Raw genomic sequence first — 57,671 nt, forward strand, 5'->3', positions numbered from 1 at the left:
GGATCGGGCGATCCCGATGACCTGGCACAACCGCTTGACGCCGTGGCGGCGTTGGTGGTCTGCGAAGAATTGGAAGCGGTTCACCAGCGCGTCTCCCCGGCGAAATACTCCGCCGCCTTGCGCTGGATGTCGCGCTCCTCCTCCAACTCGCGGATCCGTTTGCGCAGCGCGGTGTTCTCGTCCTCGGCCGAGCCTGGCGGCGATCCGGTCGTGGGGGTGGCGGCCGGTGAACCGGTGCGGTGACCGTCGTCGATCCGGATCCGGTTGCGGAGCGTCTCGTGGTTGATCCCAGGTCTTGGGCCACCGATTTGATCGTCACACCGGGTCGGGACCGGTACTGCGCGACTGCTTCGGCCCAAAACTCCGGTGGGCAGTGCTTCATCGCCATCTGCGCGGGACTCTGTCCACCCGGATCGTTGGGATCCAAGTGTGTCTGGTGTCCAACATCCGGGGTCAAGGCCCAGGTGAAGTCCCCTGCACGCGGCCGAGCGGACACGGGGCAGTCTGGCCGGAGCGGTGTTCCCAGCGACCACGGAGCCCAATACGGCGTTGGGGCCGTCGTCGATGCCTGCCGCGCCGCCGGGGTGACCCGGTCCATGGGCGCGGTGGGCAGCTCCGCGGACGACGCGCCGCGGAGAGCCTCAACGCATCCTTCAAACGCGAAACCCTCCAGGGAGCCCAGACCTGGTCCAGTGCAAGGGAAGCACGGCTGGCCGTGTTCGGCTGGGCACACCGCCGCAACACCCGACGACGCCACTCCCACCTCGGCCAGCAGTCCCCGATCAACTACGAGAGCAGCCTGACGTCAACACCGGCTACGCTCACCCCAGCCGCACAACCCCGTGTCCAGCATCCGGGGCGAAGTCCCACTCGCGTCATGACGAGGTCCCACCGGAATTTTGTCTCACCTGGTCGATTCGGGAGACAGGTTTGGCTGTGCGTTCTGGTCATCATCACCGATGAGCGCCGCGTTCCGCACCAGCGGACAGCGTCGCCGACGGAGTCGGGGGAACGGTCGACGTGTGCTCCTGACGCCAGGTTTGGGGCTCGTCGTGCCGCCGTCCTGGCTGTCGGAACCATCGTGCGACCGCACGTGGAAACGGACCGGAAGGGTGGGTCACACCCTTCCGGCCCGCTTCCCCCCCTTGTTCGGAATTCAGCAGGGTGGCGCGGTGACCGCGATCAGAACGGTGAGTTGCGGCCGGGCGCGCCGGGCTTGATGGACAGTGCCGACTCGTGCGCGAAGTCCGCTCTCTGTTGTCTCGTGGCGACGAAGACGAGGAACCACCGGTGGGGAGGTGTCGAGAGCTGGCAGAGGCTGCGGAGTGGCGGGTCGGTCGCGACGGTGCCGGAGTTGACGTGCGGGTTGGAGCAGGAGTTGGGGGTGGTCGAGGTGGGGTCCCTGTGATCGAGGATGCCGGTGGTGGTGCGGGGTGTGCGCATCGACGCGGGTCGACGTCGTCGTGGCCGGTGGCGGTGATGATGACAGTGGCGGTGGCGGTGGCGGTGACAGTGGCGGTGGCAGTGGCGGTGACGCGGTAGGTGTCGACCGACGTGGTGGTCGGGAGGGTGCAGGACGCGTCGGCATCGGCTTGTGTGACAGCGGAGGACTTCGGTTGACGCTGCGGCTTCACGGCTGACGTCGGGCCCGTGGTGATCAGCGTCCCCGCGAGCGTGGGCAGGACGGGCGGCGTCAGCATCCCGGCGACGTCTGGGCTCGTGGCGCATCGTCTCTCCTCCTCGCGACGGTGGGCTGTTCGTCGGAGGCAAGTCTTGACGGCGGCGTTCATCGAATCGGCATCATCACGTTCATCGCCGGGGCGGGCTGGGACCAGCTCCGGTATCAGGGGAGTGGGCTCATCTGGATCGTGTGGAGCCGGGTTTGTCCGCGTTCAGCGTGGAGCGGATCGCGTCCGCGTCCGGGTGGCCCAGTTCGTCGAAGATGGCCAGGGCGCGTTGCCAGTTGTCGTGGGCTTCGCCGATCGCGCCTGCGGCGTGGTGGCTGTCGCCCAGGTGGGCGATCGTCTCGGCCTCCGCCCATCGGTGGCCCAGGTCCCGGTAGAGCGCGGCGGCTCGTTCGTAGCACGCGATGCTCTCGTCGTGGTGTCCCAGGCCCTGGTGGGCGTGGCCGAGGACGTCCCAGGTGTCCGCGTCGCTGAACCGGTCGGCGATCTCCTCGTTGAGCCGCAACGCCTGTTCGGCGGCCTCCAAGGCCTGCTGGTGGTCGCCGCAGAGGTTGTGCCCCCAGGCGATGTTGTTGAGCGCTCTGGCCTGCCCGGACAGGTGGCCGATGTCGCGGAACAGGTCGAAGGCCCGTTCGGCGTGCGCCAGCGACGTCCGGTGTTCGCCCTGGCGGGAGTCGATCCAGCACAGGTCGAAGTGGACCCTGGCCTCGCCCGCGGTGTCCCCCGCGTCCCGGAACAGCCGCTGGGCGTGGCGCAGGTGCACGACGGCGTCGGCGACGCGGTCAAGGTGGACGTGGACGCGACCGAGGCTGCGGTGGGCGTGCGCCTGGCCCAGGCTGTCGCCGAGGCGCCGGGCGGAGGCCAGTGCGGTGTGCTGGGCGGCGGCCCACGGTTCCCAGTGGCCTCGGCGTTCGACGAAGTAGGCCACCGCCCAGGCGAGCTGCCAGGCGTGGACGTCGAAACCGGTCGCCCCCGCTCGCTCGACGACCGCGAGGATCGCGGCCAACTCCTCGGTCAGCCAGCGCATCGCGTGCTCGTGGTCGGTGTGCTCGTCGACGACCGCACCGGGCAGGGCGGGCTGGATGGTGATCGGGTCTCGGTGGGCGTCCAGCAGCCGGTCCGCGGCGCGGGCGCTGTGCAGGTAGTGGTCGAACAACCGGTGCAGGGCCTGGCGCAGTTGGCCGGTGGTGTCGCGGTCGTGGGCCAGTTCGGCGGCGTAGGCGCGGAGGAGGTCGTGGCAGGCGTACCGGCCGGGCAGCTGCGCGGTGACCAGGCACGCGCCCGCCAGTTCGGTGAGCAGCGCGTGGGTCCGGCTGACGGTCTGCCCCGTCAGGCTGGCGGCCGCCCGCACCGTGACGTCCGGGCAGGGGTGGACGCCCAACAGCCGGAACAGCCGTTGCGCGGGGTCGCTGAGCTGCTGGTAGGACCACGAGAAGACGGCCCGCACGTCGGTGGCCGGGTCGTCGCCGCCCAGGGCGTCGAGACTGCCCTGGGCGGTGCGCAGCTCGGCGGCGAGCGCGGCCAGGGGGAAGTCGGGGTGGATCGCGGCGCGGGCGGCCACCACGGCCAGTGCCAGGGGCAGTGAGGCGCACCGGGCGATGATCTCGTCGACGGCCTCGGGTTCGGCCGCCAGGCGTTCCCGGCCGAGCCGCTGCGCGAGCATCTGCTGGGCTTCGGCCGGGTCGAACAGGTCGAGCACGACCGGCCGGGCTCCCTCCGCGGCGACCAGCCCGGACAGCACGCGGCGGCTGGTGACCACGACCAGGCAGCCGCGGCTGCCGGGTAACAGCGGGCGCACCTGGTCGGCGTCGTGGGCGTTGTCCAGCACCACGAGCACCCGCCGGTCCGCCAGCAGGCTGCGGTACAGGGCGGACCGGGCGGCGAGGCCGACCGGCACGCGCGGCGGCGGCACGTCGAGCGCCTCCAGGAATCCGAGCAGCACGTCGGCGGGCCGCACCGGCGACGCGTCGGGGTCGAAGCCGCGCAGGTTGACGTACAGCTGCCCCTCCGGGAAGTGGTGGCGCACGCGCTGTCCCCAGTGGACGGCCAGGGCGGTCTTCCCGATCCCCGCCATGCCCGCTATCGCGGTGACCACCGTGTTCGCCCCGTCGGGCAGCACCTCGTCGAGTTCCTTCAGGTGCCGGACGCGGCCGGTGAAGCCGATCACGTCGACGGGGAGCTGGGCCGGGACCACCCGTGCGGCCGCGGGCCGGGGCGGGGTGGGCTCGGCACCGCTCGCCTCGTCCCTGAGGATGGCGGTGTGCAGCTCGCGCACCCCGGCACCGGGTTCGAGCCCCAACTCCTCGGCGAGCACCCCGCGCAGCCTGCGGTACGCGTCGAGCGCCTCCGCCTGCCGCCCCGACCGGTGCAGCGCCACCATGAGCTGCCCCACCAGCCGTTCCCGGAGCGGGTTCGAGGCGACCAGCTCGGCCAGTTCGCCGACCAGCTCGGCGTGGCGGCCGAGCCGCAGCTCCAGGTCGACGCACTCCTCGATCGCCGCCCGCCGCTGCTCGTCGAGCCGGGCGGCGGCGGCCTCGAACGTCCTGCCGGTCAGCCCGGCCAGCGCGGGTCCGCGCCACAGCCGCAGTCCCGCCCTCAGCTCGGCCGCGGCCCGACCGGTCTCGCCCTCGGCGTTGTGCCGGTGCGCCTCGTCGACGTGGGCCAGGAAGAGCCGGGCGTCCAGCGTGCTCGCGCCCAGCCGGAGCCGGTAGCCGCTGCCCTCGGCGGCGATCGTGGGTGTCACGGCCGGGTCGGGGTCGCGCTCGCCGCCCTCCAGCAGCCTGCGCAGCGCGGAGACGGTGTTCTGCACCTGGCGCTTGGCGGTGGTGGGTGGACGTTCGTCCCAGACGGCGTCGATGAGCGCGTCGAGCGGGACGACGAGGTCGGCGTTGAGCAGCAGCGACGCCAGCAGCACCCGTTGGCGCCGTCCGGTGAGGCTGACCGGCCTGCCGCTCGCCGAAACCTGTAGGGACCCCAGAACGTGGAACTCCACTGCGCCTCCGCGGCGGGCATCGTGTCTCCGGTGGCACACATCCTAGTGAGGCTTTGTTAGGTGCGGGCCGACTGTGCTCTTCTGGTCCGGTGAGACCGGAGGACATCGAGCGGGCCCGCCCGGTGATCGAGGAGTTCACCGCGGACGTGTTCGGCGGGTTCGCCCGTCGTGACCAGCGGGCCAAGGGCGAGTTGTACGTGCGCGGGTTGCTGCTGGACGGCAGGCGAAAGTCCATGCAGCCCATGGCGGACCGCCTCGGGGTGGACCACCAGCAGTTGCAGCAGTTCGTCACCACCTCGACCTGGGACCACGCGCAGGTGCGGCGCAGGGTGGCGGTGCGGGCACAGGAGTTCGTCGCCCCGGACGCCTGGGTGGTCGACGACACCGCGTTCCCCAAGGACGGGCACGCCTCCCCCGGCGTGGCGCGGATGTACCGCGACGCCAGGGGAAGGACCGCGAACTGCCAGGTCGGGGTCAGCGTGCACGCCGCCGCCGACCGGGCCTCCGCCGCGGTGGACTGGCGGCTGTTCCTGCCCCGGTCCTGGGACGACCACACGACCGACGACCGGGAGCACGCCGAACGGATCCGGGCCAGGAGGGGCCGGTGCGCGATCCCCGACGACCAGCGGCACCGGGAGAAGTGGCTGCTGGCGCTGGACATGCTCGACGAGGTCGTCGGGGACTGGGGGCTGCCGCCGCTGCCGGTCGTCGCGGACGCGGGCTACGGCGACGCCCCCGAGTTCCGGCAGGGGCTGACCGACCGCGGCCTGGCCTACGTCCTGGCCGTCACCCCGACCGCCACCGCGGCGGGGACCCCGCGCCTGCCCGAGTCGGACCTCACGACGCTGGTCGTGGCCGCGGGCCGGTCGACCGGGCGGTTCGTGGCCCTCAGGCGGGGTGTTCCCGAGGGCGTGGAGAACCCGACCGGCCGGACGCGGTCGCGGTTCCTCGCGCTGCGGGTGTGCCCCACGTCCCGCACCGGCGAGCGCCTCCCGGAGTGCTGGCTGCTCGCGGAGTGGCCGACCGGAGCGGCCGAGCCCACCGGCTACTGGCTCTCCACGCTGCCCGCCGACACCGCGCTGCGGGACCTGGTGCGCCTGGCGGCGGTGCGGTGGCGGATCGACCACGACTACCGCGAACTCAAGGACGACCTCGGCCTGGACCACTTCGAGGGCCGTTCCTGGCTGGGCTGGCACCGCCACGTCACGCTCGCCTCGGTCGCCCAGGCGATCCGCACCACGCTCCGCCACACCCCTCCGCGGACCTGATCCCCCACCGCAGGCCCGAAAACGGGACTCCGTGCCGCGGGAAGTCGGGCCGCACACCGTTTTCCCGATGGCGGGCGCCGCGCACCGGGCCGTCAACTGAGATCATGACCCGTGGTGCGACAACACCCACGAGAGTTGACGAACTGGTATACTTCGCACCTCCGTTCGAGGAGGACGTGCATGCCGGACGAAGCGTCCGAGGGGAACGCGGAGGCCGTTGAGCCCCTCGCCGCCAGGGTCGACCACCTCTTCCAGACCATCAAACCCCGTGGTGGGCGCGAGTACTCGTTCGAAGAGGTGGCCGAGGCGATCCGGACCCGTGGCGGTCCGACTATTTCCGCGACCTACATATGGCAATTGCGGCGCGGTCTGCGGAATAATCCGACCATGAAGCACGTCGAGGCGCTCGCCGGGTTCTTCGGCGTCCCGCCCGCGTACTTCTTCGACGACGACACGACGCACCGCATCGACGCTGAGCTAGCGCTGCTCACCGCCGTGCGGGACAGCTCGGTGCGGCAGATCGCGCTGCGCGCCTCGGGACTGTCGGCCAAGAGCCTCGTCGCGATCACCGAGATGGTCGAGCGCGTGCGCGAACTGGAGGGCCTGCCGGATCTTCCGGAGCCGGACCTCTGACAAGCTCGGCCACTGACCTGGGGGGCACCATCACCGTCAGTCTTCGGCGACTGCGCCGTCGCTGTGAGCTCATCGCGTCGACGCTGCCGCTGCCTCGACCGTTCGACGTCCGGGTGCTGTGCGAACTCGTGGCGGAGCGCAGATCGCGGGCCATCATCCTGGTGCCGACGAGCGACTTCCCCGACGTGATGGGGATGTGGGTCGCGACCGACACCATGGACCTGATCCTGTACGAGCAGGCCACGACACCTCCGCACCAGGACCACATCATCCTGCACGAGCTGAGCCACCTGCTCTGCGACCACTTCCGCGACACCCTGCCCGAAGCCGACCACATGCGCTCGCTGATGCCGGACCTCGACCCGGCGATGGTCCGCCGCGTGCTGGAGCGCACCGGCTACAGCGCGGAGGAGGAGCGGGAAGCCGAACTGCTCGCCACGCTCATCGCGCACCGCGCCGCACGGGCCGGGGACGGTGAACGGACGGGGACCGCGCTGGACGACCGGGTCGGCGACGCGCTGTTCTGGCCGGAGGCTCCCAGGCGTGGGTGAAGCGGCACGGGTGTACGGCCCGCCGTTCCTGGCGTGGGTGGCGCTGATCGGCAGGCTCGCGATCTACCGGGTGCGCGACCCGGCGGAGGACCGGAGCAAACGCCTCGTCCTGACGTACCTGGGGGCGCTGGCCATCTCCTTCACCCTCCAGGCGCCCGGCTGCTACGAGGCGGCGGGTGACCTGCTCGGCATCCCCAACGCCGCGAAGCCGTTGAGCCACTGGACGGTGCTCGTCGCCGCGTGGGCGGCGCGGAACCTGCTGGTGTGGATGCGCGAGGGCGGTGAGCCCGTCCGCCTGTCGTGGCGCCTGCGGTTCCTGGTGGCGGGGTCGGTGGTCGGCACGGGCGTGCTGTTCCTGCTCGCCGACACCCCGGTGAACGACGTGAGGTACAACGCCCTCTACGGGGCCGAACCCCTGGTGCTGGAGTACTGGCTGGCCTACCTGGTCGGTCTGATGCCCGCGCTGCTGGACCTCGCCCGGCTGAGCTGGGTCAACCTGTGCGACGCCGAGCGGCCCGCCGTCCGGCTGCGCCTGTGGATGAGCACGGTCGGCGTCGTGGCGATCATCGCCTACCACGTCCACAAAGGAATGTTCTTCCTCTCCCGGCGGTTCGACCTGCCGTACTCGAACACGTTCACCGCCGTCATGGACAAGTACCTCACGCTCGTCGCGTTCGTGCTGGTGCTGCTGTCGGCGTCGCTGCCGCGGCTGCGGGTGAGCGGTGACGGCGCGGTCGCCGGGTGGCTCCACCGGTTCACGACCTACCAGCGGTTGAGGCCGCTGTGGCTGGCGCTCTACCGGGCGAACCCGCAGATCGCGCTGTCGCCGCCGCGCTCGGCGCTGCTGGAGCGGCTCGACCCGCGCGACATCGACCTGCGGCTGTACCGCAGGGTCGTGGAGATCCGCGACGGGCGGCTGGCGCTGCGGCCCTACCTCGACCCGGACGCGGAGGCCCGCATCCGGGCGCGGGCCGTCGAGGAGGGGAAGACGGGCCACCAGCTGGACGCGGCCGTGGAGGCCGAGGTCCTGGCCGCCGGGCTGCGGGCCCGGTCGGCCGGTGAGCCACCGCCGAACGGGCCACCGCACGCCGCGATCCACGGCGGCCGGGACCTGGACAGCGACACCGAGTTCCTGGCACGGGTCGCGGACGCCTACGCCGCGACCCGCTCGGCTCGGCCGCGCGGGGGGACGTCCGCGCGGTCCCGGTGAGCGGGGCCACCGCCCACCCACCGACTCGGTCGAACGTCCGCGGCGTCCGGCTGAGCGGAACCCTCCGCGCCTCCTTCCGGCTCCACCGCGGTCGCACGGGACACGTCCGCGGCGTCCGGGCGGGGCGTCCGGCTGAACGGGCCGCCGAACGCGGCCACCGCTCACCCCACCGGCTCCGCCGCGGCGGCGCGGGGGAACGTGCGCAGGGTTCGGCTGAGGGTGGTGCCGAGTGCGGTCACCGCCAGACCGCCCGCGCAGACGAGGACCGCCGTGTGCTGGCCCGCGCCCATGACCAGGCCGCCCACCAGTGGCCCGAGGACGGCCGCGCCGCCGCCGCAGAGACCGGCCAGGCCGCTGAGCCTGCCGCGCATCTCGTCCGGCGTCACCACCAGCTGGTAGGTCATGATGACCGTGTTGGCCACGGGCGCGAACAGCGCGGCACCGGCCAGCAGGAGCCCCATCGGCAGGCCTGCGGGCACGAACGCCATGAGGGCCGTCATCAGCGCGGCGATCCAGCTGAAGCCGATGATGATCACCGACGGCGGCAGGGCGGCGTGCAGCCTGCCCGCCAGCACCGCGCCGAGCAGGCCGCCCGCGCCGACGCACGCCATGGTCAGACCGATCTGGCCCGCGCCGACCTGCTGCTCGCCCGACGTCGCCAGCACCACGATGATCAGCGCGCCGAACGCGGTGTTGGCCATGACCATCCACACCATGGTGGTCCGGATGACCCGGTGGCCGATCAGCCAGCGGGCGCCCTCCACGAGGTCGCCGCCGACGCTGGTCTGCTCGGTCCGCTCGCGGGTGCGCGGCGGCAGGCGCAGGAACAGCAGCGCCACCAGGGAGAACGCCAGCATGAGCGCGTCGGCGAGGAACGGGATCGTGCGGTGCCAGGCGAACAGGAACCCGGCGAGCGCCGGTCCGAGCAGCGTGGCGATGAACGGCCGTGCGGTGTTGCGCGCCACCGCGTCACCGAGCTGGGACTCCGGCACGACCTGCGCGAGCGTGGCGTGCTCGGCGGGTTCGAACACGGAGCTGAGCGCGCCCTCGACCACCGCGACGACCAGCACGTGCGGGAACGAGTAGGCGTCCAGCAGCAGCGCGACGCCGATGCTGGCGAGGCCGACCACCCTGATCGCCTGGCACAGGACCATCACGCGCTTGCGGTCCCACCGGTCGGCGATCACCCCCGCGGGCACGTTGGAGGCCATGTGGGCCGCGGCGACCGCCGCCGCGACCAGGCCCATCTGCCACGGGGCGCCGCCGACCGCCAGGATCAGCAGTGGGAAGGCGACGAACGTGATCTCGGTGCCGAGTTCGGAGAAGAGCAGGCTGCTCCACAGGATGTTGTAGTTCCGGTTGCGGGACAACCGGGTGGGCGTGTCGGCCGTGGTCGCGACCACCGGGGACCTCACTTGTCCTTGTCGTAGCGGCGGGCGAGCCTGCCGGTGACCTGCAACAGGTCTATCTCCCCCGAACGGGGGTCGCGGAGGAACCGGCCGTCGAACCGGGTCGAGCCGGTGAGGACGAACCGCAGTTCGCCCAGGAACTCCAGCCGGTCGCCGGTGGTCGTGGCCAGGCCGCCGTCGGCGTGCCGGACCACGGTGAGGTCCAGGGGGCCGTTGGCGAACCGGCCGACGCACGCGGTCGGCCCGTGGCCCGGAACCGGTGGTGAGGACGGCGTGGGGTGGTCGGGGACGTCGACGTCGAGCGTGCGCAGCAGCCGTTCCCACAGGTCCCGTCCGGTGGCGGAGTTCGTGGTCAACGCGACGACGTCGCCGGTGCGCGGGTCGGTCCGCAGGTGGCACGAGGTGCCGTCGCCGGACCCGTCGTGCCCGAACCAGTCGCGGTAGGCCGCCCAGCCGAGGCCCCAGCCGTCGGCGATGCCGTACGGGCCGATCGGCAGGTCCGCCACCTGGTCGACGAACATCGGCGCCAGGTCGTCCACGCAGGACGCGGCGAAGGCCACGAGGTCCGCCGCGCTGAGCGCCAGGCCGCCGTTCGGCGCCTCGACCGGGATCGCGGACTGCTCCTCGATCCGCGTGCCGCCGAACGAGTGCCCGACGGCGACCGGGCGCGCGGCCGCCGGTCCCCCGACGAACGCGGGCTCGACGCCGAGCGGTCGCAGCAGGATCGACGTGACCGCGTCCTCCCACGACATCCCGGTGGCGTCCTCGACCAACTGCCCGACGACGGTGTAGCCGACGTTGGAGTAGGAGAACGCGGACCCCGGCCGGTGCACGAGGTCGGCGGCCCCGCAGTGCCGAGCGACCCACGCGCGCCGGTCGCTGGTGTGCTCGGCGTCCTCGTCGATGTTGGACGCGAGGCCGCTGGTGTGCGTCAGGAGCTGCCGCAGGGTCCAGCCCTGCGGCAGCCGCTCGTCCAGGTGCAGGTCGCCGTCGTCCACGAGCAGCATCGCGAGCGCCGCCGTGAACGGCTTCGTCAGCGACCCCAGCGGGAACGCGGTGTCGTCGGCGATCCCGTCCCCGTGGCGGGACACCGCCGTCCGGCCGCCGAGCCGCACCGCGAACTGGGCTCCGGGCACCCCGGTGGCGGTCGCGAGCCCGGCCAGGTCGGTCTCGACCGATGTCGTCATCGTTCCTCCAGGTGGGCGGCGACGGACCGCAGCGCGCTGCGGAAGTCCTCCGCCACGCGGCGCACGGTGGACGGTTCGTGGACGGTGCCGGAGAAGTACCACTCGAACGCGAGCACGCCGTCCCTCGCGGCCCCGACGACCTCGACCAGGTGGGTGCGCGGTCCGGCCGCGTCCTGCTCGCTGCCGATGGGGTCGCGGAAGGCGTGGTAGAGCGCTCCGGGCCCGGTGGACGGCGTTGCGCCGACCTGGCCGTGGTAGTTGAACAGCACCTCGGACTTGCCCGGCAGGTCCGGCGTGCCCCGGAGCCTGCGCAGCAGGCCGTGGCCGAGGCCCTTGCCGGGGACGGCGCGCAGCGTCCGCCGCACGGCCTTCACCGCCGCGGGCCACGGGCCGGACGGCACGTCGAGCACCACCGGGTACTCGGAGGTGAACCAGCCGACCGTGCGGGACAGGTCGATCCCGTCGAAGATCTCCTCGCGGCCGTGGCCCTCCAGGTCGATCGCGACCCGGTCGTCCCCGGTCCACCGGCCGATCGCCGACGCCAGCGCGGTCAGCAGCACGTCGGTGACCGACGTCCGGAACCGGGCGGGCACCTCCCGCAGCAGCGTCGCGGTCTCGGCGGCGGTCAGCGCGACCGACACCGTGCCGGTGGAGCCCGCGGTGTTCGGCCCGTCCCCGTCGACCGGCAGCGGGGCCGCCGCCGGGAGCGCCGACCAGTAGCCGATCTCGTCGTCCACGCCCCCGGCGGCCACGTGCCGGTCGAGCAGGGACGCCCAGCGCTGGAACGACGTCGTCTTGGCCCCCAGGTCCACGGGCCCGCCCGCGAGCGCCTGGCCGTAGGCCTCCTCCAGGTCCTCGGTGAGGATCCGCCACGACACCGCGTCCACCACGAGGTGGTGCGCGGTCAGGAACAGCCACGGCCGCTCACCGGGGCCGAAGTCGAACAGCCGCGCGGCGAGCAGCGGCCCGTCGGTGAGGTCCAGGCCCGATTCGGCGTCCGCCGCCGCCTTCTCCGCCGCCACCAGCCGGTCGGCCGGGTCGGCGGCGGACAGGTCGATCCGGCGCAGCGACTCGGTGTGCTCCACGGCGGCGTTGTGCTGGCGCCACCCGTCCGGTCCCGGCTCGAAGCGCATCCGCAGCGCGTCGTGGTGCCGGACCAGCGCGGTCAGCGCCTGCCGCAGCGCGGGTTCGTCCAGCTCACCGGTCAGCTCGACCAGGGTCGACTGGGTCAGCCGGTGCGGGGGCGTCCGGTAGACGTCGAAGAAGTCGTGCTGGATCGGCGTGAGCGCCACCGGACCGTGCACGGGTGCGCGGTCGGCCGTGCCCGGCGCGTCCGGTGTGGCGACGCGCGCGAGCTGCGCGATCGTCTGGTTGAGGAACAGGTCCTTCGACGAGAAGCGCACACCCGTCCGCCGGGCCCTGGCCACGACCTGGATGCTCAGGATCGAGTCGCCGCCCAGCTCGAAGAAGTTGTCCTCCACGCCGACGCGGGCCGGGTCGACGCCGAGCACGTCGGCCCAGATCCCGACCAGCGTCGTCTCGGTCTCGTCGCGCGGGGCGACGTGGGCGGTCCCGGTGGCGGCGCCGTCCGGGGCGGGCAGCACCGCGCGGTCCACCTTGCCGTTGACCGTCAGGGGGATCCGGTCGAGGGCGACGAAGAACGCGGGCACCTGGTAGGCGGGCAGCGACCGCTTGGCGAAGTCCCGCAGGTCGGCCGCGGACGGCTCGCCGCCGGGTGTCGGCACCACGTAGGCCACCAGCCGCGGGACGCCCGCGAGGTCGTCGCGGACCACCGCGGCGACCTGGGAGACCTCCGGGTGCCCGGCCAGGACGACCTCGATCTCCCCCAGCTCGATCCGGAAGCCCCGGACCTTCACCTGGTCGTCGGAGCGGCCGAGGTACTCGACCGACCCGTCCGGCAGCCACCGTCCGAGGTCGCCCGTCCGGTACATCCGCGTGCCTGCGGGACCGAACGGGTCGGCGGTGAACCGCCCCGCGGTCAGACCGGGCCGGTCCAGGTACCCGCGCGCCAGCTGCACGCCCGCCAGGTACAGCTCGCCCGCCACGCCCACCGGCACCGGCCGCAGCGACGCGTCGAGCAGGTAGGCGCGGGTGTTCCACAGCGGACGGCCGATCACCGGCCGGTCGTGGCCGGTGATCTCGCAGCCCAGCGCGTCGACCGTGACCTCGGTCGGGCCGTAGTAGTTGTAGCCCGTGGTGGCGGTGCTGTCGCGCAGCTCGCGCCACAGCGCCTCGCCGACGGCCTCGCCGCCGAGCATGAGCACGCCGGGGACGTGCGTGCTCGGGTCGAGGAGCCCGGCGGCCACCAGTTCACCGGCGTAGGTCGGCGTCAGGTCGAGCACGTCGATCCGCCGCCGCGCGACGTAGTCGACCAGCTCGTCCGGTTCGCGCCGCAGGTCCTCCCCGATCACGTGCAGCTCGTGGCCGTCGAGCAGCCACAGCACGCCCTCCAGCGAGGTGTCGAACGAGAACGCGGCGGTCACCGCCATCCGCATCCGCCCGGTCGCCTCGCGGCGGACGAGTTCGGCGCGGTGGTCGAGGAACAGGTTGGTCAGGCCGCGGTGCTCGACGACGACGCCCTTCGGCGTGCCCGTGGAGCCGGACGTGTAGATCACGTACGCCGGGTTCTCCGCCCGCGCGCGGGGTTCGGGGTCGGTCGCCGGGTACCCGGTGCGGGCCTCGCCCCCGGTCAGCACGAGCACGGGTTTCGCGTCGTCCAGCATCAGCGCGACGCGCCGCGCGGGCAGGTCGGGGTCGATCGGCAGGTAGGCCGCGCCCGCCTTCCAGACCGCGAGCACCGAGACGACGAAGTCGGTGGTGCGCGGGCACCGGACGCCCACCACCGACTCGGGTCCGGCGCCGCGCTCGACGAGGTGGTGGGCCAGCCGGTTCGCGCGCTCGTTCAGCTCGGCGAACGTCAGCGTGGCGTCCGGTCCGACCAGGGCCACCTCGTCCGGGGTGGCGGCGGCCTGCCGCTGGAACACCGCGGTCACCGACTCCCACCCGTCCGGGTGGTCGGTCGCGTTCCACTCCTCCACGACCCGGCGGTGGTCGGCCTCGCCGAGCAGCGGCACGTCCAGCAGCGGCCGGTCCGGGGTCGCGGCGACCGAGGCCATCAGCCGCACCAGGTCGCCCGCCACGCGGTCCACCGTGGACTCGTCGAACAGCGTGGTGCTGTAGCCGATGGCCAGCCCGAGTTCGCCGTCCCGGTCGAAGTAGTCGAACGTCAGGTCGTGGCTGACGTCGTCGCCCACGACCGGTTCGGGCTCGGCCCGCAGGCCCGCCAGGTCGGGCGCGTGCGACGGCGTGTTGTCCAGCACGACCATGACCTCGGCCAGCGGGTTGCGGCTCGGGTCGCGCTCGGGGCTGACCAGGTCGACCAGCCGTTCGAACGGGATGCCGTCGTGGGTGAACGCGCCGAGCACGGTGTCGCGCACCCGGTCGAGCAGGCCGGTGAACGACAGCGCCTCGTCCACGTCGGACCGCAGGACGACCGTGTCGACGAAGAAGCCGACCACGCCCTCCAGCTCGGCCCGAGCGCGGCCGGAGGACGCCGTGCCCACGGTGATGTCCCGCTGGCCGCAGTACCGCGCGAGCAGCAGCTTGGTCACGGCGAGCACCACCATGAACACCGTGGCGCCCCGGTCGCGGGCCACCGCCTTGAGCGCGTCCACGACGTCGGCGGGCAGGTCCACGAACCGCGCCGCTCCCGCCGACACCCGCACGGACGGGCGCGGGTGGTCGACCGGCAGCGCCAGCGGGGTGACGCCCGCCAGCCTCTCGCGCCAGTGGTCCAGGTGCCGGTCGGCGTCGGGGCCCGCCAGGCGGTCGCGCTGCCAGGCCGCGTAGTCCGCGTACTGGATCGGCAGCGCCGGGAGGTCGGCCCGCTCGCCGCGCACGGCGGCGGAGTAGCAGACCCCGAACTCGTCGGCCAGCACGCCCATCGACCAGCCGTCGGTGGCGATGTGGTGCATGACCAGGGCGAACACGTGCTCCCGCGCGCCGAGCCGGAACAGGGTGGCGCGGAACAGCGGCCCGGTGCGCAGGTCGAACGTCCTCGACGCCTCCTCCCGGAGCCGTTGCCGCAGAACGGGTTCCGCCGCGCCGGTCAGGTCGACCTCGGCCACGTCGGCGTCGACGGCGGGCCGGATCACCTGCACGCCGAGGCCGTCCACGTCGGTGAACGTGGTCCGCAGCGCCTCGTGCCGCCGCACCAGCGCGGTCAGCGCGGCGCGCACGGCGGCCGGGTCGAGGTCGCCGTGCAGGCGGTAGCCGAACACGGTGTTGTACTCGGTGCTGTCGGGCTCGAAGTCGTTGAGGAACCACAGCCGCTGCTGCGCGAACGACAGCGGCAGCGGCCCGGACCGGTCGATCGGCGTGATCGGCGCGTCCGCGGGGTCGTCCACCGCCAGCGCCGCCGCGAACGACTCGATGGTCGGGGTGTCGAAGAGCTGGCGCGGCGACGGGGCGCCGCCCAGCACCGCGCGCACCCGCGACACGATCCTGATGCTGCGGATCGAGTCGCCGCCCAGGTCGAAGAAGTCGTCCAGCACGCCGATCCCGGCCGGGTCGAGCCCCAGCACCTCCGCCCAGATCGCCGCCACGGCCGTCTCGGCGCGGGTGCGCGGCGGCACGTGCTCGACACCGCTGCCCAGCGTGCCGACGTCGTCGGGCGCGGGCAGCGCGCGGCGGTCGACCGTGCCGCTGGGCGTCAGGGGCAGCGCGTCCAGCCTCACGTACGCCGTCGGCACGGCGTGGGCGGGCAGCCCGGCGGCGGCGTGGGCCTTGAGGTCGGCCACGTCCACGGTGTCGCCCTCGGGGACGAGGTAGCCGACGAGCCGGACGTGGTCGCCGTCGCGGATCACGGCCGCCGCGGCGGCGGCCACGCGGGGGTGGCGGACCAGCACGGACTCGACCTGGCCGAGTTCGACCCGGAAGCCGCGGACCTTGACCTGGTCGTCGGCCCGGCCGACGAACTCCAGGTTCCCGTCCGGCCGCCACCGCGCGACGTCGCCGGTGCGGTACACCCGGCCGCCGGGCCGGAACGGGTCGGCGGTGAACCGGGCCGCGGTCAGCTCCGGCCGGTTCCAGTACCCGCGCGCCACGCCGTCGCCGCCGATGAGGACCTCGCCCGCCACGCCGATCGGCACCGGCCGGTCGTGGCGGTCCACCACGTAGGCGGTGGTGTTCCACAGCGGCGTGCCGACGGGCACGAACGGCACGTCCGTCGGCGTCCCCGCCGTCACCCGGTAGGCCGTCGAGTCGACCGTGGTCTCGGTGGCGCCGTAGGCGTTCACGACCACGGTGTCCGGGCCGACGCCCGCCAGCACCTCCAGCGAGTCGGCCGAGGGCCAGCCCTCCGAGCCGACCATCAGCACCCGCAGGCCGGTCAGCCGACGGCCGCGCGAGCCCGCCTCCTGCACGATCGCCCTGGCCAGCGCGGGAACGGTGACCAGGACGTCGGCCGCCGTGCTCTCCAGCAGGTCGACCAGCACGCGGGGATCGGCGACGTCGAGCGCCGGGACCACCACCATCGAGCCGCCGAAGAGGGCCGACAGCAGGAAGTCCGAGAAGAACAGGTCGACCGACAGGCTCGACACCGACAGCGTGCGGGGCAGCGCCCCGGTCAGGCCGTAGCGCTCGTCCCACGACCGCACCATGTGGTGCACGCTGCCGTGCTCCACCATCACGCCCTTGGGCCGCCCGGTCGAGCCGGACGTGTAGACCACGTAGGCGAGGTCGTCGGTGGTGACCGCGGTGCGCGGCGCGGACGTGGGCAGCCCGGACAGGTCCACCTCGTCGACCAGCACCACCGGGGTGTCCGGAGTGGACACCAGGTGGGCGTGGCGGCGGTGGGACACCACGACCTCGGGCGCGGCGTCGGTCAGCATCGCGGCCAGCAGCGCGGCCGGGTAGTCCGGTGCGAGCGGTACGAACGCGCCGCCCGCCTTGAGCACGGCCAGCAGCGCCACGACCGCGTCGACCCCGCGGTCCAGGCAGACCCCGACCAGCGAGCCCGGTCGCACGCCGAGCCCGACCAGGTGGTGGGCGAGCCGGTTCGCGCGGGTGTCCAGCTCGGCGAAGGTCAGCCGGTCCGCCCCGCACACGACCGCGACCGCGTCGGGGTCGGCCGTCACCTGCTCGGTGAAGAGGTCGTGCACGAGGCGGGCCGGAGGAGCGGGGACGACGGTCCCGCCCCAGCCGTGCAGGAGCAGGTCGCGCTCCTGGTGGGTGAGCACCGGCAGGTCCGCCACGCGCGTCCCCGGGTGCTCGGCGATGGCGCCGAGCACCGTGACGAGGTGGCCGAGCACCCGCTCGGCGGTCGACTCGTCGAACAGCGCGGGGTCGAAGCCGAGGGACAGGCGCAGTTCGGCGGCGGCGTGCGCGGTGACCGTGAGGGCGTAGTTGGTGCGCTCGTCACCGCGGTAGTCGCGGACCGCGAGGCCGTGGCGGGACGCGGCGTCGGCGTCGTACGGGTAGTTCTCGAACACCACGATGCTGTCGAACAGCGCCGTGCCGCGCGGGACGTCGCCGCACGCCTGGATCTCGGCGAGCGAGAGGTGCTCGTGGTGGCGGCACTCGACCTGCTCGCGCTGCACGCGCGCCAGCCAGTCGCGCACCGCGTCGTCGGCGGGCACGTCGACCCGCGCGGGCACGGTGTTGATGAACAGCCCGACGATGGACTCCGAACCGGGCAGGTCGGCGGGACGGCCGGACACGGTCGCGCCGAAGCACACGTCGTCCCGCCCGCCGTAGCGGGACAGCAGCACGGCCCACGCGCCCTGCACCACGGTGTTGACGGTGATCCGCGCGTCCTTGGCGACGGCGTACAGCCGGGCCGCCAGCTCCTCGGGGAGGCCGCCGCGCACCTCCCGCGCGGTCTGGGACCGGTGCGCGCGCAGGGGTTCGCGGTCGAACGGCAGCGGCGTCGGCTCGGTGAACCCGGCCAGCACGCCCCGCCAGTGCTCCTCCGCCGCGGGGCGGTCGCGCTCCGCCAGCCACGCCACGTGGTCGCGGAACGGGCGCCGCGCCGCGACCGGGGCGGGCCCGTCGCCCGCCAGCGCGGCGTACTGCTCGAACACGTCGGACAGCACGTGGGCGAAGCTCCAGCCGTCGACGACGAGGTGGTGCGCGGACCACAGCACCCGCACCTCGTCGTCGGTCAGCCGCGCGATGACCAGCTTGATCAACGGCGGCCGGGCGAGGTCCAGCTCCCAGCCCTCGCCCCGTTCCCACAGCAGGGCCAGTACCTCCTCGCGCCGCTCCGGCGCCAGGTGCCGCAGGTCGTGGTGCTCGATCGGCACGGGGGTGTCGCGGTGCACGACCTGGAGGGGTTCGGCGACGTCCTGCCACACCACGGCGGTCCGCAGCACGGGCGTCCGGTCCACGACCCGCTGCCACGCACTCGCGAGAGCCATCGGGTCCGTCACGCCGGACAGGACCGCGCTGAAGCGCCCGGCGTACAGGTCGGTCGACTCCGCCAGCGAGTGGAAGAGCATGCCGCTCTGCATCGACGTGAGCGGGTACACGTCCTCGACGTCCCGGCCGTCGCCGACGATCCTGTCCACCGTGGACTGGTCGAGCGCCGCGAGCGGGAAGTCCGACGGGGTGCAGCCGCCCGCCCCCGGTGCGGCGCAGTGCTCGACGATCTCCCGCAGCGCCACCAGGACCGCGTCGGCGAGCGTCCGCACGGTCCGCGCGTGGTGGACGTTCGCCGAGTAGGCCCAGCGGAACTCCAGCTCGTCGCCGTCGACGATCCCGGTCAGCTCGATCAGGTGCGCGCGGGTCTGGTGGTCCACGCGCTCGACGCCGCCGGGGTGCGGGCACCAGCCGCGGTACAGGTCGCCGGACGTGGAGGTGTCCATGCGCCCCAGGTAGTTCACCGAGACCTCCGGCCGGAGCTCGGGGAGGTCGTGGCCGCCGAAGTGGCGCAGCGCGCCGTGGCCGAGGCCACCGCCGGGGACCGCGCGCAGCCGCTCCTTCACCGACTTGAGCACCTCGCCCCAGCCGCCCTCCTCTGGCAGTTCCAGCGACACCGGGAAGGCGGTGGTGAACCAGCCGACGGTGCGGCTCAGGTCCACGCCGGGCAGCACGTCCTCGCGACCGTGGCCCTCCATCTCCACCAGCACCGAGCGGCTGCCCGCCCAGTCCGCGAGCACCCGGCCCACGGCGCTGAGCAGCACGTCGTTGACCTGCGTGCGGTACACCTCCGGCACCTGGCGCAGCACGGCGGCGGTCGTGCCCGCGTCCAGGCGCACGGTGACGGTCCGCATGGACCCCACCGTGTTCTCGCCGGTGCCGTCGACCGGCAGCGGCACGACCTCCACCGGCGCGGTCCACCGTTCCAGCTCGTGGTCCAGGCCGCCCGCGGCCACGTGGTCGCGCAGCCGGTGGGCCCACTCGCGGAACGACGTGGTCTTCGGCCCGAGGTCGACGGGCTCGCCCCGCCGCGCCCGCTGGTAGCCGAGGTCCAGGTCCGCCAGCAGGACCCGCATCGACACCCCGTCCACCACGAGGTGGTGCGCCACCAGGAACAGCCGCGGCGAGCGGCCGGTGAACAGCAGCACCCGCAGCAGCGGCCCGTGCTCCAGGTCGAACCCGGTCTGCGCGGCCGTCGTCGCGGCGCGGACCGCCGCGTCCTCGTCGTCCACGTCGGACAGGTCGACGACCTGGAGCACGTCGGCGCCGTCGGGCGCGGCGTTGTGCTGCCGCCACCCGCCGCCGTCGCGGGTGAACCGCAGCCGCAGTGCGTCGTGGTGCACGGGCAGGGCGGCGACCGCGGTGCGCAGCGCCTCGGTGTCCACGTCGTCGGCCAGCGCCAGGAACACCGACTGGCAGAACCGGTCGGCGCTGGGTTCCAGCTCCTCGAAGAACCACCGCTGGATGGGCGTCACGGGCACGTCGCCGACGACCGGGCCCTGCTCGTGGACGGGTGCGGCGGTACCGGCCGCGTCGGCTTCGGCGGCCAGTTCGGCGACGGTGTGCCTGAGCAGCGTCTGCCGCGCGGTCAGGTGGATCCCCGCCTCCCGCGCCCGCGCCACGACCTGGAGCCCGAGGATCGAGTCGCCGCCCAGGTCGAAGAAGTTGTCGTCGACCCCGACGTCGGAGACCCCCAGCAGCCCGCTCCACACCTCGGCGAGCACCCGCTCGGTGCGGGTGCGCGGCGGCACGTGCCGGGTCCCGGTGTCGCGCTGCCCGCTCGGGACGGGCAGCGCGCCCCGGTCGACCTTCCCGGTGCCACCCACCGGGAACCGGTCGAGCGTCACGAAGGCCGAGGGCACCATGTGCTCCGGCAGTCGCTCACGCAGGAACACCCGCAGAGCCGGGACGTCCGGCTCCCCGAGCAGGTATCCCACCAGCCGCCGGACGCCGCGGGCGTCCGGCTTGACCGCGACGGCCACGCCGCGCACGTCGGGGTGCGCCGCGAGCGCGGCCTCCACCTCGCCGAGCTCGACGCGGAAGCCGCGGATCTTCACCTGGTCGTCGGTGCGACCGAGGTAGTGCAGGTCGCCCGCGGCCGACCGCTTCACCAGGTCGCCGGTCCGGTACATCCGGGCTCCCGGCGCGCCGAACGGGTCGGCGACGAACCGGTCCGCGCTCAAGCCGGGCCGGTTCCGGTAGCCCCTGGCCAGACCGGTGCCGCCGACGTACAGCTCGCCGGGCACGCCGACGGGGACCGGGCGCAGAGCGGCGTCGAGCACGTAGGCGCGGATGCCGGGCAGCGGACGGCCGATCGGGACGCTGTCGACGTGCTCCCCCGGCGCGAGCGGGTCGCTCATCGTGCTGGTGGTCGTCACCTCGGTGGGGCCGTAGGCGTTGACCACCCGCCGCCCCGGCGCCCAGGTGTCGATCAGCGAGGGCGGGCACGCCTCGGCCGCGACGACGAGCGACCGCAGGTGCGGGTACTCCCCGTGCGGCAGCGCCCTCAGCGCCGTCGGCGGCAGCGACAGGTGGGTGATCCGGTGCGTCGTCAGCGCTTCCGCCAACTGCTCGCCGGGGGTGGTGCGGGTGCTGGACGCGAGGACGAGCGCGGCACCGGACAGGATCGACATGCCGAGTTCCCAGAACGCCGCGTCGACGGCGGGCGACACGAACTGGAGCACCCGCGAGCCCGGTCCGACGTCCAGCCGCTCCCGCTGCGCCGCGACGAGGGCGTGCACACCGGCGTGCGTGGTGACGACCGCCTTGGGGCGGCCGGTCGAGCCGGAGGTGTACATGACGTACGCCGCGGCCGACAGCGGCGGCTCGACCGCGAGCGCCGGGTGCTCCTCGCCCTCGACCGCGGCGAGCAGGTCCGGGGTCACGACGAGCACCGGGTCGGCGTCGGCGACCAGCGAGCGGAGGCGCTCCTCCGGGTGCTCGACGTCGAGCGGCAGGTAGGCCGCGCCGGTCTTGAGCACCGCCAGCACGGTGACGACGAACTCGATCGACCTCGGCAGCCGCACGACCACCAGCCGCTCCGGGCCCGCGCCCCTGGCGGCCAGCGCGCGGGCCACCCGGTCGGACCACTCGTCCAGCTCTCGGTAGTCGACCGTCCGATCCGGGTCGACCAGCGCGGGCGCGGCCGGGTCGCGGCGCACCTGCTCGGCGAACAGCTCCGGCACGGTCCGGGGCTCGGGGGCCGGGGTCGGCTCCGCGGTGAGCCGGTCGTGCTCCGCCGGGTCGAGCAGCGGGAGGTGGTCCATGTCGCGGTTCGGGTCCTCGACGACGGCGGCGAGCAGCGTGAGCAGGTGGCCCGCCATCCGCTCGGCGGTCGCGGGCTCGAACAGCGAGGTGTTGTACCCCAGGTGCGTCACCAGCGCGCCACCCCGCTCGACGAAGTCGAACGACAGGTCCATCGGGGCCACCAGCACCGGCGGGACGACGTCCTCCACCCGCACGCCCGGCAGCGCCACCGCGCCCTCCGGCGCGTTCTGGAGGTTGACCGCGACCTCCACCAGCGGCGGCCTGCTCGGGTCGCGCTCCGGCCGCAGGATCTCCACGAGCCTCTGGAACGGCACCTCGTCGTTGGCGAACGCGTCCAGCACGGTGGCGCGCGTGTCGCGCAGGAACTCGGCGAACGACGCCGTGCCGTCGATCCGACCGCGCACGACCAGGGTGTTGACGAAGAACCCGACGAGGTTCTCCAGCTCGACGCGGTCGCGGCCCGCCGTGGCCGTGCCGACCGCGACGTCGTGCTGGCCGGTGTAGCGCGACAGCAGCAGCTGCGTCGCCGCGACCAGCGTCATGAACAGCGTGGCGCCCTGCCCCCGTGCCAGGTCCTTCAGCCGCGACACCAGGGGCGCGGGCACCTCGAACCGGTGCGCCGAGCCCGCTGGCTCCCGCACCGCCGGGCGCGGGGAGTCCGTCGGCAGGTCGAGCGCGGTCAGGCCGTCGAGCCGGTCGCGCCAGTGCTCGACCTGCCCGTCCAGCGCCGGGCCCGCCAGCCGCTCCCGCTGCCACCGCGCGAAGTCCGCGTAGCCCAGGGGTTCCGGCGGCAGCTCACCGAGGTAGGCCTCGCTGAGGTCGTCGGCGAACACCCGCATCGACCAGCCGTCGGTGACGATGTGGTGGGTGTGCACGGCGAACACGTGCTCGTCGGGTGCGATCCGCAGCAGCACCGCCCTGATCACCGGACCGCGCCGCAGGTCGAACGGCCTGGACGCCGCGTCCAGCAGGTGCGCGTCGACGTCCCGCGCCGCCACGTCGACCACCGGCAGCGGCACGTCGACGTGCGGGTGCACGACCTGCACGCCCACCCCGTCCACGGAGTCGAACGTGGTGCGCAGCGACCCGTGCCGCGCCACGACCCGGCCCAGCGCGCGCCGCAGCGCCGCCACGTCGAGGTCGCCGGAGAGCCGCAGCACCAGCGGGACCTGGTACTCGACGCTGTCCGGGTCCAGCTCGTGCATGAACCACAGCCGCTGCTGCGCGGCCGACAGCGGCGCCGGGCCCGCGTCGTCCGTGCGGGGGATCGCGGAGTCGTCCGCGGCCAATCCGGCCAGCCGCTGCCGCAGCAGGGCCTGGAGGTCCTCCGGCAGTGCGGCCACGCGGTCGGACAGGGCGTCGGTCATGAAGCACTCCCACTCACGGTCTGCTCTAGGTCCGCGACCAGTCGTCGCAGCACCGATTCGGACAACGCGGCGACCGTCCGGTTCTCGAACAGGTCGCGCGGGGACATCTCCACGCCGAACGCGCGCCGCGCTCGGGAGGCGATGCGGAGGCTGGTGATCGAGTCGCCGCCGAGCGCGAAGAAGTCGTCCAGCGCCCCGACCTCGTCCACGGCCAGGACCTCGGCGAAGATCCGGGCGACGGCGGCCTCGGTGGGGTCGCGGGGCGCCACGTACCCGACGTCCGCGCCGCGCCGCCGCACGGGGTCCGGCAGCGCGGCGCGGTCCACCTTGCCGTTGGCGTTGAGAGGGAACCGCTCCAGCGCCACGAACTCGGTGGGCACCATGTACCCCGGCAGCCGCTCGGCGAGCCAGGGGCGCAGCGCCGGGTCCGCGCCGCGTTCGGGCAGGACGTACCCGACCAGGAAGTGGCCGACCTCCGACCGCAGCGCCACGACGACCGCGTCGCGCACGTCGGGGTGCGCCCGCAGGGCGGCCTCGACCTCGCCGGTCTCGATCCGCAGGCCGCGGATCTTCACCTGGCCGTCGACGCGGCCGACGAACTCCAGTTCGCCGTCCTCGGTCCACCGCACCAGGTCACCGGTGCGGTAGAGCCGCCCGCCGGGGGTGTCTGCGAACGGGTCGGCGACGAACCGCTCGGCGGTCAGGCCCGGCCGCCCGAGGTAGCCGCGGGCGAGCCCGGTGCCCGCGACGTACAGCTCGCCCGGTGCTCCCGGAGGCACGGGCTCCAGGTGCCGGTCGAGCACGTAGGTCCTGGTGTTGTCGAGCGGACGTCCGATGGGGGCCGCCGGTCCGGTCACCAGGTGCGCCGTGGCGTAGGTCGTCGTCTCGGTCGGCCCGTAGACGTTGAGGACGAGCGAGGCGGGGCAGTGCTCGCGCACCCGCGCGACGGCGGCCGGGGACATGGCCTCGCCGCCGGTCCAGACCTCGCGCAGGCCGGCGAAGCAGTCCGGTGCCTCGTCCGCGAGGACGTTGAACAGCGACGTGGTCAGGAAGGCCGCCGTGGCGCCCTGGTCCGCGACCAGCGCGCTCAGCGCCGGGGCGGTGAGGTCGCCGGTCGCGATGACGACCCGTCCGCCGCGCAGCAGGGGCGTCCACAGCTCGTACGTGGAGGCGTCGAAGGCGATCGGCGAGTGGAACAGCACCCGCCGGTGGGCGTCGGTGCGCCACCGGCTGTCCCAGGCGAGGCTGACGACGTTCGCGTGCGTGGCGGCGACGCCCTTGGGCACCCCGGTGGACCCGGAGGTGTACATGACGTACGCCAGCCGGTCCGGGTGCGCCACGGCGTCGAGCGGGCCGTCGGGCTCCCCGTCCCACGGCGAGTCGTCGTCGAGGTCCACGACCGGCACGGCCACGTCCGCCGCCCGCGAGCGCGAGTCGGCGTCGGCGATCACCAGCACCGCGTCGGTGTCCCGCACGAGCCACCGCACCCGGTCGTCCGGGACGCTGCCGTGGATCGGCACGTACACGCCGCCCGCCTTGAGCACGGCGAGGATCGCGACGACGGCCTCGGGCGACCGCCCGAGCAGCAGGGCGACCCGCGACTCCGCGCGGACGCCGAGCCCGGCCAGGTGCCGGGCCAGCCGGTTGGACCGCGCGTCCAGGTCGGCGTAGGTCATCTCGCCGCCGCGCCAGGCCAGCGCGACCTCGTCCGGCACGGACCCGACCTGCCGGGCGAACAGCTCCGGCACGGTCGCGGCCGGGTACTCGGCCGCGGTGCGGTTGCCCGCCACGACCACGCGGTCGCGGTCGGCCGGGTCGAGCAGCGAGACCCGCCGGACCGGCCGGTGCGGGTCGTCGGCGAAGGCGCCGAGCACGGCGGCCAGGTCCCGGCCGAGGCGCCGCACCGTGGCGGCGTCGAACAGCTCGGGGTCGTAGCGGAACACGAACGACAGCGGCTCGCCCGGATACGCCACCACGTTCATCGCGTAGCCGTTGACCTCGGTCGCGCCCAGGTTCCGCGGCCCGCCGTACGCGGTCAGCTCCACCGGGTAGTTCTCGAAGACCACGATGCTGTCGAACAGCCGCGAGCCGGGGCTCCACGACTGGACCTGCGGCAGCGACACGCCCTCGAACGCCCGCGCCTGCGCCTGGGCCTCCTGGAGGTCGGTCAGCCACCCCACCAGGTCGCGCCCGCCGTCCACCGCGACCCGCACGGGCAGGGTGGTGATGAAGATGCCGTGGATGTCCTGCGCCCCCGGCAGTTCCGCGGGCCGTCCGGACACCGTCGCGCCGAAGCACACGTCCTCGTGGCCGCTGCGGGCCGAGAGCACCAGCGCCCACGCGCCCTGCACGACGGTGTTCACCGTCAGCCCGGCGGCCCCCGCGCGCTCGGCGACGCGGGCGGACAGCGCGGCGGGCAGGTCGACGTCGACCCGGCCGGTCGAGCGGCCCCGGTACCCGTCGCCGGGAACGCGGTCGAACGGCAGCGGCGTCGGCGCGGAGAAGCCGGACAGCACACCGCGCCAGTGCGCCTCGGGAACCGTGAGGTCCTGCTCGCGCAACCACTCCACGTAGTCGCGGAAGCCGCGCGGCGGTGTGCCCTTCCCGCCGCCGGACAGCACCTCGGCCAGCAGCCGGTGCGCGCTCCAGCCGTCGAGCAGGACGTGGTGGACCGTCCACACCATCCGCACCCGGCGGTCGTCGACCTGGATGAGGACGACCCTGGTCAGCGGCGCCGTCGTCAGGTCGATGCCCGCGGCGAGGTCGTCGCTGAGCAGGGCCTCCAGCTCCAGGTCCTGGTCGGCGGCGGACAGCGGGCGCCAGTCCAGCCTGGTGATCGGCAGCCTCACCCCGCGGTGCACCACCTGGACCGGCTCGTCGAGGCCGTCCCAGCGCAGGGAGGTGCGGAGGATGGGCGTGCGGTCCACGACCCGCTGCCACGCCAGCGCGAGCCACTCCGGGTCGACCTCGTCCACGTCGGCGGTGAACTGCGCGAGGTGGACACCCGGCGTCATGGTGGAGTCGAACACCATGCCGCTCTGCGTCGGGGTGAGCGGGTAGACGTCCTCCACCGCGCGGCCGTCGCCGACCAGGTCGTCCACCTCGGACCGGGTGAGCGAGGTGAGCGGGAAGTCCGACGGCGTCCGGCCGCCCGCGCCCGGCGAGGCGCAGTGCTCGACGATCGCGGCCAGGTTGGCGGCGAAGTCGCGGGCGAGCCGCCGCACGACGGCCCCGTCGTGCAGGTCGGCCGAGTAGGACCAGGTGAACTCCAGCACGCCGTCCGCGACGAACCCGACCACGTCGAGCACGTGCGGGCGGACGTCGTCCGGGTGCTGGCCGAGGCGGATCTCCGACACCTCGCGGTAGAACCCGTCGGCGGCCGAGTCGAAGCGGCCCAGGTAGTTCAGGCTCACCAGCGGTTCCGGGGTCCCGGCCAGCGCGGGCGCCGCGGCGGCGTACCGCAGGGCCCCGTAGCCGATGCCGCGGCCGGGGACGGCCCGGAGCTGCTCCTTCACCGACTTGAGCCGCTCGCCCCAGCCCTCGCCCGCCGGGTCGACGACGACGGGGTACCTGGTGGTGAACCAGCCGACGGTGCGGGAGACGTCGACGTCGTCGAACAGGTCCTCCCGCCCGTGGCCCTCCATCGTGAGCGCGACCAGGTCGGCCCCGGTCCACGCGGCGAGCACGGGGGCGAGCGCGGTCAGCAGCACGTCGTTGACCTCGGTGCGGTACGCGTCGGGCACGTCCCGCAGCAGCGCGGCCGTCGTGGCCCCGTCGAGCCGGACGCGGACCGCGCGCTCCGCGGCGACGGTGTTCGCGCCGTCGGCGGGCCGCTCCTGCGCCGCCCGCCCCGCGGTGCCGGTCCAGTGGTCGAGTTCGCCGTCGAACCCGCCGGAGCGGGTGTGCTCGTGCAGCCGGGTCGCCCAGTGGCGGAACGACGTGGTCTTCGCCCCGAGGTCGATCGGCGCCCCCGTCACGGCCTGCCGGTAGGCCGTGGCGAGGTCCGCGAGCAGGATGCGCCACGAGACGCCGTCGACCACGAGGTGGTGCGCGGCCAGCCGCAGCCGGGTCGGGGTGCCGGGCACGAGCACGGCCCGCAGCAGCGGTCCGCGCTCCAGGTCGAACGCGTGGTCGACCTCGTCCACCGCGGACACGGTCAGCACGTCACCGGGCTCACCGGGAACCTGCTTCCCGCCGGTGAAGCGCAGGGCCAGGGCGTCGTGGTGGTCCACCAGCGCGGTCAACGCCCGACGCAGCGCGTCGACGTCCGGCGCCTCGGCCAGCACCGCGGTCACGTGCTGGTCGAACACCTCGGGGTGCGTGAAGCGCTCGAACAGGAAGTGCTGGATCGGCGTCAGCGGCGCGGGCCCGGAGGTGCCCCGGACCTGGTCGCGCGCGGCGCTCGTGGGCACGACGTGCGGCGCCAGCCGTTCGATCGTCTGCCAGCGGAACAGGTCCCGCGAGGTCAGCCGCAGGCCTGCCCGACCGGCCATCGCGGCGACCTGGATCGCCAGGATCGAGTCGCCGCCCAGGGCGAAGAAGTTGTCCGCGACGCCGACGGGCGTGCCGACCACCTCGGTCCAGATGTCGACCAGCGCCCGCTGCACGTCGTCGCTCGCCGCGACCGGCTCGGCGCCCGCCCGCGCCACCACCGGCTCGGGCAGCGCGGCCCGGTCCACCTTCCCGCGGTCCGTCAGCGGAAGTCGGGGCAGCACCACGATCGCCGACGGCACCATGTACTCCGGCAGCGAGACCGAGAGGAACGCGCGCAGACCGGCGTCGTCCAGGTCGGCGCGGCCGGTGACGTACCCGACCAGCCGGGTGCGGCCCGCGGCGTCGCGCGAGGGCACCACGACCGCCTCGGCGACCGACGGGTGGGCCAGCAGCGCCGACTCGACCTCGCCGGGCTCGACCCGGTTGCCGCGGATCTTCACCTGGTCGTCCACCCGGCCGAGGAAGTCGACCGTGCCGTCGGCGAGCAGCCGCACCTGGTCGCCCGTGCGGTACATCCGCGCACCGGGCACGGCGCTGAACGGGTCGGCCACGAACCGGCTCGCGGTGAGCGCGGGCCTGCCGAGGTACCCGCGGGCGACGCTCGCGCCGCCGATGTGCAGTTCGCCGGGAACGCCGAAGGGCTGCGGACGACCGTGCCTGTCCAGCACGTACACCGACGTGTTGCCGATGGGACCGCCGATGCCGGGCAGGCCGGTGCCGACCGGCTCGACCCCGCCCGCGGTGGCCACGACCGTCGTCTCGGTCGGACCGTAGTGGTTCACCAGCCGGAAGCGCGTCTCGCGGCCGGGGCGGCGGCGCAGCACGTCACCGCCGGTCAGCACGACCCGCAGCGCGGTGTCCCCGATGCCCGGCTCGTCCAGGATCGAGTCGAGCCGGGGCGTGGGCAGGAAGCACACCGTGGTCCCGGTGCGCGCCAGCCACTCCACCGTCGCGGCGGGCTCGTCGAGCACGCCGTCCTCCGGCAGGCACACCCGCGCGCCCGAGGTCAGGTACGGCCAGATCTCCCACACCGCCGCGTCGAACCCGAGCGCGGCCACCTGGCTGCCGCGGTCGGCGGGCCCGATCCCGTACGCGTCGACGTGCCACGCGCACAGGTTCGCCAGGTGCCGGTGCTCCACCAGGACGCCCTTGGGCCGTCCCGTGGACCCGGAGGTGTAGACGACGTAGGCCAGGTCCTCCGGCCGCACCCGCACGTCCGGGGCCTCGTCGGTGGGCCCGTGCTCCGGCGGCGGCGGGCGCAGCGACAGCTCGGTCAGCACGACCGGCGCCCCGGTGTCGGTGACGATGAAGTCGACCCGCGCGTCCGGCGTGGAGGGGTCGACCGGCACGTACGCGCCGCCCGCCTTGAGCACGCCGAGCATCGCGACCAGCAGTTCGGGCGACCGGGGCAGGCGCAGCACGACCGGCACGTCCGGCCCCACGCCCTGCGCGACGAGCCGGTGCGCCAGGCGGTTCGCCAGCCGGTCCACGGTCCCGTAGGACAGCTCGGCACCACCTCCGACGACGGCGACCGCGTCCGGGTCTCGCCGGGCGTGCTCGGCGAACGCGTGGTGCGCGACCAGCACGGGCGGGAGCGCGAGCGCGGTGTCGTTGACGCCGGTCAGCACGCGGGCGCGCTCGGCGTCGGTCAGCACCGGCACCAGCGCGACCGGTCGCGCCGGGTCGGCCAGCACGCCGTCCAGCAGCACGCCGAGGTGACCGGCCATCCGCTCGATCGTGGCGGCGTCGAACAGGGCGGTGTCGTACTCGACCATCACGTCGAGCCCGGCGTCGCGCTCGGTGAACTCGAAGGTCACGTCGAAGATCGACGAGACGTGCGGGAACTCGAAGCGCTCCGCCTCGACGCCCGGCAGCGCGGGCGGCCCCATCGGCGCGTTCTGGAGCGCCACCATGGCCTGCACGAGCGGCGTGCGGCTCGGGTCGCGCTCGGGGCACAGCTCGTCCACCAGGCGTTCGAACGGCACGTCCTGGTGGGCGAACGCGCCCAGCACCGCCTCGCGGACCTGGCCGAGCAGGTCGGTGAACGAGCGGTCGCCCGCGACGTGCGACCGCAGCGGCAGGGTGTTGATGAAGCAGCCGATGAGCTGTTCGGTCTCGGAGCGCTCACGGCCGGACACCGGGGTGCCGACGACGATGTCGGTCTGGCCCGAGTACTTGGCGAACAGCAGCTGGCAGGCCGCGACGAGGGCCATGTACAGCGTGGCGCCGTGCTCCCCCGCGAGCGTCGACAGGCCGCGGGTGGTGCGCTCCCCCAGGGTGAACCGGTGGGCCGCGCCCGCCGACGTCCGCACGGCCGGGCGCGGCCGGTCGGTGGGCAGGTCCAGCGGCTCCAGGCCGTCGAGCTCCTCGCGCCAGTGGTCGAGCTGGGGGCGCAGGGCCTCGTCCGTCCACCTGGCACGCTGCCACACGGCGAAGTCCGGGTACTGCACGGGCATCGCGGGCAGGTCGGCGGGCCGTCCGGCCACGGCGGCGGCGTACAGCTCGCTCAGGTCGCGGGTGAGCAGGCCGACCGACCACGCGTCGATCACGAGGTGGTGCACGTTCAGCGCCAGCTCGTGGTGGTCGTCGGCGCGGCGGGCGAGCAGCGCGCGCAGCACCGGGCCCTCGGCGAGGTCGAACGGGCGCTCGGCCTCGCGCGCCAGCAGCTCGTCCAGCCGCTCCGGCGCGTCCGAGATGTCCACAACGGACAGTGCGAACGACCCCGGCGGCAGCACGACCTGCGCGGGCTCGTCGGTGACCACGGTCCGCAGGGCCTCGTGCCGGGCGACGAGACCGGTGAACGCCGTCCGCAGCGCCTCGACGTCGAGCGCGCCGCGCAGGGTGAACCCGAAGCGGACGTGGTACTCCACCGAGGTCGGGTCGAACCGGTGGAAGAACCAGAACCGCCGCTGCGCGAACGACAGCGGGAGCGCCCGGTCGCGCGGGACGGGCACGACCACGTCGCCGCTCGGGGCCTCGGCCCCGGTGGTGAGCGCGGCGGCCCGTTCGGCGACGGCGGCGACGGTGCGCGCGTCGAACAGGGTCCTGGCGGGCAGCGCGACGCCGAGCGCCGCCTTGATCTTGGGCATCACCCGGAACACCAGCAGCGAGTTGCCGCCGAGGGAGAAGAAGTCGTCGTGCACGCCGACCCGGTCGACGCCGAGCACGTCGGCCCAGATCCAGGCGATGGCCGCCTCGGTGGCGTTGCGCGGCGGCGTGTGCTCGACCGCGACGGGGTCGGGGAGCGCGGAGCGGTCGACCTTGCCGCTCACCGCGAGCGGCAGCCGGTCGAGCGCCACGAACACCGTCGGCACCATGTGCTCCGGCAGGAGGGGCGCCAGGAAGTCGCGCAGGGCGTCGGCGGACGGCAGCGAGCGGCCCGCGCCGTCGGGCGCCGCGTAGGCGACGAGCTGCCCGTCCCTGGCCACCACGGCGGTGTGCCCGACCGCGGGGTGCGTGGTCAGCGCCGTCTCGATCTCCGCGGGTTCCACCCGGTAGCCGCGGACCTTGATCTGGTCGTCGGTCCGGCCGCGGTACTCCAGGTCGCCGGAGGCGGTGCGGCGCACCAGGTCGCCGGTGCGGTACATCCGCTCCCCCGGCCCGCCGAACGGGTCGGCGACGAACCGCTCCGCCGTGAGCCCGCCGCGCCCGCCGTAGCCGCGGGCGACACCCGGCCCCGCGACGTACAGCTCGCCCTCGTCCGCGGGCCGCAGGTCGGGGCCCAGGACGTACTCGCGGGCCCCGCCCACGGGCACGCCGATCTCGACGGCGCCGGGTCCGACGGGCGCGCCCGCCTCGATCCGGTGCGCGACGCACCCGACCGTGGCCTCGGTCGGCCCGTACTCGTTGACCACCACGACACCGGGGTGCCGGGCGCGCCACCGGTTGAGCACGTCGCCCGGCAGCGACTCGCCGCCGACGACCAGGTCACCGGTCGGCGTGACGCCGTCCACCAGGTCGAGCATCAGCGGCAGGTGGCCGGGGGTCGCCTTGAGGAACGACACCCGCTCCGGGTCCTCCAGCGCGCCCGCGACCACGCACCCGCCGGACACCAGCGGACCCCACAGGGTCGTGACGGTCAGGTCGACGGCGATGGACGTGTGCAGCAGCGCCTCACCGGCGAGGCCGGGGTAGTCGGCGCGGCAGCACTCCAGGTAGCCCGCGAGCTGCCGGTGCTCGACCTGCACGCCCTTGGGGCGACCGGTGGAGCCGGACGTGTAGATCACGTAGGCGAGGTTCGCCGGGTCGACCTCGACGGCGGGGGGCGTGTCGGGGTGGTCGTCCACGGCGTCGCGGTCGAGGTCGAGGCGCTGCACCCCGTCGACGTGCGGGGCCGCGAGGTGGCTCTGGGTCAGCAGCAGCGGCACGCGCGCGTCGGCCAGCGCGTACGCGACCCGCTCGGCGGGGTGGGCGGGGTCGACCGGCAGGTAGGCGCCGCCCGCCTTCACCACGGCCAGCAGGGCGACCATCAGGTCCGTGCCCCGGTCGGCGCACACCCCGACCACGACGTCCGGCCCGACGCCGCGGGCGCGCAGCGCGTGCGCCCACCGGTTCGACCGGGCGTCGAGCCCGGCGTAGTCGAGCACGCCGTGCGCCGACCGGACGGCGGGCGCGGCGGGACACCGACGGGCCTGCTCGTCGAACAGGTCGAGTAGGACCCGCGACCCTCCGGATCGTTCCGCCATGCTGACCCCCACCTCTCACTGGACGTTCGGGAACTGCCTGCTGCTCAGGCGTTGGACGGCTCCGCCATCGCGACCGCGATCCTGCGGGGACCGGTGAACGGCTCGCGCCCGTGCGACGCGAGCATGTTGTCCACCACGAGCACGTCGTCGCGCCGGTAGTCGAACCGCACGGACGCCGCGCGGTAGCACGTGCGCAGGTGCTCGGCGACGTCGTCGGGGATCCGACCGCCGTCGCCGTAGTAGGTGTTGCTGGGCAGGTTCTCCTCGCCGCACATCTCCAGCAGCCCCGCGCCGACCTCCTCGGGCAGCGTGGTGATGTGGAAGAACGTGGCGTGGTTGAACCAGACCGGGGCCTTGGTCACCGGGTGGCGGTGCACGGCGGCGCGGACCGCCCTGGTGCGCAGGTGGTTCTCGCCGACCCACTCGGCCACCACGCCGTTGCCCGCGCAGTACTCCACGGCCTTGGCGCGGTCGTTGGTGTTGAACGCCTCCTGCCACGGCATCCCGAACTCGTCGCCGTAGTTGCGGACGACCATCCACCCGCGCCGCTCGAACTCCTCGCGCACCGACGAGTCGATCGCCGCGTACACCGCCCTGGTCGACGCCAGCGGTGTGGCGCCCTGGCTCGTGGGCGGCTCGACGCAGTGGAAGTACAGCGTCAGCGGCCACGCGGCCTGGTAGGAGTTCTCGTTGTGCAGGAAGATCTCCTCCTGCGGCGGGTAGTCCGTGGAGGTGTAGACGTTGCCCTTGATGACGCTGCGCGGCGACGAGCGCTCGGAGTAGGTCAGCGGGGTGCCGGACAGCTCGCGCACGGTGCGGTCGAACCCGTCGACACCGCCGACCTCGAAGCCGCGCAGCAGGATCGCGCCGTGGGCGGTGAGCAGGTCGCGCAGCCTCGACCGGTCGCGGCGGATCCGGTCGGTGACGGGTTCGCCGTCGCCCTCGACGAGGACGGACAGGGCCTGGGTGGCGGTCATCGTCACTCTCCCATCGCGCGGACGAGGCTCGTGGGGCGCATGTCCCGCCAGTTCTGCTCGACGTGGTCCAGCGCGGCCTGGCGCGTGGTCGCGGGCAGCGCCACCGCCCACCCCGCGGGGACGTCGGCGAACGACGGCCACAGCGAGTGCTGGCCCTCGCCGTTCACCAGCACCAGGAACGTGCCGTCCTCGTCGTCGAACGGGTTCGTGCTCATCCGGGTCTCCTCGGATCGTTGGGGTGTCAGAAGGTTCCGAGCCAGCGCAGTCGCGGCCAGGTGGCCGACCACGGCTCGCGGAGGCCCCGGCAGACCAGGATCTCCTTGCCCTGCTCGGGTTGCGGCAGGTCGAAGGTGAACGTGCCGCGGGACTCGCAGGAGCCGAACAGGGCGCTGAACGCGGCCCGGTCGACGCCGAACGCGATCACGACGGTCTTGTCGTCGGTCGGCGTGCCGAAGTCGGCGTAGGAGTTCTGTCCGCTGTAGGCGCGCGGGAGCCCGCGTTCGGGTCCGTAGCGGTCGATCGCCCCGGCCTCGCTGTAGTTGTGGCCGTAGACGATCGCGGCGGCCCGGTCCGCGGGCGGCAGCGAGCGGTGGACGTCGGCGACCTGGTCGGCCACCCTCGGCCACCCGGTCTGCTCCAGCTGGCCCGCTCCCAGCGCGCCCAGCACGTCGTCGCCCGCGTAGGACTCGACCGGGAGGACCGGGAGCACGACGACCGCCGCGAACGCCGCGTTGCCGACGACGGCCAGCGCGACCAGCGTCCGCTTGACGCCGCCGCTCGCCCACGTCGTGACGACCACGCAGCCCGCCGAGAGCAGGACCACCAGCAGTCCCGCGGTGTAGCGGGCGTACCCTCCGACCGCGGCGACGACCACGAACACCACCAGGTGCGTCCAGGCGAGCACCCGGTAGGTCCGCCACGCGGGGCGGCGCACCAGCGCCACCAGCCCGACGACCCACACCGGGGTGAGCAGCGGTCCGACCATCAGGACCTGCCCGACGAGCAGGTTGACCGCCGCGCCCACGCCCGGCTGCTCGGAGAGGCTCCCGGCCATCGCGAGCTGCGGCCACCCGTTCAGCCCCTGCCAGACCAGGCCGGGCAGGTTCAGCACCAGCGCGAGCCCGGCGCCCAGTGCCAGGTGGGGGCTGGCGAACACCTTGCGGGGGCCGCCGACCAGCAGTCCGGCGGCCAGCCCGAGCACCAGCAGGACGACCAGGTACTTGGCCAGCATCCCGACGCCGACGACCGCGCCGATCGCGATCCACAGCCGCTGGTCCCCGGTGCGCAGCAGGCGGACGACCAGCCAGCACACCGCCACCCACACGAGGTGGTCGACGGCCGTCGGGTGCAGGACGTGGCCCGCGGCGACCGTGGCGAGCGAGGCCGCCGACGCGCAGGCGGCCAGCACCTGCGCGACCGCGCCGCCGCCGAACTCCCGCGCGATGAGCCCGGCGACGAGCACCGAGGCCCCCGCCAGCAGCGCGGGCACCACCCGGATCGCGGTCAGCCCGTCGCCGAACAGCAGCACCTGGAGCTTGGCCAGCACCGCGACCAGCGGCGGCTGGTCGACGTACCCCCACGCCAGGTGCTCACCCGCGACCCGGAAGTACAGCTCGTCCAGGTAGTAGCCGTAGCCGCCCGCGAACACCAGCAGCACGGCCGCGAACGCGCCGCTCACGGCCAGCAGCGGGGCCCACCGCACGTCCGGGACCGAGGAGTCCGCCGCGGGCTCGACCGACGCGCCCGTGGTCGTGGTGCTCACGCCGCACCGCCGAGCGCCTTGCCGCTGTGCAGCGTCTCGGCGTAGGCGAACACGTGCCCGGCGCCGACCTCCACCGGCGCCAGCGACGCCAGGTCGTCGCCCACGTCGGCGGCGAAGGTCAGCTCGGCGTCGCCCGTCCACACCTCGCCGAACTCCACGTCGGTCACCACGGAGCTGACGAGCTGCTCCGTCGGCGGCTCCTCCGGGATCCAGCGGGGGAACACCCGCGTGTGCACCAGCGGAACGGTGTGCAGGAACGGCGGCTCGGCCGCGCGCTCGCGCACCGAGACCGCGGCGGCGGCGACCCGCCTGCCGTGCACCGACAGCGTCCCGTCGTAGCGGCCGGGTGCCGAGGGGCGGGGCCCGGCCGAGCCGACGCCCATCGGCCACGTCTGGTGGATCTCGCCGAGCTGCTTGGGCATCCCCTGCACCCAGCCGCGCACCATCGGCACCGCGCTGTCCACCCAGGCGTACGGGCAGCGGGCCAGCGCGACGCCGTCGTGCTCGCAGCCGAGCAGGACCAGGAACTCGGTGAACTGGGACCGCCGGGGGTCGGTCAGCTCCGCCCCGTCGAGCGAGCACCACTGCCAGCGGGCGAACACCGCGGCGGCGGCGCCGGGGTCGGCGCCGGGGGTGAGGCCGGGCGGCAGGAACCGGGCCGCGGCCTCCGGGTCGACGCGGTAGTCGACCATCACCACCTCGCCGGAGAAGTGCCAGGGCGGTGGCGTGATCATCGAGGACTGCCCGGACGGCGACAGCGGCAGGCTGTACCCGTGCGGCGCGGTGGTCGGGGTGGCGGTCGACACGGGTCAGCTCCTGATCGACTGGTGGGCGGGGACCGGCAGCGCCGCGGCGAACCGCGAGACCGCGGTCGTGATGGACGACGGCGGGTTGAGGCTGTAGGCGAGGCGGACCGCGTTGGGGGCGCTGCCGAAGCGGGAGCCCGCCGCGACCCGGACGTCCGCGCGCCCGGCCGCCGCCAGCAGTGCGGGCTCGGCGTCGCCGGGGAACGCGAGCCACGCGAAGAAGCCGCCGCGCGGTGGCTCGAACTCGACGCGGTCGCCGAGGTGCGTCCTGACCGCCGTGACGAGCGCGTCCCGCCTGGCCCGGAGCGCGGTGCGCAGCCAGGTGAGGTGGCGGTCGTACTCGCCGCCCCTGATCAGCCCCTCGACCGCGAGGGACGTCACGTGGTTCGCCGAGCCGCCGCTGACGAGCAGGCCCCGGCTCGCGAACCGGTCGACCACGGCCGGGTCGGCGACCAGCCAGCCGAGCCGCAGCCCCGGACCGATCGTCTTGGAGAACGTGCCGAGCCGGATCACCCCCCGGTACCCGGCCAGGCCGCCCATCGACGGCGGCAGCGGGCCGCCGTCGAGGTCCAGCTCGGCGTAGGCGTCGTCCTCGACGACCAGCACGCCGAACTCGGCCGCCACCGCGAGCAGCTCCCGCCGCCGGTCCGTGCCGACGAGCCTGCCGGTGGGGTTGTGGAAGGTCGGGGTCAGGTAGGTGAACCCCGGTTCCCGGCCCGCCGCCAGCTCGCGGCGGATCGCGTCGCGCAGCGCCTGCGGGTCCATGCCCAGCGAGTCCGACGGCACCTCGCACGTCCGCAGGCCGTGGTCGGTGAAGATCCGCCTGCCGAAGTCGTAGGAGGTCTCGTCCACGAACACCGCCCGCCCCGCGACCGCCTCGGTCGTGGCGATCAGGTGCAGCGCGTACGACGTGCCCGCCGTGACCAGCACCCGGTCGGGGCCGCACGGGACGCCGTCGGCGGCGCTCACGCGTTCCGCCAGCACCTCCCGCAGCGGCAGCGCGCCCGCGTTGTTGCCGTAGGCGAGGGCCGCGGCGCCGTACTCCGCGAGCCCCCGCGCGTAGCCGTCCCGGAGCAGGTCGACCGGCAGGAGGCCGGGCTCCAGGTAGCCGGGGCCGAGGTCGAGCACCCCCGGCGGCGACACGGCCTGCACCACGTCGGCGTGCCAGAACCACTCGTGCGACGAAGGACCCGCTCGCTCGGACATCAGTCGCCCATCAGCACGGAGCGCAGCGCACGGGTCGCCACGTCCACCGACGCGGGCGAGCGGGACAGGGCGATCCGCAGCATCCGGTCGCCCTCGGACGGGTCGGCCCAGTGGAACCGCCCGCACGGCAGCAGGTAGACGTTGTGCTCGCGCAGCGCGGCCCACACGTCCATCGCGGACCGGTCGCCCAGGTGGATCCGCTCGACGCTGACCCTGCTGTCCGGGTCGACGAACGTCAGGCCGGGGACGTCGTGGAGGTTGGCCCGCACCAGCGCCCGGTTGGTCGCGATGAACTCGTGCAGGTCGCGGAGCCCGCCGTCGGCCGCGTCCTCCGACAGCCGCTTCACCATCAGCATCACCAGCGGCGAGACGCCGAGCAGGATGTCCGAGTACACCTTCGCGAGCGGGAGGCCCACGTTCGCGGAGCGCACCAGCCAGCCGATCTTCAGCTCCAGCGTGGGCCACAGCTTCCCGGTGTCCTCGATGACCACCCAGCGGCACCCGCTGGCCTCCAGCACCTCGTAGTGGTCGTACTGGCCCGCCTCGTCGAACCCGCGGAAGCAGGTGTCCAGCGCCAGCACCACCCCGTGCTCGGCGCACTGCTCGGCCAGCCGCACCAGCCGCTCCCGCGAGAGCACCCGACCGGTCGGGTTGTTCGGCGTGGTCACGAAGATCGCGCCCACCGACCCCAGCAGCTCGGCGGGCACGTCGCCGCCGTGCAGGACGTCCTCCTCCAGCGGGACGAGCCGCAGCCCCACCCCGCGCAGGATGTCCGGGATGTTGTCGAAGGTCGGGTGGACCAGCGCGATGGCGTCGGCCTCGGTGACCAACGCCCTGGCGAAGATCTCCATCGCGACCGACGACGAGTAGCAGGCGAGCACCCGGCCGTCCGCTCCGGGGTAGGAGTGCTGGCCCAGCAGGTGGAAGAAGGCGCGGTGCGACTCCCGCTCGATCTCCTCGACCGGCCGCACCACCGCCTCGGCCCACAGCCGCGGCAGTTCGCCGACCATCTTGCCCTGCCCCGGCGTCAGCTCCTGCCGGGCGTGGCCGTCCGACAGGTTGAAGTCGCTGTTGAGCGCCAGGTATTCGAGCTGGGTCAGGTTGCCGTCGATCCGGCTGTCGTCGGCGGTCTCGGTGGAGACGGCCTCGTTGACGGGCACAACGTTCACAAGCACCTCACGGGCGAGTAGTGGTCATCCAGTGCTTGGAGCCCTGGCCGGCCTCGGCTGAGGCCGTTGTCCCCCTGGGCTCACCGGTGGTCGGGATGACCTCCGGGATCAGCTGGTGGAACGGGTGGTGCGGGGCGGGTCAGCGGTCGGGCCGCCACGACGAGTACCGGCGGAACCCGTAGAGCAGCGGGGCCCGGTCGTCGCCGGGCAGGTGCCGGACGTCCAGCACCTGCCCGAAGAGGACGACGTGGTCGCCGACGCCGACCGTGCCGGTGACCCGGCAGTCGGCCACGGCGTGCGCGTCCGCGACCAGGTGCGGGTTCGCACCGCGCGGCGACCGCGTCCACTCGACCCGGTCGAACCGGTCCGGAGCGCCGGACGCGAACAGCTCGGCGGTGCCGCGAGCCGCCTCGTGCAGCAGGTTCACCGCGAACGACGCGGTCCGCACCGCCGCCCGCAGGGTGGGGCTCTCGTCCCTGAGGCAGACGAGCAGGGTGGGCGGGTCGACGGCGACGCCGCACACGGTGGAGCAGGTGAGCCCCCACGGGGTCCCGTCGGTGTCGGTGGCCGTGACGACGGCCACCCCGGCGGGGAGCGTGGCCATGAGCGACCGGAACAGGTCCGGTCCGGCGTGCGGTGCCGTCACCTGTTCCGCGGTCACGACCGGTGGCCCGCTGTCGCGTCCGTCGGGAGCCCGTGCAGGTGCGCGAAGTACTCGTACTGCGACGGGAGGTTCTCGACCAGGTGAGCCGCGGTGTCGCGCACGGCGGACAGCTCCTTGGCCGCCGCGATGCCGTCGAAGTGCGCCAGCGCCGACGGCGCCCGCAGCGGGATGCCGCCGAGACCGAGCAGCATCGCGTTGTAAGAGTAGGACTCGAAGCCGTGGTAGTGCGGGAAGATGGAGTCCGAGTCCGGCAGCTTCACCTGCCACTGCTCGATCCGCTCGCGCAGGGCGTCGGGCACCTTCCGGGTCTTGGTGTCCTTCCAGTACTGGTTGTCCTGACGCGGCGAGGCGTAGTAGTGCAGGACGAGGAACTCCCGCACGCCGTCCATCACGTTGGCGACCTGGCGGTTGTACGCGCCGCGCAGGCGGTCGTCCCAGTCGTCGTCCGGGAAGTGCTTCACCAGCTGCTCCACGGCGTTCTGGATGAAGAAGATGCCGGTCGACTCCAGCGGCTCGACGAACCCGCTCGACAGGCCGACGGCGACGCAGTTCTTCACCCACGACCTGTCGCTGCGGCCGATCCTCATCCTGATGTGGTTGGCCTCCAGGTCCTCCGCCTCGGGGCCGACGAACTCGCGCAGCGTGCGCTCGGCCTCCTCGGCGTCGCAGTAGTCGCTCGCGTAGACGTACCCGGTGCCGATCCGGCCGAACAGCGGGATGGTCCAGATCCAGCCCGCGTCGCGCGCGGTGGCGGTCGTGCACGGCCGGATCCCGCGCTCCCGCATGTCGACCGGCACCCGCAGCGCGACGGCGCTGTCGTTGGGGAGGCTGTCCTGGTAGGACGTGAACGGCACCTCCATCGCCTTGTTGATGAGCAGCCCTCGGAAGCCGGTGCAGTCGATGAACAGGTCGCCGTGCACCTCGCCCCGCTCCTTGGTGACGACGTGGCTGATCCAGCCCCGCTCGTCCAGCACGACGTCGACGACGTCGTCCAGCACGTGCTCGACACCGCGGTCGGTGGAGAACTTCGTGAGGTAGCGCGCCAGCAGGGCCGCGTCGAAGTGGTAGGCGTACGGGAACTGGGTGTCCTGCTCGGACAGCGTCGTGCGGAACGAGCCGGTGGCTCGGGACTCGCTGAAGTCCTGCTCGAAGAGCCTGCCCGACAGGTAGCGGGGCGAGCGCTTGGCGTCGCACAGCGAGGCGATGACGAAGCAGTCCTCGTCGAACCGCTCGCCCGGCCCCTGCTGGAGCCACCAGTCGGTGAGCGGGAAGCCGTCGACCACGCGCAGCCGCTCGAAGGGGTGGTAGAAGTGGGTGTTGTCACCGCGCCAGTTCTCGAAGCGGATGGCGAGCTTGTACGTGGCCTGGCACTCGGGCATCCACTGCCGCTCCTCCAGGCCGAGGTAGTCGAAGAAGTGCCGGACGGTGCTGAAGGTGGCCTCGCCGACGCCGATGGTGGGGACGTTCTTCGACTCGACGACGGTGACGTCGACCCGGTCGCCGAACGCCGCTCGGAGGTACGAGGCCGTCATCCATCCCGCGGTGCCACCGCCGACGACGACTACAGAGTTGACCATTGTGGACTCCAGTTCCTACGGTCGAGAGCCGGTGGGTTTTCAGTAGATGACGCGGGACGACGCGGACGGCCGGGAGCCGCGCGACTTGCGCAGGTCCCTGGCGACGTTCAACCGGCGCAGCCAGCGGTCGGTGCCGTCGTGCCTGGCCGTGAAGGGCTTGCGGCCGTGGACCATGCGGTAGTTGTCGACGAACACGGCGTCACCGGGCCGCAGGACGACCTCCTTCATGGCCACGTCGATGGCCGCGCCGATCACGTCGAGCGCCCGCTGCTCCTCCGGTCCCTGCACACCCCGCATGAAGTGCGGGTCGAGGCGCAGGTACGGGGCGTCGGGGTCGCCGAACAGCACGGCGACCGGTTCGGGCTCCGCCAGCGCGCGCTCGACCCCGGCGCGGCTGCGCGCCTTGAGGTCGGCGACCTTCGGGTCGTGCTCGACGCCGTCGTGCTCGCCGCCGCGGTGCGAGTGGTCGGGCAGGATGCGGAACCGCTTCTCCGACAGGACTTCCGCGGTGCGCTCGTCGATCCGGACGTCGGCGACGTCCGCCATCGTGGTGCTGACGCCCTCGTGGTTGCGCAGGCACACCAGGCCGAGGTAGTCGGTCCTCAGTGGATGGTAGGCGTCCTCGGTGTGCCACACGAGGAGTTCCTCGCTGCCCGAACCGATCTGCTCCTTCTCGTGGCCCTTGATGGGGAACACGTCGTGCATGATGTAGCCGTCCTGCTGCGTCGCCCAGCCGATCGGCTCGCCCAGCAGGCAGGACAGCAGGTAGAAGGCGATGTCCACGCGGATCGTCGGCGACGGGACGGGCTTGTTCGCCCAGTGCTCCGGCGTCGGCCCGACCTCCGCGTCGTCCACCGGGAGCCCGGACACCAGCAGCGCGCCGTGCGCCTCGGACAACCGGTAGTCGTTGAACACCAAGCGGATCCGGCGCGGCAGCTCGTCGGAGTGGACCTTGGCCTCGCGCTGGAACTCCGCCGACTCGACCGTGTCGTAGCGCGCGGCCAGACCGTCGACGACCTCGTCGATGCGGGAGATCTCCTCGTTGCTCAGGTGCAGTTCCAGCAAGGCGACGTCCTCCTCCTGTGTGCGGCGACACCGTCGCGTTCACCGCCTCGCGGCCCTGGTGTCCTTGCGGTGCAACGAAATACTGCAAGAGGTCGACCGATCGCTCCAGGTCTTTGAACCGGGGGCAAAACAGCGTTGTCGCGCGTCGCCCCCGAGGATCAACGCAAGATCATCCTGAAGGAGGACTTCCGGCTACGCGAGAGATCGGTACAGTCACTCGGCGTGACAGCGTCTCCCGATGACGAACCCGGCAGCGAAGTCCCCGCGGCACGGCGGGACCGCGTCGCCGAACTGGAGGCCGAGGTGGAGAGACTGCGCGAGGCGAACGAGATCCTGACCAGGGTGGTCCAGTTCCTCGCGGTGACCGACCTGATGACCCTGTGGGACGAGCAGAACTAGCGCCCCCGAACGCGCGGAAGGGCAGGCGGGAGCACCCGCCTGCCCTTCACCGAACCACCGCGCGGCACGACGCGCCGGCAGAACTCACACGGGCACCGCGCCCGCCTGGCTGACCGACCTCGACCCGACGGCCAGACCGGTCCGCCGGAGCAGCGCGATCCCCAGGGGGGTCAGCGTGTGCATCACCGTGTTGCGGTTGCGCGCGGACCTGATCAGCCCCGCCTCCCGCAGCACGGTCGCGTGCTTGCTGGCCCCCGCTATCGAGATCCCCAGCCGCTGCGCCAGTTCACTCGTGCTGCAACTGTCGTCCAGCACCTGGAGGGCCGCGGCCCGCGTGTGCCCGACCAGAGCGCCCAACGCCTGTCCACCCGCTTCATCCGGATCGTCCACATCGGACACGGAGTCCGCGTTCGCGTTCGTCGAGAAGGCGAGGATCGGGGCGTCCGACCCGCCCCGGTCGATGAACAGGCACGTCTTCGGCGCGAGGAACAGGGCCGGGCTCAGCAGCAGACCGCGGTCGTCGAGGTGCACGTCCCGGTCGTCGTCCCCCGGCACGTGCAGCACCGGCGAATCCCACCGCAGGGTGGGGTGCAGCGTGCCGAACAGCCCGTCCATGCCACCGGAGATCGCGATGCGACCCCGGTCGTCGCGCTCCGCGCGCAGGTGCTTGAGAGCCTGGTCCCAGTACGGGACCACAGCGGCGTTGCCGAACTCGAACACCGCTTCGGCCACCTGGCGCTGCCAGGGCTCGGCGGGCTCCTGACCCGATTCGGAGTCAGACCTCCCGACCAGCCACAACAACTCCGACAGGGGTTTTCGTCGGAACGTCATGCGCTCGATACCGCCCAGCCTGCCACCGAGGCGCACCCGAACCCTGGTGCGCCACGTGCTGAAACCACCTCCCGGCCGGTTGAACAGGTCGAGCGCGAACACGCTCTCGGCGACCACCCCCAGACCGGTCACCATCTTGACGCGAGCTAGATCTTCAACGCTGAAGTGGATCCTCGGCACCTTGTCCCCCAGGACAATCTCGTGCAAAAGCCTTCCCAAACCCCAGTTCAGGCGGAAAGCCAGGTTAGGCCCAGACGAAACCCGCCGTCAACTCTGGTCAAGCCCCTAAAACGGGTGTATCCATGCCAGTTGACGGCAACCTGGTGGGCCTCTCCACCAGCGCTGATGCCGGACCGCCCCGACGGCATCCCGCCAACGGCCTACGCGGGAGTTCGGCCGAACAGCCGAGCACCCGTCCGCCCCGTGTTTTCCCGCCGCCACAAAAGTGCGGGCAACCGGGTCGAATCGCACCCGGCGTGGGCACCGACCGGTTCGGCTTCCCGCACAACGACGGAGCGGGCGACCTCGACGAGGTCGCCCGCTCCGCCCTGGATCGACGCGGTGCGGTCAGTCCGCCCGGCTCCACGCCTTCGCCAACCCCACCCTGCCCCCGGTCTGCAACAGCGACCCCGAGTACACCCGGCTGGCGCCCAGCACGATCAGCACCGCTGACGCGGCCAGCACGCCCATCGACACCAGCGCCTCCCACACGGCCGCGTCCCCGGTGAACAGCCGCACCGGCATCGCGACGGCCGCCGAGAACGGCACGAACGACAGCACCTGCATCACCACGACGTTGTCGGAGAAGAACTGCACCCCGAAGTACGGCCCCATCACCAGGATCATGGCCAACCCCATCGTCGACCCGAGGTCCTCCTGGCGGGAGACCAGCGCGCCCGCGACCGCCCACATGGCCGCCAGCAGCACGAACCCGAGGCACAGGAACGGCACGAACCACCCCAGCGCGGGCGCGACCACCGCCAGCAGCTCCCCCTGGTCCGCGAGCCGCAACGCGATGGGCGCGGCCAGCGCGAGCACCACGACCTGGCCCATCGTCAACAGGACGTGCCCCAGGATCTTCCCCGCGAGCAGCGACCGGATGGGCACCGTGGAGACCAGGATCTCGACGATCCGGGTCTGCTTCTCCGTGACGGTGCTCTGCGCGATGGCCGCGCCGCCCATCCCGAACAGCAGGAAGAACAGGGCGAAGACCAGGATCACCAGCCTCTGCGCACCGGGGCTCACGGCCGAGGCGTCGAGCAGGTCGACCGGCGGCGCCGCCACCAGCGCGCTGATCACGTCGTCCGGCGCGTCGTTGAGCGCGACGACCCGCACGCCGATGGCCGATTCCCCGGTCGTGTCGGGCACGACGGCGGCCTCGACCTCGTCGGCCCGCACCAGCGCCTCGGCGGCGGCCAGGTCGGGGACGACCCGGACCCGGAGGTCCTTGCCGTCCACGGCGGACGCGGCCGACCCCACGGCGGCCACCTCCGGGTCCTCCCCGCCGAACACCGTGGGCAGCACGATCAGCGCGAACAGGCCCGCGACCGTCACCACGAACCCGATCCAGAACCCCTTGGTGCGCACCAGGACGTTCATCTCCCGCTCGGCCACCAACCACGTGGCCGACGCGAACGAGGTCCGGCTCATCAGATCACTTCCTTGAAGATCTCGTCCAACGTGGGCACCACCGGGCTGAACGCGCGCACCGCGCCGCGCCGCAGCGCGTCGGCCAGCACCGCCTGCTCCTCGTCCGGCGCGGAGACCTCGAACACCGCGCGCGGCCCGTCCAGCTCGACGATCCGCACGCCGGGGCTGTCCCGGACCCACCCCGCGTCCGTCGCGACGACCAGCTCGAACCGCGAGGTGCCGTGCTGGGCGCGCAGCTCCTCCCGCGACCCGCTCGCGGCGATCCTCCCCCGCGAGATGATGACCACGTCGTCGCACAGCTGCTCCACCACGGCGAGCTGGTGGCTGGAGAACAGCACCGGCACCCCGCCGGAGGCCCGCTTCCGCAAGACGTCGAGGACGATGTCCACGGCGATCGGGTCCAGCCCGGAGAACGGCTCGTCGAGGACCAGCACGGCCGGGTCGTGCACCAGCGCGGCGGCGATCTGCACGCGCTGCTGGTTGCCCAGCGACAGCGCCTCCAGCTTGTCCCCGGCGCGGTCGGTCAGCTCCAGGTCGGCCAGCAGCCGGTCGGTGTTCTCGCGCGCGGTGGCGCGGTCCAGCCCGTGCAGCCTCCCGAGCCAGGCGATCTGCTCGGCGACCTTCATCTTCGGGTACAGGCCGCGCTCCTCGGGCATGTACCCGAACATCGGGCGCTGCTCGGCGGTGAGCGGGCTGCCGTTCCAGCTCACGGTGCCGCCGTGCGCCGCGAGCACCCCGAGGATGATCCGCATCATCGTCGTCTTGCCGGACCCGTTGGCCCCCAGGAACCCGGTCATCCGTCCAGGACGGACGTCGAAGGACACCTCGTCGAGCACCCGGTTGTCACCGAAGCTCCGACTGATCGAGGTCATTGTCAACATGCCGGGAACGCTAATCGGCGGAGATCGTCACCGCGTCCTGCGCGCGACCCACCCCCTGGTCCTCCGCGCGACCCCCTCAGGCGCCGCCGGGGGCGACGACGCCGTTCTCGTAGGCGAACACCACGGCGTGCGTGCGGTCGCGCAGCCCGAGCTTCGCGAGCACCCGCGACACGTGGGTCTTCACCGTGGTCTCCCCCAGGTGCAGGGTCCGCGCGATCTCGGTGTTGCTGGCGCCGCGGGCCAGTTCGACCAGCACCTCGAACTCCCGGTCGGTCAGCTCGGGCGGCCGGGTCTGGGTGGTCGCGACGGGGGTGTTGAACCGGGCGATCACCCGCCGCGTGACCTCGGGCGACAGCAGTGCGTCGCCGCGGGCGACCACCCGCACCGACTCCACCAGGTCCTCCGGCGAGGCGTTCTTCAGCAGGAACCCGCTCGCCCCGGCCCGCAGCGCCTCGAACAGGTAGTCCTCGCGGTCGAACGTCGTCAGGATCACGACCTTCACCGCGCTCGACGACGGCCGCGCCCCGAGGATCCGCCGGGTCGCCTCCAGCCCGTCGACCTTCGGCATCTGGACGTCCATCAGCACCACGTCCGGCCGCACCCGCTCGACCAGCTCCACGGCCTGCTCGCCGTCGCCCGCCTCGCCGACGACCTCGATGTCCGGCTCCGTCCCGAGGATGACCCGGAACCCCGCTCGCACGAGGTCCTGGTCGTCCGCGAGCACCACTCGCAGGGTCACGCCCCACCGTCCTTCCCGGACTCGTCGACCGCACCGGTGGGCAGGCTGGCCCGCACCAGGTACCCCGAGCCGCGGCGCGGCCCCGCCTCGAACTCGCCGCCGTGCACCGCGACCCGCTCCTTCATCCCCACGAGCCCGAACCCGCCGCCGTCGCGCGTGGACCGACCGCGGCCGTCGTCGGTGACCTCGACCTCCAGCGCGTGGTCGAGGTAGCGCACGCGCACGTCGACCGCCGTCGCGGCGGCGTGCTTGACCACGTTGGTGAGCGCCTCCTGCACGACCCGGTACGCCGACAGCGCCACACCGGGCGGCACCGGCCGCGGTTCGCCGTAGGTCCCCAGGTCCACGGCGAGGCCCGCCGACCGGGCGTTCGCCACCAGGTCGGGCACCTCCTCCAGGCCGGGCGCCGCGGTGACGGCGGTGTCGGCGCCCGCGTCGGCGCGCAGCACCCCCAGCAGCCCGCGCAGCTCGCCGATCGACGTGCGCGCGGTCTGCTCCACCGTCTCCAGCGCGGTGCGGGCCAGGTCGCGGTCGGTGTCGAGCACCCGGCGCGCGGCCCCCGCCTGGATGCCCATCACCGACACGTGGTGGGCGACGACGTCGTGCAGGTCTCGGGCGATCCGCATCCGCTCGGCCACGATGGCGCCCCGCGTGTTCTGCTCCTGCGACAGCCGCAGCTGCTCGGTCCGGAACTCCAGCTCGGCGAGCCTGCGCGCCGACAGCCACGTCAGCTCGCCGAAGAAGTACGCGGACAGGAAGTACATGAGGTTGAAGCTGAGGCCGTAGAGCACCCAGGCGAGCACCGGGTCCAGCGGGCCCGCGGCGCCCTCGAACTCCCGCCTCGGCCCGGCCAGGAAGCCGCTGAGCGCGAGGCCGAGCCAGGCGAACATCACCACGATCACGCCGACCCGCGCGTAGGTCGCCGCCCGGTGGTTCGGCTGCCACCCGCCCGCGGTGAAGATCGCGAGGAACAGCACGACCGACGGGATGAGGTTGTCGCCGACCTGCCGCGACTGGGCGGCGATGAACAGCACGCTCACCACGAGCAGGACGGCCACCGGGTACCGCCGCCGCACCACGAGCGGCGCGCTGAGGGCGACGCTCCACAGGAGCTGCTCGGCCAGGTGCGGTGCCTCGCCGAACGCGAACGCGCCCATGCTGTTGATCAGCACCGTCAACGCCATCGAGGACACCGCCACGGCCAGCGCGACCCAGACGTCCTGCCGCCGCTGCTCCGGTGTGGGCAGCGGGCGCCGCCACTCGCTCCAGACCGGTTCCGTCGTCCCCATGCGGGTCAAGATAGCCCGGCCGCCGTCAGAGCTCGCCGGTGCGGAACTTGTCGAGCACCCGCCGCTCCCGCTTGGTCGGCCTGCCTGCCCCGCGCTCGCGGCGGGCGACCGGGGCGGCCACGACCGGGGGCGGCGGGGGCGTGCGGTCGATGAGGCACGTCGAGGCGTCCACCGCGCCGACGCGCTTCTGGATCACCCGCACGACCTCCACGATCCGGGTCGTGTCACCGATGCGGGCGCGGACCTCGTCGCCCGGCGACACCGTCGTCGCGGGCTTGGCGGGCCGGTCGTTGACGCGCACGTGACCGCCCCGGCAGGCCGCGGCGGCGTCGGATCGGGTCTTGGTCAGCCGGACCGCCCACAGCCAGCGGTCCACACGGGTGGACTCCACGTCGGCAATGATGGCCTGTTCCGCGGTGGCCCGCCGCCGCGGGTCCGGTCAGCCGAGGCAGTCGAGCACCGTCGTGAGGTAGCGCTCCGACCGGTCGGAGCCGATGATGCCGGGCGCCATGCGGTTCATCACGTAGCTGACCGTCAGGCCGCGGTCGAGGTCGACCACCACCAGCGACCCGCCCCACCCGCCCCAGTAGCAGGCGCGGCCCTGCGGCACGTAGGGCACGGTGGTGGTCTCGGGCAGGGCGAAGCCGATGCCGAAGCGCAGCGGCACGCCGAGGACGAGGTCCACGCCGTCGCTCTGCTGGTCGAAGATCACGTCGATCGTGTCCTGCGAGACCAGCCGCACGCCGTCGACCGCGCCGCCGAGCGCGAGCGGGCGCAGGATCGCGGCCACCGACCGCGCGTTGCCGTGGCCGTTGACCGCGCCCAGCTCCGCCCGCCGCCAGTCGTCGGTGTTCGCCGTGGCGGCGTCGAGCGCGGGACTGCCGAACGTCTTGCGCGCGATGTCGTCGGGGTCGAGGGCGGCGAGGTCGAACGGCAGCGGCGGTGGCGGGACGACCGGCGCGATCCGGGCCAGGTCGGCCTCGGCCGCGCCGATCCGGAAGTCGGCGCCCAGCGGGCCCGCGAGGTCCTCGGCGACGAACGCCGTCAGCGACTTGCCCGTGACCCGGCGCACCAGTTCGCCGACGAGGTGGCCCTGGTTGGCGGCGTGGTAGCCGGACGCGGTGCCCGGTGCCCACCAGGGGCGCTGGGCGGCCAGGCGCGCGGTCGCGGTGGCGCGGTCGTAGAAGTCGGCGGTGGTGAACGGCGCCTCCCAGCCGGAGACACCGGACGTGTGGCTCAGGACGTGCCGGACCTCGACGTGCTCCTTGCCGTTCTCGGCGAACTCCGGCCAGTACTTCGCCACCGGCGCGTACGGGTCGAGCAGACCGCGGTCGGCGAGGACGAGCGCCGCGAGGTTCGTGACGGTCTTCGTGGTCGACCACACGGTGGTGATCGTGTGCTCCGTCCACGGCGTGCGGTGCTCGACGTCGTGCCACCCGCCCCAGACGTCGACCACGGTCTCGCCGCCGACGTCCACGACGATGCTCGCGCCGAGCTCGCGGCCCGACGCCAACTCCTCGGCGAGGGCCTGCCCCACCGGGGCGAAGCGCGCGTCCCACCGCCCTGACACCTCGACCATGGCCGCGACCTCCCCGTGACGAGTACCGGCCGACGACGGCCGATCGTGCAACGCGCGGTGTCCACGGCACACCGGTGCAACGTGAGCCGCGCGTGTTGCACTGTGTCATGGGATACTGCGACCGGGCAAGGAGCGGAGGGGGAGCCGGTGCAGGAGGCCGCACGACCGACGACGGCTCTGCGCCGGGCGCTGGACGGGTGCCCGGCCAGCCGCAGGCCGACGGTGCTCGACGCGTTCGCCGCCGCCCGGCGCAGGTTCGCCTCCGGCGAGCGGATCGACATGCAGGGGTTGGCCGACGAACTGGGCGTCAACCGGGTGACGCTGTACCGGTGGGTCGGGTCGCGCGAGCAGTTGATCACGGAGGTGCTGTGGGCGGCCACCGTGAAGAACTTCGTCTGGTACCGCTCCCAGCACACCGGCGGGCCTCGGTCCGCCGTCGCGCTCGCCTCGTTCGTCCGCGACGTGAACGACCACCCCGGAATGCGGCAGCTCCTGCGGGACGAACCCGCGCTCGCGCTGGGGTTGTTGACCAGCACCTCCGGCGAGTACCAGCGGCGCTACCTGGGCCTGATCCGCGACCTGATCGCGGAGGACCGCGCGGAGGGCCTGGTGTCGCAGGAGATCCCGCTGGACGACCTGGCCTACACGGCCGCCCGGATCACCGAGTCCTACATCCACACGCGGGTGCTGATCGGGGAGGCGCCCGACGCCCGACGCGCCGCGGTCGTGCTGGGCGTGCTGCTCCGCTGAGGTCGCGACCGGCGGCCGTTTCCCTTGCCGCGTCACCTGGAATGCCTTTTCCGCCATGATCGGGGTTGGCAGGACAACCCGCAGGTCATGCGTCGTCACCGAGCCTCCGCACCCGGCGGATCACACCGGGGGTGAGGCCGGAACTGGCGATCATCACTCAACGTTCCGTTGAAGTTCCTGAGCGTGACGGCTAGTCTCATGTTGCTCCGGGAGCGCTCCCATATCGATCGCTGTTGCTCGATCATCGGAGAATGGAGACTCATCATGCGTGTGCGCAGCACATTAGGGTCCACAACCAGACGACGGGGCGTCATCGCGCTGGTCATCACCGTGCTGGCGAGCATCTTCGTCTGGACCCCGACGGCCTCGGCGCACGGCACCATCGTCGGCCCCTCGACCCGCGCCTACCAGTGCTGGCAGACCTGGGGAAGCCAACACACGAACCCCGCCATGCAGCAGCAGGACCCCATGTGCTGGCAGGCCTTCCAGGCCAACGCCGACACCATGTGGAACTGGATGAGCGCGCTGCGGGACGGGCTCGGCGGCAACTTCCAGGGGGCGACCCCTGACGGTCAACTGTGCAGCAACGCCCTGTCCCGCAACAACTCGCTGAACACCCCCGGCCGGTGGAAGACCACCAACCTGGGCAGCAACTTCTCGATGCACCTGTACGACCAGGCGAGCCACGGCGCCGACTACTTCAAGGTCTACATCAGCAAGAACGGGTTCGACCCGACCACCCAGCGCCTGGGTTGGGGCAACCTCGACTACATCATGCAGACGGGCAGGTACGCCCCGGCCAAGGACATCACGTTCAACGTCCAGACCAACGGCTCCTACCGCGGGCACCACATCGTGTTCACGATCTGGCAGGCGTCGCACCTCGACCAGGCCTACATGTGGTGCAGTGACGTGAACTTCGGCTAGAACGGAATCCGGACCCTGCTGGGAAAGAACCCGGATACCGGTCCAACCGCACCACGCACGCGCTCCACGCGCGACAGGTCCCACCACGGACCTCCGCGTGCGCAGAACCGGTGGATCGGGCAGCCCTGCACCTGCTGCCCGATCCCCGCCGCGACACCAGTATCACCACCACCGGCCGACCCGGCAAAACCCCGCTGATCGGTTGACATCAACAATCCCGATCCCTGCCACACCAACGGATTCGCGCGCGTCCCGGCAGCCGACCCGTGCTTCCTCCGTTGCGCGCCGCGCGGTGGCGCCCCACCCGCCAACGCCTCGAACCCCGAGCCGGACGACGACGAGAACACGGCAGGCGTCCAGCGCGTGGTCGCCGAACCCGCACCGCTCCTCCGGGCTCACCGCGCAGTGCGGACGGCTCGACCGGTGCGCACCTCCAGCGGCTGCAAGTCCCCCGTGATCGCCTTCACCGGCGGCGTCCTGCCGCAGGGCGGCGACTCCGGCCCCCCGTTCCACGCCAACGGCGTCTCCGCGCGGTTCGGCGTCTCCGTCGCCACCTGATCCGGGTCCGAGGACGGGCCGGGGGCGGGTCGACACGCCCCCGGCCCGTTCACGTGACCTCCAGCCGGTACGGCCCGCCGGTGGCGGTCCCGCCTGCCGCGTCGCGGGTCACCACCGCGACGGCGTGCAGCTCGTGGGCACCGGGCGGCAGCGGCCCGGACGCGTCGTCGGTCGTCATCGGCGGCGACCCGCACGCCGCCAGCACCGCGGCCCACCCCGAGCAGGACCGCACCGCGCACCACCCTCGTCGTCGACGTGGGCACCTCGCTCTCGTTCTCCGGACGGAACCCGCGCCGCCACCGGTCGCACCGGGCGCGGTGATGCCCCGTGGCGGCGAACGACCCCCGCGCGGTCGCGTGGTCTCGGGGGTGAGCTGCCGGTTCAACGCGGATCGGGCGGGTGGTGAACCCGGCACGTCGACGGTGGACCGAGGACACCCACCGCACCGAGAGGATCCGTCGTGACACCACTGCCGCGAACCCCGGCAACCCTGGCACTGGTCCTGGGACTGGCCGTCGTCGCCGCCCCCGTCCCGGCGTCGGCGAGCCCGGCGCCCGCCGTCGCCACCGTGCGGGCCGACCGCCCCGCCGCACCCCCGCCCCCGCCCATGGCCGACGGGAGCCCCACCGCCCAGGCCTGCGTGCTCGGCGTCTGGGACGGGCCCTCCTACACCGGGAGGGGCGTGTGCTTCCAGGTCACCCAGGTGCCCAACTGGGCGGGCTACACCTACCCCGACGGCAGCCCCGTCAACAACACCGCGAGCTCCACCTTCAACTACGGGAGCTGGCGGATCAGGCTCTGCGCCAACCGCGACTTCGTCAACTGCATGAGCGCCCTCGTGCAGCCCGGCAGCGGGTTCACCACGCTGCCCAGCGGCTTCGACAACGCCGTCAGCTCGCACTTCAACGCGAGCGTCTGACCGGTGCGGGTGGGCACGCCCCGACCGCGCCCACCCGCACCGGGGAGCCACGGGCCCGCGGGGCCCGTGGTACTCCCTCCGACACCGCGGACCCCGCACCGCCGACCCCGGCGCCCGCGCGCCCGGCAGCGGCCCGATCCGGGTTCACCCCGCGGGTCGGAGTCGTCAGATCCCCATCGACGCCAGCTCGATCGCCGTGCGGTAGTTGGCGGCGGCCGTCACCACGCAGGCGCGGTAGGTCCGGTTGTCCCGGACGACGAGGAAGTAGTCGTAGAGGTTCCGCGCGTACATGACCAGGTACAGCAGACCGGGGACGAAGCCCGGCGGCCTCGGGACGAGGGCGAAGCGCTCGGAGCAGCGGAGGATCTCACCGGTCGCCGTGGACAGCACGTCGGCGACGTCGCTGTTCATGTTCCAGCCCGCCGCCAGTTCCGGCGTCCAGATCACGCCCGCCACCAGGCGCAGGCTCTCCTGCTCCTCCGGGGTCGGATCGCTCGCGACCGCGACCGGTGGGGCGGGCGCCGCCACCGCCGGGGCAGCGGTCGTGCCCACCATCCCGAGCACCGCGACGATCACCACGAGAACACGCGACCAGGCCATGACTCTCCTTTCCACACGGGGAAGTCCGCTCTCAGACAACCACGCGGCCGGGCACCGGGCAGCCTCCGAACGGCTAGATCAACTCTGCTGCGGGTGGCCTCACGGAGCAGCGTGCGGCGGCGCGTGGTCGGCCTTGAACAGCGCGGCGCCCACGGTCCGCGGCACCGGGTCGCGCAGCGGGGTCGGCGGGTTGCGAGCCCGATCCCGGCAGTGGTTCCGGGGCAACACCCACCGCACCCGCCCGACCCGGCGCGCGGTGAACGCCGCCACCGCCCCGGACACCCCGTGGTCGCGCAGCGGTTCGCAGAGACCGACGGTCAGGACCGTGCGACCGTTCGGGCCGAGGCGCGCCGTCCAGCCGGTCAGGCCCGGCTCGCCGCCGTCCAGGACGAACCGCCGGCGGACCTGGCCGGGAAGCGGGGCCGCACGTCGGCGCGGACGGCGGAGTCGATGCCGTCGGCGCCGACCACCAGGTCGTAGGTCCGCGTCGAACCGTCGTCGAGCACCACCCGGCCGGACGGCTCGACGGCGGTGACCGCGACCCCGAGCCTGGTGACGCCGTCGGCGAGCGCGCCGCGCAGCACCTCGTGCGGGTCGGTGCGGGAGATGGCCGCGCACTCGGCCACGCCGCCCCGGACCTCGTCGGCCCCGACGTCCCCGAGCACCCCGCCCGGTGGTCGAGCGTGCGCTGCCGGGTGATCGGGGCCGCACGACCTCGCCATCGACCCCGAGCGCGTGCGGGGAGCGGACGGCGTTGGCGGGCAGCTAGGGGCCCGCACCGCCCGGCCGCCACTCGGCAGCGCGTTCGACCACCAGGTCGACCTCGTGGTCCCGCGGGGCGATGGCCGCCGCCGGCCCGACGATCCCCCGCCGACGACCAGCACGCGCGACCGCGCCACGGCGCCTCCCTCCCGGTCTGTCCACACCGGACGCGGATGGCCCGCTCCCCCGCGCGCACGGGCGTGGTGTTTCGACTCACAAGTGGAAACAAATCGCCCGTGGCCTGGAATTGTGCCGGGTGGACCACCCTACCCAGCGCGGGAGAACGAGTGAGCACCACGGTTGACCGTCCCCCCGTCGCGCCGACGGTGCTCACGCTGGCGCTCGTGCTCGGCGGGCTCAGCGCGTTCGGCCCGCTGTCGATCGACATGTACCTGCCCGCGATGCCGCGGATGGCGGTCGACCTGCACGCCTCGGACGCGACGGTCCAGCTCACGCTGACCTCGTTCATCATCGGCCTCGCGCTCGGCCAGCTCGTCGTCGGCCCGCTGTCGGACTCTCTGGGCAGGCGCCGCCCCCTGCTGGTCGGCCTCGCCCTCTACGCCGTCGGCTCCGTGCTGTGCGCGGTGAGCCCGACGAGCGGCGTGCTGATCGGCGCCCGAGCCGTCCAGGCCGTCGGCGCCGCCGCGGGCCTGGTGATCGCCAGGGCGACCGTGCGCGACCGCTACTCCGGCATCGCGATGGCCCGGTTCTTCTCCACCCTCATGCTGGTCAACGGCGTCGCCCCTGTCCTGGCACCGGTCATCGGCGCCCAGCTGCTGACCTGGACGTCCTGGCGCGGCGTGTTCGTCACCCTCGCCGTGATCGGCACCGCGCTGCTGGCCGTCGTCGTGCTGCTGCTGCCGGAGTCGCTGCCCGCCGACCTGCGCACGCCTGCCCGGCCCGTCGCGGTCGTCCGCACCTACGCCCGGCTGTTCACCCAGCGGTCGTTCGTCGGGTACGCCCTCGCGTCGGGCCTGATGTTCGCGGCGATGTTCGCCTACATCTCCGGTTCCTCGTTCGCGCTCCAGGACGTGTACGGCCTGAGCCCGCAGCAGTTCAGCCTGGTGTTCGGCCTGAACGGCGTGGGCATCATCCTCGCGGGCGGCGTCAACCGCAGGCTGGTCGGCCGGTTCGGCGAGCACGTCATGATGCGGTCGGGCCTCGTGCTCGCCGCCGTCTCCGGTCTCGCCGTCCTGGCCGCGGTGGCCACCGGCCTCGGCCTGGTCGGCCTGCTGGTCCCGCTGTTCTTCCTCGTCTCCGCGGTCGGCGTCGTGCTGCCGAACGCCACGTCGCTCGCACTCGCCGACCAGGCCCGGTCCGCCGGGGCGGCCTCGGCGCTGCTCGGCGTCTTCCAGTTCGTCATCGGCGGCGGCCTGGCCACCCCCCTCGTCGGCCTCGGCGGACCGGGCACCGCGCTGCCGATGGCCGTGGTGATCGCCGGGTTCGGCGTGCTGGCGCTGCTGGTGTCGCTCGTGGTCAACCGAGCGCCCGCGGCGGGCTAGTCCCTGCCCTGGTGCACGTCGCCGTCCATGAAACCGACCTGGAACACCGTCTTGGCGTTGGCGCCGTCGAACCTGTTCCGCACCACGGCCTTCTGCGGCACGGCCTTCGGTTCGGGCTTCGCGGGCGCGGGCGCGCTCACGGGTCGGTCGCCGGAGCCGAACCCGTCGCGCAGCAGGTCGCCGCTGGGCTTCGGGACGTACAGGTAGGCGGTCGTGGTGAGCTCCTTGACCTCGACCTCCACCGGGGCGACGCGTGACGGCCGCAGGGTCGCGTACCCACCTGCCAGCACGTCCTCGAAGACCCGCTGCGACAGCACGGCGGAGACGAACGTCTGCTCGGGGTCGGAGCCGGTGAGCGCCGCGCGCACGGGAGCGGCGTCGAGCAGCCGGTGCGCGGAGATGAGCGTGGCCCCGATCGCGCCCCGCCTGCCCTCCTCGTCGGGGTCGGCCACCGGGCCGACCGTGAGGGCGACCCGCATCCTCAGGGAGGCGCTGCGGCGGAACCCGCGCATCCGCGCGTCCTGCTCGGCCAGCTCCTCCTGGAGGGCGTCGAAGAAGCGGCTGACCACGGCGGGCAGGTGGCGCGGGTCGAAGCCCATGCCGAACCCGTCGCCGGTGTTGTGCGGGAAGAGCGGCGCGGCGCGGACGTGGGCGAGACCCGCCCGCTCGAACGCGCGGATGAGCACTTCGTAGATCGTCTCGGCCAACGCCGTCTGGACGACGTCGTCGTTGCCGCCGAAGTCCTTGGTGTCGACGACGAGCACCGCCCGGTACGGCGGCAGGTCGAGGACGGGTTCACTGCTGGTCAAGGTCTCCACTCTCCGGTCGGGAAGTATTGGCGGCGTCCAGTGTGCCGCGTCGGGGGCGGAGCGGGTCCCGCATTCGGCGGCTTCGGCGCCGCCAGTCGCCGCTTCACGCGATCGGGTGGCCCCGCGCTTTTTTTCCGGGGTGGCGACGCCCCTCCACCGGGCGGTGAAGACCAATCCCTCTGGGAGCGCTCCCAGAGATGATCGACGCTTCTCGACCGGAACAGGGCCCATCCGGACCACGGGCGAGTACTCCTTCCAGGCGCACGAACCGCCGATCGGCGGCGGCCGAAGGGACTGTTCGCCAACAAATAGGGCCGTGCGGCCGAAAGCGTCGAAGATGACCATCCACAGTGGACTACAGACCACCGGCCGAAAATGCGGTCTGTACACCGCGTAACGTGGCCGTTACCCTCCTGTCTGGGAGCGCTCCCAGACGCGGTAGTCCGGATAGCCGCCCCACGCACCAGATCCCTGACAAAGGCGTCGTGAGGAGATCGTGAAGATGAGTTCCCCTGCAAGCGGGCATCCCAGCCCACCGAGTCGAGGTCCGCGCATCGCGGCCATCGGCGCGACCACGGCGCTGTTCGTGGCCATGATCGGCGTCGCGACGAGCACCCAGGCGTCGGCCGCACCGGGGTGCAAGGTCGACTACAGCGCCTCGAACTGGGGCGGTGGCGGGTTCACCGGGTCGGTCAAGATCACCAACGTCGGTGACGCCATCTCCGGCGGGTGGACGTTGAAGTTCGCGTTCCCCGGCAGCCAGCAGGTGTCGCAGGGCTGGAACGCCGCCTGGACGCAGTCCGGCACCGGCGTGACGGCGACCAGCATGTCCTACAACGGCAACATCGGTACCGGCGCGTCGATCGACATCGGCTTCAACGGCACCTACTCCGGCACCAACGCGGCGCCGACGTCGTTCTCGCTGAACAACGTGACGTGCACCGGCCAGCCGGGCACGACGACGACCACCACCACGACCACCACCACGCCGGGTGGCCCCGGCAGCGGCAGCCGGGTGGACAACCCCTACGTGGGCGCCAAGGTCTACGTGAACCCGGACTGGTCCGCGAAGGCCGCGGCCGAGGCGGGCGGCAGCCGGATCTCCAACCAGCCGACCGCCGTGTGGATGGACCGCATCGCCGCGATCAACGGCACCACGGGCGCCAGGGGCCTGGTCGGCCACCTGGACGAGGCCGTGCGGCAGGCCGCGGGCGAGACGGTGACGATCCAGCTCGTCATCTACAACCTGCCCGGTCGCGACTGCTCCGCGCTCGCGTCGAACGGTGAACTCGGAGCGACGGAGATCGACCGCTACAAGACCGAGTACATCGACCCGATCGCGGCGATCCTCGCTCGGCCCGCGTACGCGAACCTGCGGATCGTGACGGTCGTCGAGATCGACTCGCTGCCGAACCTGATCACCAACGTGAGCCCGCGCCCGACCGCGACGCCGAACTGCGACGTGATGAAGGCCAACGGCAACTACGTGACCGGTGTCGGCTACGCCCTCGCCAAGCTCGGCGCGGTGCCGAACGTCTACAACTACATCGACATCGGCCACCACGGCTGGCTCGGCTGGGACGACAACTTCGGCCCGACCGCGGAGCTGCTGTACCAGGCCGCGAACGCGTCCGGCAGCACCAAGGCCAACGTGCACGGCTTCATCGCCAACACCGCGAACTACGGCGCCACCACGGAGCCGTACTTCAAGGTCGGCGACACGGTCGGCGGCCAGCCGATCCGCGAGAAGGCCAAGTGGATCGACTACAACAAGTACGTCGACGAGCTGTCCTACGCGCAGGCGTTCCGCCAGCGGGCCGTGCAGGCGGGCTTCGACTCGGGCGTCGGCATGCTGATCGACACCTCGCGCAACGGCTGGGGCGGCACCGCCCGTCCGACGGGCCCCGGCCCCACGACGAGCCCCGACGCCTACGTCGACGGTGGTCGCATCGACCGCCGCATCCACCTCGGCAACTGGTGCAACCAGAAGGGTGCGGGCCTCGGCGCGCGTCCGACGGCGGCTCCGGCCAGCGGGATCGACGCCTACGTGTGGGTCAAGCCT

The 57,671-nt window shown here is 73.2% G+C and carries 38 protein-coding genes and 1 pseudogene (1 of these 39 running past the window's edge); 13 read left to right on the forward strand and 26 right to left on the reverse strand.

Features of this window, described 5'->3' with window-relative positions; translation table 11 throughout:
- Positions 1-243: hypothetical protein (locus VFZ92_RS15515; protein WP_330876625.1), on the forward strand; the 243-nt coding region annotated here is incomplete at its 5' end.
- Between the two features lie 193 nt (positions 244-436).
- A pseudogene (locus VFZ92_RS15520) lies at positions 437-769 on the forward strand (integrase core domain-containing protein); the annotation flags it as partial.
- A 413-nt stretch (positions 770-1,182) separates the two neighbouring features.
- Here VFZ92_RS15520 and VFZ92_RS15525 read toward each other — a convergent pair.
- On the reverse strand, positions 1,183-1,443 hold the full coding sequence (locus VFZ92_RS15525; protein ID WP_330876716.1) for a hypothetical protein: 261 nt from the start codon (positions 1,441-1,443) through the stop codon (positions 1,183-1,185).
- Positions 1,444-1,857: 414 nt separating this feature from the next.
- Entirely contained in the window at positions 1,858-4,677 is a 2,820-nt protein-coding gene (locus VFZ92_RS15530; protein ID WP_330876626.1) for an AfsR/SARP family transcriptional regulator, read from the reverse strand.
- Between the two features lie 89 nt (positions 4,678-4,766).
- On the opposite strand from VFZ92_RS15530, the gene VFZ92_RS15535 reads away from it, so the two are divergent.
- From VFZ92_RS15535 to VFZ92_RS15550, 4 genes are all read left to right on the forward strand, one after another.
- The gene (locus tag VFZ92_RS15535) at positions 4,767-5,945 is read left to right on the forward strand and encodes an IS701 family transposase (RefSeq protein WP_330876627.1); all 1,179 of its coding nucleotides are present in this window, start codon (positions 4,767-4,769) and stop codon (positions 5,943-5,945) included.
- Between the two features lie 180 nt (positions 5,946-6,125).
- A complete protein-coding gene (locus VFZ92_RS15540; protein ID WP_330876628.1) occupies positions 6,126-6,578 on the forward strand; it encodes a helix-turn-helix domain-containing protein in 453 nt (150 codons plus the stop codon).
- Between the two features lie 128 nt (positions 6,579-6,706).
- Positions 6,707-7,129 (forward strand): hypothetical protein, encoded by a 423-nt coding sequence (locus VFZ92_RS15545; protein WP_330876629.1) that lies wholly within the window; start codon positions 6,707-6,709, stop codon positions 7,127-7,129.
- Positions 7,122-8,339 carry an MAB_1171c family putative transporter gene (locus VFZ92_RS15550; RefSeq protein WP_330876630.1) on the forward strand — a complete coding sequence of 406 codons (1,218 nt, stop codon included), beginning with the start codon at positions 7,122-7,124 and terminating at the stop codon, positions 8,337-8,339. The genes VFZ92_RS15545 and VFZ92_RS15550 overlap by 8 nt, the downstream gene beginning before the upstream one ends.
- Positions 8,340-8,500: 161 nt before the next feature.
- Here VFZ92_RS15550 and VFZ92_RS15555 read toward each other — a convergent pair whose 3' ends face one another.
- The 13 genes from VFZ92_RS15555 to gntD form a co-directional block, all read right to left on the reverse strand.
- On the reverse strand, positions 8,501-9,754 hold the full coding sequence (locus VFZ92_RS15555) for an MFS transporter (RefSeq protein ID WP_330876631.1): 1,254 nt from the start codon (positions 9,752-9,754) through the stop codon (positions 8,501-8,503).
- Positions 9,751-10,935, reverse strand: coding sequence for a serine hydrolase domain-containing protein (locus VFZ92_RS15560; protein WP_330876632.1), 1,185 nt, complete (start codon positions 10,933-10,935; stop codon positions 9,751-9,753). Before VFZ92_RS15560 ends, VFZ92_RS15555 begins: the two co-directional genes overlap by 4 nt.
- The gene (locus VFZ92_RS15565; protein WP_330876633.1) at positions 10,932-23,009 is read right to left on the reverse strand and encodes an amino acid adenylation domain-containing protein; all 12,078 of its coding nucleotides are present in this window, start codon (positions 23,007-23,009) and stop codon (positions 10,932-10,934) included. Before VFZ92_RS15565 ends, VFZ92_RS15560 begins: the two co-directional genes overlap by 4 nt.
- Complete coding sequence (locus VFZ92_RS15570; protein WP_330876634.1) at positions 23,006-32,188, reverse strand: amino acid adenylation domain-containing protein; 9,183 nt, start codon at positions 32,186-32,188, stop codon at positions 23,006-23,008. Before VFZ92_RS15570 ends, VFZ92_RS15565 begins: the two co-directional genes overlap by 4 nt.
- Positions 32,189-32,232: 44 nt before the next feature.
- A complete protein-coding gene (locus VFZ92_RS15575; RefSeq protein ID WP_330876635.1) occupies positions 32,233-33,165 on the reverse strand; it encodes a TauD/TfdA family dioxygenase in 933 nt (310 codons plus the stop codon).
- A gap of 2 nt (positions 33,166-33,167) precedes the next feature.
- Positions 33,168-33,380, reverse strand: a complete 213-nt coding sequence (locus tag VFZ92_RS15580; protein WP_330876636.1) for an MbtH family protein — start codon at positions 33,378-33,380, stop codon at positions 33,168-33,170.
- A gap of 26 nt (positions 33,381-33,406) precedes the next feature.
- On the reverse strand, positions 33,407-34,927 hold the full coding sequence (locus tag VFZ92_RS15585; RefSeq protein ID WP_330876637.1) for a glycosyltransferase family 39 protein: 1,521 nt from the start codon (positions 34,925-34,927) through the stop codon (positions 33,407-33,409).
- Positions 34,924-35,733: an enduracididine biosynthesis enzyme MppR gene (mppR, locus tag VFZ92_RS15590; RefSeq protein WP_330876638.1), complete on the reverse strand. Its 810-nt coding sequence runs from the start codon at positions 35,731-35,733 to the stop codon at positions 34,924-34,926. The genes VFZ92_RS15585 and mppR overlap by 4 nt, the downstream gene beginning before the upstream one ends.
- A gap of 3 nt (positions 35,734-35,736) precedes the next feature.
- Positions 35,737-36,939: an aminotransferase class I/II-fold pyridoxal phosphate-dependent enzyme gene (locus tag VFZ92_RS15595; protein ID WP_330876639.1), complete on the reverse strand. Its 1,203-nt coding sequence runs from the start codon at positions 36,937-36,939 to the stop codon at positions 35,737-35,739.
- A complete protein-coding gene (mppP, locus tag VFZ92_RS15600; RefSeq protein WP_330876640.1) occupies positions 36,939-38,108 on the reverse strand; it encodes an enduracididine biosynthesis enzyme MppP in 1,170 nt (389 codons plus the stop codon). Before mppP ends, VFZ92_RS15595 begins: the two co-directional genes overlap by 1 nt.
- Before the next feature lie 139 nt (positions 38,109-38,247).
- On the reverse strand, positions 38,248-38,754 hold the full coding sequence (locus VFZ92_RS15605) for a flavin reductase family protein (RefSeq protein ID WP_330876641.1): 507 nt from the start codon (positions 38,752-38,754) through the stop codon (positions 38,248-38,250).
- Between the two features lie 11 nt (positions 38,755-38,765).
- Entirely contained in the window at positions 38,766-40,349 is a 1,584-nt protein-coding gene (locus VFZ92_RS15610) for a tryptophan halogenase family protein (RefSeq protein ID WP_330876642.1), read from the reverse strand.
- A 39-nt stretch (positions 40,350-40,388) separates the two neighbouring features.
- On the reverse strand, positions 40,389-41,414 hold the full coding sequence (gntD, locus tag VFZ92_RS15615) for a guanitoxin biosynthesis L-enduracididine beta-hydroxylase GntD (protein ID WP_330876643.1): 1,026 nt from the start codon (positions 41,412-41,414) through the stop codon (positions 40,389-40,391).
- A 222-nt stretch (positions 41,415-41,636) separates the two neighbouring features.
- Between gntD and VFZ92_RS15620 the strand changes: the two genes are divergently transcribed.
- A complete protein-coding gene (locus VFZ92_RS15620; RefSeq protein ID WP_330876644.1) occupies positions 41,637-41,813 on the forward strand; it encodes a hypothetical protein in 177 nt (58 codons plus the stop codon).
- Positions 41,814-41,897: 84 nt separating this feature from the next.
- Here VFZ92_RS15620 and VFZ92_RS15625 read toward each other — a convergent pair whose 3' ends face one another.
- From VFZ92_RS15625 to VFZ92_RS15655, 7 genes are all read right to left on the reverse strand, one after another.
- Positions 41,898-42,776, reverse strand: a complete 879-nt coding sequence (locus VFZ92_RS15625; RefSeq protein ID WP_330876645.1) for a winged helix-turn-helix domain-containing protein — start codon at positions 42,774-42,776, stop codon at positions 41,898-41,900.
- Between the two features lie 435 nt (positions 42,777-43,211).
- On the reverse strand, positions 43,212-44,294 hold the full coding sequence (locus VFZ92_RS15630) for an ABC transporter permease (RefSeq protein ID WP_330876646.1): 1,083 nt from the start codon (positions 44,292-44,294) through the stop codon (positions 43,212-43,214).
- On the reverse strand, positions 44,294-45,175 hold the full coding sequence (locus VFZ92_RS15635) for an ABC transporter ATP-binding protein (protein WP_330876647.1): 882 nt from the start codon (positions 45,173-45,175) through the stop codon (positions 44,294-44,296). Before VFZ92_RS15635 ends, VFZ92_RS15630 begins: the two co-directional genes overlap by 1 nt.
- A 76-nt stretch (positions 45,176-45,251) precedes the next feature.
- Positions 45,252-45,914, reverse strand: a complete 663-nt coding sequence (locus tag VFZ92_RS15640) for a response regulator transcription factor (RefSeq protein ID WP_330876648.1) — start codon at positions 45,912-45,914, stop codon at positions 45,252-45,254.
- Positions 45,911-47,203, reverse strand: a complete 1,293-nt coding sequence (locus tag VFZ92_RS15645; protein WP_330876649.1) for a sensor histidine kinase — start codon at positions 47,201-47,203, stop codon at positions 45,911-45,913. The genes VFZ92_RS15640 and VFZ92_RS15645 overlap by 4 nt, the downstream gene beginning before the upstream one ends.
- A gap of 25 nt (positions 47,204-47,228) precedes the next feature.
- The gene (locus tag VFZ92_RS15650; protein ID WP_330876650.1) at positions 47,229-47,594 is read right to left on the reverse strand and encodes an RNA-binding S4 domain-containing protein; all 366 of its coding nucleotides are present in this window, start codon (positions 47,592-47,594) and stop codon (positions 47,229-47,231) included.
- Between the two features lie 48 nt (positions 47,595-47,642).
- Entirely contained in the window at positions 47,643-48,782 is a 1,140-nt protein-coding gene (locus tag VFZ92_RS15655) for a serine hydrolase domain-containing protein (protein ID WP_330876651.1), read from the reverse strand.
- Positions 48,783-48,929: 147 nt separating this feature from the next.
- On the opposite strand from VFZ92_RS15655, the gene VFZ92_RS15660 reads away from it, so the two are divergent.
- The 3 genes from VFZ92_RS15660 (at position 48,930) to VFZ92_RS15670 (ending at position 51,017) form a co-directional block, all read left to right on the forward strand.
- Positions 48,930-49,532: a QsdR family transcriptional regulator gene (locus VFZ92_RS15660; protein ID WP_330876652.1), complete on the forward strand. Its 603-nt coding sequence runs from the start codon at positions 48,930-48,932 to the stop codon at positions 49,530-49,532.
- Positions 49,533-49,796: 264 nt separating this feature from the next.
- Positions 49,797-50,459: a lytic polysaccharide monooxygenase gene (locus tag VFZ92_RS15665; RefSeq protein ID WP_330876653.1), complete on the forward strand. Its 663-nt coding sequence runs from the start codon at positions 49,797-49,799 to the stop codon at positions 50,457-50,459.
- A gap of 423 nt (positions 50,460-50,882) precedes the next feature.
- Positions 50,883-51,017 carry a hypothetical protein gene (locus VFZ92_RS15670; protein WP_330876654.1) on the forward strand — a complete coding sequence of 45 codons (135 nt, stop codon included), beginning with the start codon at positions 50,883-50,885 and terminating at the stop codon, positions 51,015-51,017.
- Between the two features lie 49 nt (positions 51,018-51,066).
- Here the strand turns inward: VFZ92_RS15670 and VFZ92_RS15675 are convergent, their stop codons facing one another.
- The gene (locus tag VFZ92_RS15675; RefSeq protein WP_330876655.1) at positions 51,067-51,249 is read right to left on the reverse strand and encodes a hypothetical protein; all 183 of its coding nucleotides are present in this window, start codon (positions 51,247-51,249) and stop codon (positions 51,067-51,069) included.
- A gap of 228 nt (positions 51,250-51,477) precedes the next feature.
- Between VFZ92_RS15675 and VFZ92_RS15680 the strand changes: the two genes are divergently transcribed.
- Positions 51,478-51,936: a hypothetical protein gene (locus VFZ92_RS15680; RefSeq protein WP_330876656.1), complete on the forward strand. Its 459-nt coding sequence runs from the start codon at positions 51,478-51,480 to the stop codon at positions 51,934-51,936.
- A 165-nt stretch (positions 51,937-52,101) separates the two neighbouring features.
- Here VFZ92_RS15680 and VFZ92_RS15685 read toward each other — a convergent pair whose 3' ends face one another.
- On the reverse strand, positions 52,102-52,536 hold the full coding sequence (locus VFZ92_RS15685) for a hypothetical protein (protein ID WP_330876657.1): 435 nt from the start codon (positions 52,534-52,536) through the stop codon (positions 52,102-52,104).
- A 362-nt stretch (positions 52,537-52,898) separates the two neighbouring features.
- Positions 52,899-53,201, reverse strand: coding sequence for a hypothetical protein (locus VFZ92_RS15690; RefSeq protein WP_330876658.1), 303 nt, complete (start codon positions 53,199-53,201; stop codon positions 52,899-52,901).
- A gap of 384 nt (positions 53,202-53,585) precedes the next feature.
- Between VFZ92_RS15690 and VFZ92_RS15695 the strand changes: the two genes are divergently transcribed.
- On the forward strand, positions 53,586-54,800 hold the full coding sequence (locus VFZ92_RS15695; protein WP_330876659.1) for a multidrug effflux MFS transporter: 1,215 nt from the start codon (positions 53,586-53,588) through the stop codon (positions 54,798-54,800).
- On the opposite strand, the gene VFZ92_RS15700 is transcribed toward VFZ92_RS15695, so the two are convergent.
- Positions 54,797-55,609: a hypothetical protein gene (locus VFZ92_RS15700; protein WP_330876660.1), complete on the reverse strand. Its 813-nt coding sequence runs from the start codon at positions 55,607-55,609 to the stop codon at positions 54,797-54,799. The two genes, VFZ92_RS15695 and VFZ92_RS15700, sit on opposite strands and share 4 nt — an antisense overlap.
- A 502-nt stretch (positions 55,610-56,111) precedes the next feature.
- Here VFZ92_RS15700 and VFZ92_RS15705 point away from each other — a divergent pair.
- Positions 56,112-57,671: the 5' portion of a glycoside hydrolase family 6 protein gene (locus tag VFZ92_RS15705; protein WP_330876661.1), read on the forward strand. The gene runs 201 nt beyond the window's last position; the window shows 1,560 of its 1,761 coding nt (coding positions 1-1,560); it begins with the start codon at positions 56,112-56,114; the stop codon falls past the right edge of the window.

Source organism: Umezawaea sp., assembly GCF_036375055.1.
In the GTDB taxonomy this organism is placed as follows: Bacteria; Actinomycetota; Actinomycetes; order Mycobacteriales; family Pseudonocardiaceae; genus Umezawaea.

Bases quoted from the DNA above. Each gene is read 5' to 3' on its own strand.
- VFZ92_RS15525 (WP_330876716.1), bottom strand. From the start codon at position 1,443: ATGCGCACACCCCGCACCACCACCGGCATCCTCGATCACAGGGACCCC.
- VFZ92_RS15540 (WP_330876628.1), top strand. From the start codon at position 6,126: ATGCCGGACGAAGCGTCCGAGGGGAACGCGGAGGCCGTTGAGCCCCTC.
- VFZ92_RS15560 (WP_330876632.1), bottom strand. From the start codon at position 10,935: ATGACGACATCGGTCGAGACCGACCTGGCCGGGCTCGCGACCGCCACC.
- VFZ92_RS15565 (WP_330876633.1), bottom strand. From the start codon at position 23,009: ATGACCGACGCCCTGTCCGACCGCGTGGCCGCACTGCCGGAGGACCTC.
- VFZ92_RS15570 (WP_330876634.1), bottom strand. From the start codon at position 32,188: ATGGCGGAACGATCCGGAGGGTCGCGGGTCCTACTCGACCTGTTCGAC.
- VFZ92_RS15575 (WP_330876635.1), bottom strand. From the start codon at position 33,165: ATGACCGCCACCCAGGCCCTGTCCGTCCTCGTCGAGGGCGACGGCGAA.
- VFZ92_RS15580 (WP_330876636.1), bottom strand. From the start codon at position 33,380: ATGAGCACGAACCCGTTCGACGACGAGGACGGCACGTTCCTGGTGCTG.
- VFZ92_RS15595 (WP_330876639.1), bottom strand. From the start codon at position 36,939: ATGTCCGAGCGAGCGGGTCCTTCGTCGCACGAGTGGTTCTGGCACGCC.
- VFZ92_RS15610 (WP_330876642.1), bottom strand. From the start codon at position 40,349: ATGGTCAACTCTGTAGTCGTCGTCGGCGGTGGCACCGCGGGATGGATG.
- VFZ92_RS15630 (WP_330876646.1), bottom strand. From the start codon at position 44,294: ATGAGCCGGACCTCGTTCGCGTCGGCCACGTGGTTGGTGGCCGAGCGG.
- VFZ92_RS15635 (WP_330876647.1), bottom strand. From the start codon at position 45,175: ATGTTGACAATGACCTCGATCAGTCGGAGCTTCGGTGACAACCGGGTG.
- VFZ92_RS15645 (WP_330876649.1), bottom strand. From the start codon at position 47,203: ATGGGGACGACGGAACCGGTCTGGAGCGAGTGGCGGCGCCCGCTGCCC.
- VFZ92_RS15655 (WP_330876651.1), bottom strand. From the start codon at position 48,782: ATGGTCGAGGTGTCAGGGCGGTGGGACGCGCGCTTCGCCCCGGTGGGG.
- VFZ92_RS15665 (WP_330876653.1), top strand. From the start codon at position 49,797: ATGCGTGTGCGCAGCACATTAGGGTCCACAACCAGACGACGGGGCGTC.
- VFZ92_RS15685 (WP_330876657.1), bottom strand. From the start codon at position 52,536: ATGGCCTGGTCGCGTGTTCTCGTGGTGATCGTCGCGGTGCTCGGGATG.